The organism is Mycobacterium sp., from assembly GCF_036273375.1.
GTDB lineage: Bacteria > Actinomycetota > Actinomycetes > Mycobacteriales > Mycobacteriaceae > Mycobacterium.
Map to the genome: position 1 here is coordinate 1 of NZ_DASUHS010000218.1, position 42,100 is coordinate 42,100.

Annotated in this window: 40 protein-coding genes and 2 pseudogenes; 19 read left to right on the top strand and 23 right to left on the bottom strand. The window is 66.0% G+C overall.

The window, feature by feature from the left end; genetic code table 11:
• From VFW69_RS19605 to VFW69_RS19625, 5 genes are all read right to left on the bottom strand, one after another.
• Window positions 1-1,272: MMPL family transporter (locus tag VFW69_RS19605; RefSeq protein WP_526503665.1), on the bottom strand; the 1,272-nt coding region annotated here is incomplete at its 3' end.
• Window positions 1,269-1,712: an MmpS family transport accessory protein gene (locus VFW69_RS19610; protein ID WP_526503667.1), complete on the bottom strand. Its 444-nt coding sequence runs from the start codon at window positions 1,710-1,712 to the stop codon at window positions 1,269-1,271. The genes VFW69_RS19605 and VFW69_RS19610, both read right to left, overlap by 4 nt.
• Window positions 1,713-1,903: 191 nt before the next feature.
• The gene (locus VFW69_RS19615; RefSeq protein WP_526503669.1) at window positions 1,904-2,329 is read right to left on the bottom strand and encodes a hypothetical protein; all 426 of its coding nucleotides are present in this window, start codon (window positions 2,327-2,329) and stop codon (window positions 1,904-1,906) included.
• 117 nt (window positions 2,330-2,446) lie between these two features.
• On the bottom strand, window positions 2,447-3,940 hold the full coding sequence (locus VFW69_RS19620) for a hypothetical protein (RefSeq protein ID WP_526503671.1): 1,494 nt from the start codon (window positions 3,938-3,940) through the stop codon (window positions 2,447-2,449).
• Between the two features lie 198 nt (window positions 3,941-4,138).
• Window positions 4,139-4,462, bottom strand: a complete 324-nt coding sequence (locus VFW69_RS19625) for a DMT family transporter (RefSeq protein ID WP_526503673.1) — start codon at window positions 4,460-4,462, stop codon at window positions 4,139-4,141.
• A gap of 90 nt (window positions 4,463-4,552) precedes the next feature.
• Between VFW69_RS19625 and VFW69_RS19630 the strand changes: the two genes are divergently transcribed.
• The 5 genes and pseudogenes from VFW69_RS19630 to VFW69_RS19650 form a co-directional block, all read left to right on the top strand.
• Entirely contained in the window at window positions 4,553-5,467 is a 915-nt protein-coding gene (locus tag VFW69_RS19630; protein WP_526503675.1) for an alpha/beta hydrolase, read from the top strand.
• 5 nt (window positions 5,468-5,472) lie between these two features.
• Window positions 5,473-5,916 carry a DoxX family protein gene (locus VFW69_RS19635; protein WP_526503677.1) on the top strand — a complete coding sequence of 148 codons (444 nt, stop codon included), beginning with the start codon at window positions 5,473-5,475 and terminating at the stop codon, window positions 5,914-5,916.
• Between the two features lie 110 nt (window positions 5,917-6,026).
• Window positions 6,027-6,824 carry an SDR family NAD(P)-dependent oxidoreductase gene (locus VFW69_RS19640; RefSeq protein ID WP_526503679.1) on the top strand — a complete coding sequence of 266 codons (798 nt, stop codon included), beginning with the start codon at window positions 6,027-6,029 and terminating at the stop codon, window positions 6,822-6,824.
• Window positions 6,825-7,796: a phosphotransferase family protein gene (locus VFW69_RS19645; protein WP_526503681.1), complete on the top strand. Its 972-nt coding sequence runs from the start codon at window positions 6,825-6,827 to the stop codon at window positions 7,794-7,796.
• Between the two features lie 115 nt (window positions 7,797-7,911).
• Window positions 7,912-8,058 (top strand): annotated as a pseudogene (locus VFW69_RS19650) (MspA family porin); the annotation flags it as partial.
• Here VFW69_RS19650 and VFW69_RS19655 read toward each other — a convergent pair.
• The 11 genes and pseudogenes from VFW69_RS19655 to VFW69_RS19705 form a co-directional block, all read right to left on the bottom strand.
• On the bottom strand, window positions 8,031-9,323 hold the full coding sequence (locus tag VFW69_RS19655; RefSeq protein WP_526503732.1) for an acyl-CoA dehydrogenase family protein: 1,293 nt from the start codon (window positions 9,321-9,323) through the stop codon (window positions 8,031-8,033). The pseudogene VFW69_RS19650 and the gene VFW69_RS19655 sit on opposite strands and share 28 nt — an antisense overlap.
• Entirely contained in the window at window positions 9,244-9,750 is a 507-nt protein-coding gene (locus VFW69_RS19660; protein ID WP_526503683.1) for a CoA transferase, read from the bottom strand. The genes VFW69_RS19655 and VFW69_RS19660 overlap by 80 nt, the downstream gene beginning before the upstream one ends.
• Entirely contained in the window at window positions 9,747-10,523 is a 777-nt protein-coding gene (locus tag VFW69_RS19665) for an enoyl-CoA hydratase/isomerase family protein (protein ID WP_526503685.1), read from the bottom strand. The genes VFW69_RS19660 and VFW69_RS19665 overlap by 4 nt, the downstream gene beginning before the upstream one ends.
• Window positions 10,524-10,525: 2 nt before the next feature.
• The gene (locus VFW69_RS19670; protein WP_526503734.1) at window positions 10,526-11,734 is read right to left on the bottom strand and encodes an acetyl-CoA C-acetyltransferase; all 1,209 of its coding nucleotides are present in this window, start codon (window positions 11,732-11,734) and stop codon (window positions 10,526-10,528) included.
• A 320-nt stretch (window positions 11,735-12,054) separates the two neighbouring features.
• Window positions 12,055-12,882 carry an SDR family oxidoreductase gene (locus VFW69_RS19675; RefSeq protein ID WP_526503687.1) on the bottom strand — a complete coding sequence of 276 codons (828 nt, stop codon included), beginning with the start codon at window positions 12,880-12,882 and terminating at the stop codon, window positions 12,055-12,057.
• Between the two features lie 71 nt (window positions 12,883-12,953).
• Window positions 12,954-13,193: pseudogene (locus VFW69_RS19680) on the bottom strand (hypothetical protein); the annotation flags it as partial.
• A 29-nt stretch (window positions 13,194-13,222) separates the two neighbouring features.
• A complete protein-coding gene (locus VFW69_RS19685; RefSeq protein WP_526503689.1) occupies window positions 13,223-13,888 on the bottom strand; it encodes a nitroreductase family protein in 666 nt (221 codons plus the stop codon).
• A gap of 14 nt (window positions 13,889-13,902) precedes the next feature.
• Window positions 13,903-15,420, bottom strand: a complete 1,518-nt coding sequence (locus VFW69_RS19690) for an Hsp70 family protein (RefSeq protein ID WP_526503691.1) — start codon at window positions 15,418-15,420, stop codon at window positions 13,903-13,905.
• 182 nt (window positions 15,421-15,602) lie between these two features.
• A complete protein-coding gene (locus VFW69_RS19695) occupies window positions 15,603-15,902 on the bottom strand; it encodes a hypothetical protein (RefSeq protein WP_526503693.1) in 300 nt (99 codons plus the stop codon).
• A gap of 157 nt (window positions 15,903-16,059) precedes the next feature.
• Window positions 16,060-18,339, bottom strand: coding sequence for a carbon starvation CstA family protein (locus VFW69_RS19700; protein WP_526503695.1), 2,280 nt, complete (start codon window positions 18,337-18,339; stop codon window positions 16,060-16,062).
• Between the two features lie 52 nt (window positions 18,340-18,391).
• A complete protein-coding gene (locus VFW69_RS19705) occupies window positions 18,392-19,933 on the bottom strand; it encodes an ATP-dependent DNA ligase (RefSeq protein WP_526503697.1) in 1,542 nt (513 codons plus the stop codon).
• A 111-nt stretch (window positions 19,934-20,044) separates the two neighbouring features.
• Between VFW69_RS19705 and VFW69_RS19710 the strand changes: the two genes are divergently transcribed.
• Both VFW69_RS19710 and VFW69_RS19715 read left to right on the top strand, forming a co-directional pair.
• Window positions 20,045-20,812 (top strand): SDR family NAD(P)-dependent oxidoreductase, encoded by a 768-nt coding sequence (locus VFW69_RS19710; RefSeq protein ID WP_007772657.1) that lies wholly within the window; start codon window positions 20,045-20,047, stop codon window positions 20,810-20,812.
• A 174-nt stretch (window positions 20,813-20,986) separates the two neighbouring features.
• Window positions 20,987-23,152 carry an acyl-CoA dehydrogenase family protein gene (locus VFW69_RS19715; RefSeq protein WP_526503699.1) on the top strand — a complete coding sequence of 722 codons (2,166 nt, stop codon included), beginning with the start codon at window positions 20,987-20,989 and terminating at the stop codon, window positions 23,150-23,152.
• A gap of 10 nt (window positions 23,153-23,162) precedes the next feature.
• Here the strand turns inward: VFW69_RS19715 and VFW69_RS19720 are convergent, their stop codons facing one another.
• Window positions 23,163-23,498, bottom strand: a complete 336-nt coding sequence (locus tag VFW69_RS19720) for a Zn-ribbon domain-containing OB-fold protein (protein ID WP_526503700.1) — start codon at window positions 23,496-23,498, stop codon at window positions 23,163-23,165.
• A 64-nt stretch (window positions 23,499-23,562) separates the two neighbouring features.
• Here VFW69_RS19720 and VFW69_RS19725 point away from each other — a divergent pair, with 64 nt between their 5' ends.
• The 3 genes from VFW69_RS19725 to VFW69_RS19735 all read left to right on the top strand — a co-directional run bounded on the left by VFW69_RS19725 (window position 23,563) and on the right by VFW69_RS19735 (window position 27,366).
• On the top strand, window positions 23,563-24,756 hold the full coding sequence (locus VFW69_RS19725) for a thiolase family protein (RefSeq protein WP_526503702.1): 1,194 nt from the start codon (window positions 23,563-23,565) through the stop codon (window positions 24,754-24,756).
• 22 nt (window positions 24,757-24,778) lie between these two features.
• Complete coding sequence (locus VFW69_RS19730; RefSeq protein WP_526503704.1) at window positions 24,779-26,233, top strand: FadR/GntR family transcriptional regulator; 1,455 nt, start codon at window positions 24,779-24,781, stop codon at window positions 26,231-26,233.
• Between the two features lie 140 nt (window positions 26,234-26,373).
• Window positions 26,374-27,366 carry an anti-sigma factor RsbA family regulatory protein gene (locus tag VFW69_RS19735; RefSeq protein ID WP_526503706.1) on the top strand — a complete coding sequence of 331 codons (993 nt, stop codon included), beginning with the start codon at window positions 26,374-26,376 and terminating at the stop codon, window positions 27,364-27,366.
• Window positions 27,367-27,468: 102 nt separating this feature from the next.
• Here the strand turns inward: VFW69_RS19735 and VFW69_RS19740 are convergent, their stop codons facing one another.
• Window positions 27,469-28,950: a cytochrome P450 gene (locus tag VFW69_RS19740; protein WP_526503708.1), complete on the bottom strand. Its 1,482-nt coding sequence runs from the start codon at window positions 28,948-28,950 to the stop codon at window positions 27,469-27,471.
• A 114-nt stretch (window positions 28,951-29,064) separates the two neighbouring features.
• Here VFW69_RS19740 and VFW69_RS19745 point away from each other — a divergent pair, with 114 nt between their 5' ends.
• Together VFW69_RS19745 and VFW69_RS19750 are read left to right on the top strand one after the other, a co-directional pair.
• On the top strand, window positions 29,065-29,700 hold the full coding sequence (locus VFW69_RS19745) for a TetR/AcrR family transcriptional regulator (protein WP_526503710.1): 636 nt from the start codon (window positions 29,065-29,067) through the stop codon (window positions 29,698-29,700).
• A gap of 30 nt (window positions 29,701-29,730) precedes the next feature.
• Window positions 29,731-30,720 (top strand): SDR family oxidoreductase, encoded by a 990-nt coding sequence (locus VFW69_RS19750; protein ID WP_526503712.1) that lies wholly within the window; start codon window positions 29,731-29,733, stop codon window positions 30,718-30,720.
• Here the strand turns inward: VFW69_RS19750 and VFW69_RS19755 are convergent.
• Window positions 30,655-31,698, bottom strand: a complete 1,044-nt coding sequence (locus VFW69_RS19755) for a DNA polymerase IV (protein ID WP_526503736.1) — start codon at window positions 31,696-31,698, stop codon at window positions 30,655-30,657. The genes VFW69_RS19750 and VFW69_RS19755 overlap by 66 nt on opposite strands.
• Window positions 31,699-31,703: 5 nt before the next feature.
• Window positions 31,704-32,285: a TetR/AcrR family transcriptional regulator gene (locus VFW69_RS19760; protein WP_526503738.1), complete on the bottom strand. Its 582-nt coding sequence runs from the start codon at window positions 32,283-32,285 to the stop codon at window positions 31,704-31,706.
• A gap of 118 nt (window positions 32,286-32,403) precedes the next feature.
• Between VFW69_RS19760 and VFW69_RS19765 the strand changes: the two genes are divergently transcribed.
• From VFW69_RS19765 to VFW69_RS19790, 6 genes are all read left to right on the top strand, one after another.
• The gene (locus VFW69_RS19765; RefSeq protein WP_526503714.1) at window positions 32,404-32,958 is read left to right on the top strand and encodes an NADPH-dependent FMN reductase; all 555 of its coding nucleotides are present in this window, start codon (window positions 32,404-32,406) and stop codon (window positions 32,956-32,958) included.
• Between the two features lie 502 nt (window positions 32,959-33,460).
• Complete coding sequence (locus VFW69_RS19770; RefSeq protein WP_526503716.1) at window positions 33,461-33,700, top strand: redoxin NrdH; 240 nt, start codon at window positions 33,461-33,463, stop codon at window positions 33,698-33,700.
• A 51-nt stretch (window positions 33,701-33,751) separates the two neighbouring features.
• Entirely contained in the window at window positions 33,752-34,231 is a 480-nt protein-coding gene (gene nrdI / locus VFW69_RS19775) for a class Ib ribonucleoside-diphosphate reductase assembly flavoprotein NrdI (RefSeq protein WP_526503740.1), read from the top strand.
• Complete coding sequence (nrdE, locus tag VFW69_RS19780) at window positions 34,201-36,366, top strand: class 1b ribonucleoside-diphosphate reductase subunit alpha (protein WP_526503718.1); 2,166 nt, start codon at window positions 34,201-34,203, stop codon at window positions 36,364-36,366. Before nrdI ends, nrdE begins: the two co-directional genes overlap by 31 nt.
• Before the next feature lie 61 nt (window positions 36,367-36,427).
• Window positions 36,428-37,156 carry a TetR/AcrR family transcriptional regulator gene (locus tag VFW69_RS19785; protein WP_526503720.1) on the top strand — a complete coding sequence of 243 codons (729 nt, stop codon included), beginning with the start codon at window positions 36,428-36,430 and terminating at the stop codon, window positions 37,154-37,156.
• A gap of 153 nt (window positions 37,157-37,309) precedes the next feature.
• Window positions 37,310-38,851, top strand: coding sequence for a flavin-containing monooxygenase (locus VFW69_RS19790; RefSeq protein ID WP_526503722.1), 1,542 nt, complete (start codon window positions 37,310-37,312; stop codon window positions 38,849-38,851).
• 15 nt (window positions 38,852-38,866) lie between these two features.
• Here VFW69_RS19790 and VFW69_RS19795 read toward each other — a convergent pair whose 3' ends face one another.
• Together VFW69_RS19795 and VFW69_RS19800 are read right to left on the bottom strand one after the other, a co-directional pair.
• Window positions 38,867-39,421, bottom strand: a complete 555-nt coding sequence (locus VFW69_RS19795; protein ID WP_526503724.1) for a TetR/AcrR family transcriptional regulator — start codon at window positions 39,419-39,421, stop codon at window positions 38,867-38,869.
• On the bottom strand, window positions 39,405-39,851 hold the full coding sequence (locus tag VFW69_RS19800; RefSeq protein WP_526503726.1) for an SRPBCC family protein: 447 nt from the start codon (window positions 39,849-39,851) through the stop codon (window positions 39,405-39,407). The genes VFW69_RS19795 and VFW69_RS19800 overlap by 17 nt, the downstream gene beginning before the upstream one ends.
• A gap of 340 nt (window positions 39,852-40,191) precedes the next feature.
• Here VFW69_RS19800 and nrdF point away from each other — a divergent pair, with 340 nt between their 5' ends.
• Complete coding sequence (nrdF, locus tag VFW69_RS19805; RefSeq protein ID WP_526503728.1) at window positions 40,192-41,166, top strand: class 1b ribonucleoside-diphosphate reductase subunit beta; 975 nt, start codon at window positions 40,192-40,194, stop codon at window positions 41,164-41,166.
• A 47-nt stretch (window positions 41,167-41,213) separates the two neighbouring features.
• Here the strand turns inward: nrdF and VFW69_RS19810 are convergent, their stop codons facing one another.
• Complete coding sequence (locus tag VFW69_RS19810; protein WP_526503730.1) at window positions 41,214-41,861, bottom strand: maleylpyruvate isomerase family mycothiol-dependent enzyme; 648 nt, start codon at window positions 41,859-41,861, stop codon at window positions 41,214-41,216.
• Window positions 41,862-42,100 lie beyond the last annotated feature (239 nt).

Consider the following 42,100-nt stretch of genomic DNA (forward strand, 5'->3'; position numbering starts at 1 on the left):
AGCCTGAAAACCAAGATTCGCGGGCGCATTGGCCGGCTGGTACTGCCGATCGTCGTAGTTCTGCCGGTAGGTCGGCACGAAGATCGCGCCGAGCATGACGACGGCGGAGCTGGCCACTAGGATCGGCACCGGCCAGCGCACGACGCTCGCACCGATACGCCGATACAGATACCCTTTGGCGCTGGTTCTGGGGTCGAACATTCCGAACAGGCTGCCGACGGTCAAGACCGCCGGACCCAGCGTCATCGCCGCCGCGATGGTGAACAGCATGGTGATCGCGACCGCCGGCCCCATGGTGTGGAAGTAGTTCAGACGTGCGAACGTCAAGCAGTAACAGGCACCGGCGATCGTCAGCCCGGAGCCGATGATGATCGGCGTTACGCCCTTGTAGGCGATGTAGAAGCTGTCCTCCCGGCTTTCCCCCGCCTGCCGCGCCTCGTGATATCGGCCCATCAGGAAAATGCCGTAATCCGTTCCCGCCCCCAGGGTCAACGCGATGACGATGTTCACCGCGAACGACGAGAGTTCGATGTACCCGTAATGCCCGAGGGTCGAGACAATGCCCTTCGCGACAAGCATCTCGATGAGGACGCCGAGCAAGGGCACCAACAGCGTGGCTGGGGTGCGGTACACCAGCAACAGCATCACGACGATGAGGATGATCGTGACGATCGTGACGTTGTTCAGGCTGGCATTGGCGATAGCGAGGGTGTCGGACGCCAGCGGTGCCGCGCCGCTGACGTACACCTTAAGGCCTGGTGGAGGCGTGTCCTTCTTGATGATGTCGCGCACGGCGTCCACGGACTGGTTGGCCTGAATCTGGCCGATGTCGCCGGCAAGACGCAACAGCACATAGGTGCACTTGCCATCGACGCTCTGCGCCCCGGCCGCGGTGAACGGCTTGCCCCACAAATCCATCACGTATTGCACGTGCTTGGTGTCGTTCTGGAGGCGGTGCATCAAATCGTCGTAGTACCGGTGATCCTGGTCGCCCAGTTGCCGGTTCGCCTCGAACACGACCATGGTCAAGTTGGTCGAGTTGGATTCGTGGAACTTCTCGCCGATGTGCAGCAGCGCCCGCTGCGAGGGTGCGTAGTGCGGGACCATCGGCCCGGCGAGTTCCTCCGCGACGCGTTCCACTTGGGGCATAAAGGTATTCGTGGTGACCGCGAGAAGACCCCAGAAGAAGATGATCGGTATGGCGAGGGCGCGGACCATCTTGGGGATGAAGGGACGTTTGACCCGGGGCTCGTCGAGGCGATGCTCGCTCATGCCGACTTCACCCTGCACTGGACGTCGGCGTCCTGATGGTCGCCCGTCTGTTCGTCGCGGATGATGCCGTCCACCAGCATCCGGCAACCCACCTGACCGCCATGAACATGCACCGAGATGCTGCCGGATGCCACCGTGAGCGTGGTGGTCTCCGTGTGGGACCACGGCAGGGTCGTGATATCAACCTGATGCGGATGGCCGTCGATGTCGACGTAAACGAGCTTCCCGCCTTGCCCGGCGGAGCCGAACACCTCATAGGTGATTCGTTTGAGATTGAACTCCTCGGGTGCCTGCGGACCATTGACGGTGATGACCGGCTCGGGTTCGGAGAACTGATGCACTTTGTACATGCACAGCAGACCCACACCGATTGCAACAACGGCGACCAACGGCATCCAGATTCGCGAGAGGACGGTCCGCCCGACTGAACGAGGGCTCATTCGCTCACCTCTCGCGACCCGGTACGGACATCGTGTTAGTGCCCCCGCTCGCCCTCTTGCCCGTCAAATAGTAGACGGTCATGTGCTCAATTGACACATCATGGTGCAAAGGTCAGGAACACCGCAACCCGAACACTCGCCGGTCCATCCGGCCGCTCGTGACCGCACAGGATGCCCGGACTTGTCTTCCGTCAGGACACTTTCTTCAGCCGCCGCCGCAAGCGTGCGCTGCGGCGGATCTGAATGGCCAGGTTCGTCGAGGTCAACATGGGGATCAGTCCGAGGAATGTCCGCTCGGAGGGCGTCGCCCCATGCAGGTGGTACAGACTGCCGAAGACGAAGAAGCAGCCCAACATGAACAAAGCCCCCGGGATGCAGAGGGTCATCAACGAACCACGGTCGCCAACGACTTGCTTCGCGTAGTCCAACTCGTCCTGCGACATCGGTTCGCCTTTGCGTACCTTATGCAAAACCGCTTTGGCACTCCCGATTTCTTCGCTGACCGGAGCAGTCGTTCGGCGCGCCAAGCGATTTACGTAAAGCGCGGCGACGGCGGCCAACGCCACGGCCAGGACAAGGGAAAGTGCGGTCAGCAGGCCATATAAAGACGAACTCATTCTCCAGTCCTTGCTTCGCCGTGGGATTACCGAAGGCTCGCGGAGAACGCTACCCCAACGATTGCGACCGGGCGGCAGTGCTTTCCGGGTGCTGGTCCTTGATCACATCCCGGACGATCAAAATCCGAAGTCGCCGCCACCGCCGGAATCAGACCCGCCGCCGAAGTCCGATCCGCCACCGAAATCGGAGCCGCTGGAATCCCAACTGCCCCCGGAGTCCCACCCGCCGCCAAAGCCAACATCGCCGCCGCCGGAGTATGCGGCGTCGCCGCCCGCGAATCCAATGTCGGCGCCACCGGAGTCCTGGTAGCCGCCCGTGAACCCCACGCCTGCCGGTGGGCTGTCGTAACCGGCTCCCTGTCCGCCGTCATAGCCGTCGCTGTTGGCGTCGGCGAAGGCGGAGTCGCGGCCGGCCTCGAAGCCGTGCTCGTAGCTGCCGCCCCAATGGTCATCCAGTAGCGCATCCATCAACAGCACGTCGGCCAGCGCCCACGTCCAGCCCGGACCCCAAAACGCGTACGGGTAATAGCCGGGGTAGAAGAACATCCCGTTGTGGTAGCCACCGCCGTAGTAATAGGGGTAGCCCGGCTGCGCAGTGGTGCTGTAGTTGTTGTTGTTGATCGTCACCGACTCACCGGTGTCGGGGTTCTTGGTGCGCACCGTGGCCTGCTTGCGGTCGTCGGCCGGCACCGAAGTCACGGCGGCAACGTCGGCAGTGGGTTGCCGTGGGTCCAGCTTGCGGTTGGCTTTGGCGATCGTGGACTCCACCACTCGCAGATGCGCCCGCGCGGAGCCGTAATCGCCTTTCTCGTAAGCCTTTCGGGCGTCGTACAGGCTGGAGTTTGCTTTCAACGACTCGGCGCTGACATCGGCGCTGCTATCGGTCAGCACCGCGTTGTCGAGGTCACTGACGCTGGCAGCCGCCGCGATCAGCTCCTGCTTGATCTCCTCACGCGCCTCGGTGTCCTTGCGGTGTCTGCGATTTCGGCGCACGGCGAACCAAAGCAGGCCTGCCATGGCCAGCGCGATGCCGACTATGACCAGCGTCACCTTCAGCCAGGCCCACTCGTCGTGCTTTTCGTGCGCGACGGGAGAGGTGGTCACCGGCCCGCGGGAGACCGCGTTGGCGCTCGCCAGCTTGCCGACGAAGGCGCTCGTCGCGGCGTACGGGTCGTTGCGGTGATCTTTCGCCGACTGATTCATGAATTGATCGACGTTGTCCGCAATGGTTTTGGGCACGTTGTAGGCGCGTACGTGGTAGCCACGGGAGTCGATGACCAGGATGACCCCGCTGAACGCGGCGTTGCGGCTCAGCATGGCGGCATGAACGGCGTCGGCCGTGGTCACACCGCTTTGGGCGGGTGACACCGCCGCCACCCAGACCGCGGGGCCCGAACTCCACGTCCACGAGCTGGTGAGGATCTGCTGGTTCAGCTCGTCGGGATTCTGCAGCGGCGGTCTGGCCCCTGGGTCAACCACCACGTGCGTCTGGGCGTCGAACCTGCTCACCAGCTGGTCTGTGTAGGTGTCGGCGGAGGCGGATGGAGCGAGCAGCAGCGCCAGCACCATGGTCAGCGGAGCCAGGGCAAGGCTGCGGAAGCGTAGAGTCACATCTCTCCTGCCGTCGTTTCGTTGATCCTTGCGGCGGGGCCGCGCGACGTCCAATTGCGCTCAGCGTGAGCGCCCACCCTAGCCCGTTTCCGGCGGATCTGCTGCAGGCAGGTGGCGGTGGTGGCGCGATCCGACGAGACCTTGCCGCTGCGTGCGGTATTCAGGATAGTTCGGGGTGCACGGCGGCGCCGGTTGCGGTCAGTGCGCGCCGGTCAGATTCAGCGTCACCACCCCAGCGATGATCAGCCCGACACCGACGACCTTCGAAATCGATATCGGCGAGCCCAGGAACACCACGGCGATCAGCACGATCAGGGCGGTACCGATCGCCGACCACAACGCGTAGGCGACGTCGGTTTGCATACCGCGCGAAATCGACACCGCCAGCAGCGCGAAGGAGACGGCATAACCGATCAGGCACACCACCGTCGGCCACAGTCGGGTGAAGCCTTCGGTGCTCTTCAGCAAGCTGGTCGCTATCACCTCTGCGAATATGGCGCCGAGGAGAAAGAGATAGGTCAAAACGCCTCCTTGCATATCCAGGTACACGTACGTATTTACATGACAGGGCGTCGAATGGACGTCGTCTTCACTGACGAAGGGTTGCGCCGTATGACGCGTGCCGCGCATCCCGTGGAGTTCGACGTCAGCGAGGTGATCGGGGAACGGGCGTCACTGGCGGCGACGTACTACCCTGCCCGCGGCGGCGAACAGGCACCCGCGGTGCTGGTCTGCCTACCGGGCGGCACCTACAGCCGCGAATACTGGGACCTCGACATCCCCGGCCATCACGGGTACAGCTTTGCCGGCTTCGCCACCGAGAACGGCTACCCCGTCGTGACGATAGATCCCTTGGGCACCGGCGAAAGTTCGCAGCCCGCATGCGATTTCGACTTCAGCGATATCGGTGCCACGCTGGCGCGTGCCGTCGAGGCGCTGCCCGACTCGATCGGCATCCACGCGCCGCCGGTCGCCGTGGCGCATTCGCTGGGCGGGTACCTCGCCATCACTCAACAAGCGCTGTTTCCCGGTTACGCCGGGCTGGCGGTGCTGGGTTGCACCAATCAACACGTCGCGCCACTGAACCTGGATGCGGCGACCATCGCGCGCTGTGCCACTCCCGAAGGCCGCGCCGAGCTTGCCGCCGAAATCCTGTCCGCTCTTCCGCAGCCGTATTTCGAGGGGCCACGTGAGCACCTGCTGAGCTGGTTTCACCTCGCCGACGTGGCCGCCGATGTCGTCGCCGCCGACTCCGTCACCGCCAAATCGGTCGTACCCCGCGTGTTCGGCACCGCGATGATCCCCGGCGTCGTCGCCGAGCACGCGGCGCGGATCCACATCCCGGTGTTCGTCGGCTACGGCGTGGTCGACGTCTCTCCGGATCCCCGCGCCGAGGCGGCCCTCTACCGGAGCAGCCCCGACATCACCACCGTCGTGCTTGCCGATAGCGCGCACTGCCACAACATGGCATCGAGCCGGCATCGGCTGTGGCGGCGCCTGCTCGCCTGGGTCGCGACCGTAACCTAGCGAGCGTGATGAAAGGTCTCGACGGTCGCCTGGCCCGTCGCGCCCCGGCGGTGCTGAGCTTGTTTCGCCTCGTCTACGGTCTGCTCTTTGCCGCGTACGGTTCGAGGAGCCTTTTCGATTGGCCCGTCCGCTCGCCGGTTGTCGTCGAGTTCGGATCCTGGCCCGGTTGGTATGCCGCGCTGATCGAAATCATCGCGGGCCTGCTCATCGCCGCCGGGTTGTTCACCCGCGCGGCCGCGTTCGTGGCCTCCGGGGAGATGGCGGTCGCTTACTTCTCGATTCATCAACCCACGGCGCTCTGGCCCGTCGCCGATCCACCCGCAGGCAATGGCGGAGCTTTGGCGATCCTCTTCTGCTTCGCCTTTTTCCTGCTGGTCTTCTCCGGCGGCGGCGCCTACTCGCTCGACGCTTTACACCGAACGACACGCCCGTCGCGACTTCGGCGCTGACGACCGACTCGAAGCGCGTCGGGCCCCTGCTTCCCCTCGACCCGCGATAATGGCATTCTCTGATACGGAGAAGCCGTTTCCAACGACGGACGGGTTCGGAGAGGTTCACGATGAGCGCACAACGCTGCGACGGAATGGTGGCTCTGGTCACCGGAAGCAGCCGGGGCCTGGGCCGGGCAATCGCCGCGCGGCTGGCCGAACGCGGAGCCACGGTGGCGTTGACCGCCCGCACGATGGACCCCGATCCGAAGTATCAGGGCTCGCTGAGCCAGACCCGCGACGAGATCGTCGGCGCGGGCGGGAAAGCGATTGCCGTCCAAGCCGATCTGTCCCAATCCGAAGACCGGGAACGGCTTTTCGCCCAAGTGGCCGACGCGGTCGGCGCACCCGACATCCTGGTCAACAACGCCGCTGTGACGTTCCTGCGGCCGCTCGACGGGTTTCCCGAACGGCGGGCCCGGCTGATGATGGAGATGCACGTGCTCGGGCCGCTGCAGCTGTGCCAGCTGGCAATACCCGCGATGCGCGAGCGTAGACGCGGGTGGATCTTGAACCTGACCTCAGTGGGCGGCGACCTGCCGCCCGGACCACCCTTCTCGGAGTTCGACCGGACCGCCGGCTTCGGCATCTACGGCACGGCCAAGGCTGCACTCAATCGATTGACGAAAAGCCTTGCGGCCGAGCTGTATGACGACGGAATCGCGGTCAACGCCGCCGCCCCGTCCAATCCCGTGGCCACGCCCGGCGCCGGCACCCTGGATCTGGCCAAGACCGACACCGAGGACATCGCGCTGATCACCGAGACGGCATTCCGGTTGTGCACGGGTGACCCGAAGACCCTGACCGGGCGCATCGCACACACCCAGCCTTTCCTCGCCGAGGTCGGCTGGACCGCGCCGGCGGGCTGAATGGCCGAGATAGATCACACCGAGCTGCGCAGGCGACTCGACGGCGCCGGCGTCGCCGACATTGCTGCGCTGTCCGGGGGAGCATCCGGCCTCACCTTCGCGGGGACCAGGGATGGCCAACGCGTGGTGATCAAAGTCGCTCCGCCAGGTGTCGAACCGGTTGCGCATCGCGACGTGCTGCGCCAGGCTCGTATCATCAAAGCGCTTGAGAAGAGCAGTGTTCCGGTGCCGACGGTGCTGTGGGAGGACGCGGGGGATCCGCCCGGCACGCCACCGCTCTACGTGATGACGTACGTCGAAGGTGAGTGTGTGGAACCGCTGTTCGACGATTGCGCGGCTGTGCCGAGTCTCGGCGATCGGTATCGGAATGCGTGCCGCGCCATGGCCGCGCTGCACAGACTCGCGCCAACGGACCTCGGGCTGGGCGATGAACCGGCGGTCGACCCGGTCGCCGAAGTCCACCGGTGGGCCGACACGCTGCGGACCGTCGACCCGGCGCTGGCGCCCGACTGGCCGAAAGTGCGCGACGCGCTGCTGGGTTGCGCACCGAGCGCGATGACGCCGCGCGTGGTGCACGGTGATTTCCGGCTGGGCAACCTGCTCGTAGCCGGATCGCATATCAACGCGGTCATCGACTGGGAGATCTGGTCGATAGGCGACCCCCGCATCGACGCAGGCTGGTTCCTGATCAACTGCGACCCGAATACCTACCGGCGGGTTGCCGCGCCCGACGGTTCGGTGCCGCCGATCAACGAGCTCGCGGAGCTGTACGGGTCTGAGTTAGGTTGCGAGGTCACCTATTTGGCGTGGTTCACGGCGTTGGCGTGCTTCAAGTCGGCGGCGACCTGGTCGCTGATCGTCAAGCACAATCGCCGACGAGCTTCGCCGCGAGCCGAATTGGAAGGCATGGCAGCCACTTTGCCGAGGTTGCTGGCGCGCGCCCGGTCGATGCTGGATCAGCGGGGTACGTAATCAGCCGCAGTGGGCTGAAATGTTTTCGCAAACCATTCCGACGCTGCCCCAGTCGCTCGACGAGCCGTTTTCGTCATCGTCGATCGGGTTCGTCAACGTGGCCGGGAACTGTGCAAATCCCTGGGTGATGATCAGCAACTTCCACGTCAAGATCGACGGATGCGTGGGCCAGTCGTTCATCCGCTCCTATGCGGTGCTGACTCGGGTGACCGACGAATCGGACGTGGTCTTGTCCTACGTCGGCGTCACCACAGCCGTTTGATCGGGTTCGCGACCAGCCCTGGGGATGCCCGCCAGCTTGGCGGCGAACTTGGCCTCCGCGGCCGCGCGCAACCGCAGCAGGTGTTCGGTGGGAAACAGGTCGGGCGCGGGTTCACGCTCTTTCAGCAACAGCCGCGCCAGCGTGACCTTGTGCACCTCGGTCGGACCATCGGCCAGTCCGAGCACGAACGACTCCACCAGGTACTGCACGAACGGCATCTCGTGGGTGGTGCCCAACGACCCGTGCACCTGAAGCGCGCGCGACGACACGTCATGCAGGACCTTCTGCATCATCGCCTTCACCGCCGAGATGTCGGCCCGCACTGCCTTGTAGTCGTTGAATTGGTCGATCTTCCAGGCTGTTTGAAGGGTCAGCAGCCGGAACGCCTCGATCTCCATCCACGAGTCGGCGACCATCTCCTGCACGAGTTGCTTGTTGGCCAGCACCTCCCCCTGCGTGTAGCGCGACACCGCCCGCTCGCAGATCATGTCGTAGATCCGGCGGACCAGGCCCACGGTGCGCATCGCGTGGTGAATTCGCCCGCCGCCCAAGCGGGTCTGCGCGACGACGAAGGCCCCGCCGCGCGGGCCCAACATGTGATCGGCCGGCACGCGGACGTTTTCGTAACGGACGTAACCCTCACGCCCACCGCCGGTCGGCTGGTAACCCAACCCGACGTCGCGCAGCACGTGGATGCCGGGGGTGCCGCCGGGAACGACGAACATCGAGTAGCGCTCGTAGGGCGGCGCCTCGGGATCGGTCATCGCCATCACGATGATGAACGACGCCATCGAGGCGAACGACGAAAACCACTTCTCCCCGTTGATGACCCAATGATCGCCGTCTTGCACCGCGGTGGTGCGAAACACCTTCGGGTCGGCCCCGCCCTGCGGCTCGGTCATCGAGAAACACGAAATGATGCGGTTGTCCAACAGCGGCTCCAGGTAGCGCTCCTTGAGCTCGGGTGTGCCGTAGTGCGCCAAAATTTCGCTATTGCCGGAATCGGGAGCCTGCGAGCCGAAGACGATCGGCGCGCACTCCGAGCGCCCCAGGATCTCGTTGAGCAGCGCCAACTTCACCTGCCCAAAGCCCGGACCGCCCAGGTGCGGGCCCAGGTGGGTCGCCCACAGCCCGCGCCTTTTCACGATCTCCTGCAGCGGCGGGATCAGCGCCTGCCGCACTGGGTCATTGAGGTCGTGAGATTCCTTGACAATCAGGTCGATTGGCTCGCACTCTCCGCGCACGAAGCCTTCGACCCACTGCAGTTGTTCTGCCCACTCCGGGTCGGTGGAGAAGTCCCACGACATACGTCGTCCTCTCTGGTTTGGTCACTCTGAGCTGCTTTGGGCCACCACGCCGGCGTCCTCGAGCGCGGTGATGGCGTCGGCGTCCAGGCCGAGCCCGCGCAGCACCGCGCGGGTGTGATCGCCCGGGCCGGTACACGTCGACGAAGGCGTCGGCCTCGGCGGCCAGCCGATGAACAAGGTCCCGGCCCCGCGGATGCTTGACGTCTGCGGCGAGTGAACGCTGGCTGCGGCGGACCGTGTGGTCGACGGGCAGCGGGCCGTCCACACCCGGCAGCGCATCGATGCGGATGATGTCGGCGCCTAGATCTCCCAACAGCATTCCGCAAAACGGTGCGGCCCCAATCCGCCCATCATGATGATGCGCACGCCGCGCAGGGCCGGTCATGAAGACCACTTCTTGCGTCGTTCGGCCGCCTCGTCGGTCGCGTGGGAAATCACCTGATTGCGGTTTTCCAGTTCCATCGCCGACGCCAGGGTCGCGGCGTCGGTGTTGACCTGAAGGGCGCGCTTGGTCAGTTGCGCGCCGAGCGGGGCATGGCTCGCGATCAGCGACGCAAGTTCCACCGCGCGATCGGCCAACCCATCCGGCTCGATGACGTCGCTGACCAGACCGCGCCGGTCCGCCTCGGTGGCCGACACGGTGCGCCCGGTGAGCATCCAGTCGGCGGCAACGCTGGTGCCGACGATGCGTGGCAGGTGGTAACTCATGCCCATCTCGGCGCCGGAGAGCCCGAGCAGGATGGCGGCATTACCGAAAGAGGCTGCCGCCGAGCAGATTCGGATGTCGGCGGCCAGGCACAGCGCGAGCCCGGCCCCCACGCAGGGGCCGTTGACGGCGGCGATGACAGGCTGCGGCAACGCTCGCACCGCTTCGGCGAGGGCGGCCATCCTTTCCTGAAAGCGCATCCGGTCCAGTGCGGGCGCGCTCGCGTCCAACATCGAGGGCCCGAAGTCACGCATGTCGATGCCCGCGCAGAACCCGCGTCCGGCACCGGTCAGCACGACGGCGTGCACCGCGAGGTCGGCCGCCAAATCATTGAGCGCGGCTTGCAATTCGGTCTGCATTGCCTCGTTGATGGCGTTGAGCCGCTGCGGGCGATTGAGCCGCAGAAGCACGACCCCGTCGCGGGGCCGCTCAAACTCCACGGTCTCGGGCATGGTCACACCCGCTCGATGATCGTTGCCGTGCCCATCCCGCCGCCGGTGCACATGGTCACCAGTCCCGTTGTCAGATCACGACGTTCGAGCTCGTCCAGCACGGTGCCGATCAGCATGGCTCCGGTGGCGCCGATGGGGTGCCCGAGCGCGATCGCACCGCCATTGACGTTGACCACCTCCGGGTCGATGTCGAGATCGCGCATCGTCTTGAGCGGGATGGCGGCGAAGGCCTCGTTGACCTCCCAAAGATCGATGTCGGCCACGGTCATGCCGGCCCGCTCGAGGCATCGTTGAGCCGCGGGTCCGGGAGCGGTGAGCATGATGATCGGTTCGCTGCCGAGGGCCGCAGTGGCCCGGATCTGCGCACGCGGCGCCACCCGATGGGTGTGCATCCAGTTCGAGGAGGCCAGCGCCACCGCGGCGGCGCCGTCGACGACCCCGGAGGAATTGCCCGCATGGTGCACGTGATCGATGCGGTCGATGCCGGGATAGCGCTGCAGGCATATCTCGTCGAAGGTGCGCCGCTCACCATCGGCACACGCGGCGCCCATCGAAGCGAAGGCCGGTTTGAGATGGGCCAGCGACTCGGTGGTGGTGCCGGGGCGGGGATGCTCGTCGCGTTCGATGCAACCGTCCGGTGTCGGCACGTCGACCAGCGAATGTTCGAAGCGTCCCTGCTCGATGGCCGCGCTGGCGCGGCTTTGGCTCTGCGCGGCGTAGGCGTCGACCGTCTCGCGGCTGAAGCCCTCCAGGGTTGCGATGAGGTCGGCCGAAATGCCCTGCGGAACAGTCGGATACAACGCGCGGAGATCCGGGTTGCTGCCGTCGATGGTCGGGACGCCCGCCGTGACGTCCCAGCGCGACATCGACTCGACGCCACCGGCGATCACCAGATCCTCGCTGCCCGCGGCAATGCCCGACGCCGCAACGGTCACCGCCTGTTGGCCCGACCCGCAGAATCGGCTCAGCGTCATCCCGGGAACGCTCTCGGGCCAGCCGGCCAGCAGCACCGACAGGCGCGCGATGTCGTCGCCATGGTCTCCGCTGAGAATGCCGTTGCCGGCGATCACGTCGTCGACGTCGGCCGGATCGAAGCCAACCCGCTCGGCCAGCGCGGTGAAACACCGCGCGAGCAGGGCTTGCGGATGCACGCCGTGCAGTCCGCCGTCGGGGCGCCCGCGCCCGCGGGGCGTGCGGACCGCGTCGAGAATCCAGGCGTCGATGATGGACTCCGATCGTTGTGGTTCGGCGGGACTCGGTCCGGTGGCACCGGCACAGGTCACCAGCGATCGTAATCTGTCTCTCGACTGCGGAGAACTGCCTTCTCCGAATTGGCGAAGCTGTTCTCGGTCGGCGGTGAGTGGTGCCGGGTTGCGTTTTCTCTGGTCACAAGCGCCTCGCCAGCCCCCGGTATCGGGTGGGAAGTGTTTGCCCGCCTTTCAGCGACAACGCCGACGGGGAGTGGTGGAGTTGTCGCTGAAGGGCGGGCACTCGACACTGTTCTGCCGCGGTGTGACCGGAGGGCTACGGCTCAGGCGAAGTCGGTGCTACTGGTCAGCTCTTCCCACTGCGAGATCTCGGCCGCCCGCGCGTCCGCTCTGTAGCGGTAGGCGGCCAGCGCGTCGGGCCCGAGCAACAAGAACGCCGGCGGCTCAGGCGATTCGACGGCCGCGATGATCGCGTTGCCCGCCTTGGCGGGGTCGCCGGGCTGATTGCCGTGCATGGTGTCGTTCTCCTTGCGACGCTGTCCGGCGGTCGCGGCATAGTCCTCGATGACGGTGGCCGATTGGACCAGGGAACGTCCGGCGAAGTCGGTCCGAAACGCGCCGGGCTCGACGATGGTCACCGAAATGCCCAGTGGGGCAAGCTCACCGCGAAGGGCGCCGCTGATGCCTTCGATCGCGGCCTTGGCCGCCGAGTAGTAGCCCGACCCCACCGGGGTCAGCTGGGCCCCGATCGACGAGATGTTCACGATGGCGCCGCTGCGACGTGCCCGCATGTCGGGGAGTACGGCCTTGATCATGGCGACGGTGCCGAAGAAGTGTGTCTCGAACAGCGCGCGGACCTCGGCGTCATCACCTTCCTCCACCGCGGCGCGATAGCCGTAGCCGGCGTTGTTGACCAGGACGTCGACGCGGTCGAACCGTTCCTGTGCCTGCTGCACGGCCGAGGCGACCTGCGCCGGGTCGGTGACGTCGAGGGCGACCGCGAGCACACGCTCGGGTGCCGACTCGGCAAGGTCGGTGACCGCGGCGGCGTCACGCGCGGTGACGACGGCGTTATGGCCGGCGCCGATGACGGCCTGAGCGAGCGCGCGACCGAGTCCAGTCGAGCACCCGGTGATGAGCCATGTGGACATGAACGTTCCCTTCACTTCAGTCGGTCAACGCCCGGCCCACGATCTGCGGATCCGGCTCGCCCACCACTTCATCGGTCGAACAACACGATCTCGCCCCCGGCCGGCAGGTGGCTTACGTAGCGCTGGAAGTACCAGTGAGTCTGTTCGCGTTCGGTTGGCTTCTCCAGCGCCACCACCCGCGCGTTACGCGGATTGAGGTGCTCCATGTGCTTGCCCTCGCGGTCGAGCAGGACCGGGTCCTCATCATCCCGGTCGTCGACGGTGTATCCGTGTTCGGGGGTCGACAAATCGTCCAGATCGAAATCGGTCATGGTTCGACGTTATCGGCTTTGTCGACCGCTCACCCGGCAAAGGCCGGACCGTCGAACCGATCACGAGTAATGAACTCTGTGACCGGCCGGCGGCGCAGTTTGGTCAGCTGCCGCACCGGTTTTCCGAGCGGCACGACCGCGGCCACCGCGTGCATTTCTGGAATGCCCAGCAATTGGCGGACGTGTTCTTCGGCCGCAATGGCCATCGTCGTGATGGTGCCGCCGTAGCCCTCGCTACGCGCGGCGAGCAAGATGTTCCAGATCAACGGGTAGACCGATGCTCCGCCCGCGATGCCCACGCGGTCCAGATTTTGATCGATGGCGGCGACAACCGCCAGGTCCACCGAAACGACAAGAACCACAGGCGCTTTGGCGATCGGTGCGACGAAGGTTTCGGGGATCTCGGTCGCGTCGATGACGTCTTGCGACACGCCGCTGGAATGAATCGAATTCCAGGGGTTTTCGTCCGCCTGCAACTGGGCGAAGTAGCGGCGAGCGGCGGGCTTGCCGAGTTCGGCCAGCTGGCGGCGGATCGTTTCGTCGCGCACCACGGTGACGTGGGCACCCTGCCTGTTGCCGCCGCTGGGAGCGAACCGGGCGTTGTCGAAGATGCGCTCCAGCACGTCGTCGGGCAACGGATCGTCGGTGAATTCCCGTGCCGCGAAAGTTGTTCGCATCACGTCGTATAGCCGCATCGCGGAATGGCTCGTCAACTCGCGGACGCGCACCGCTCGAGGCGGAAGGTGCGTTCAAACCCGGCCGGCTGCGTCGTCAACGTCACTTCCACCGCACCGCTAGAGGCGATCACGTAGCGCTCCTCGACATCGGGACCGTCCATCCAACGGCCGACCGGCTGACGCCCCAGGTCGTCGCGGTCGTGCAGGGCCGGGTCGAACGGGAACAGCACCGGGTCATACGGCGTGACGTCGCCGTCGGGCCGGCCGTTGACCAGGCGACTGCACTCCACGAACCGGAAGTGCCCGATGTTGTGTGCCGCTCGATATTTTCGTTTCACCACTAGCGGGGATTGCCCGTCGGCCGGAAGCGAAACGTCCTTGCACACGATCGGGTCGAAGACGACCCCGGCGCCGGCCTCGGCCTCCCGGAAAACGCCGAAATTTCTCGAGAAACGTTCGGACAGCGCGAAACCGGACTCCTTGTCCAGAAAAACGGCAAGCCCGATGGCCGTGGCGGCGAAGGGGTGCGGGGAGCGTTTCACCCGCTTCTCGCCGAAGGTGCTACGCAGCATCCGGGACACCAGCGGAAAACCCCCGGCCCCGCCGACGACGTAGATGCCCGCCACCTCCGACCAGTCCACATCCTTGCGGCCCCGCGCCGGATCATGCAGGACCCGATTGAGCAACCGCATCGTCTGGTCGACCAGCGGTGCGCACACCGAGTAGACGTCGTCGATGGGGCAGGAGAACGGGGGCCGGTCGACCGCGGACAGGTCCACCAGGAACCGGCGCGTCTGCGGCCCGACCCCCTCCTTGCGGGTGGCGCACTCCTCGGCGAGCAGGTCGCGCTGGGCGGCGTCGAGGCCGGCCAGGTTCGCGCCGGCCAGCACCAGCTCGACGATCGCCTCGTCGAAGTCGTCACCCCCGAGGTGCTGGATGCCCTCGCTGATGACGACCTCGTTCGCGTGCCCGGTCATTTTCAGCAGCGACGCGTCGAAGGTGCCGCCACCCAGGTCGTAGATGAGGACGTATTCGCGTTTGGCGGTGAGGGTGGATCGGTACCGGTGGGCGTATTCCAGGCTCGCGCCGGACGGCTCGTTGAGCAGCGCGACGACGTGAAAACCGGCCGCCACGTAGGCATCCAGGGTCAGCAGGCGCTGGGCGCTCGAGGCGTTGGCCGGCACGCTGATCGCGGCTTCGATGGGTTCGCCCGGGGCCGGGGCGACGTTCGAGTGCCGCTGCAGATCGGCTTTCAGCTGGGCCAAAAAGCCGGTGAGAAGGTCGGCCAGGCGATAATCACGGCCGGCCAGGGTGACCTCGGTTCGGGGTCCCGCGTCGTTGAGTAAGCGTTTGAACGAGCGCAGCACCGACCAATCCGGTTCATGGCGGACGGCGGCGGCCTCCGTGCCGAAGCGCAATTCCCCGGCGGCACTGGCGGCGATCAGCGACGGCCACCCATCCACGCCCTCGAACGAGACGACGGGATAGTTGCCTCGGTCGACGGCCGCGACGACGGTGTGGGTGGTGCCAAAGTCGATACCGACTCTCATCGCGCAAGTTTAGGACCGCGCCGCAGACTTCGGCACGACCTTTTCGCGTGGCGTGCCCTCCGCGGTCGGTCAGTCCTCGAAATGGCGCTCGTAGTCGTTGCGCTCGAGCCACCACTGCAGGTTGTAGGTCCCCATTGCGAGCAGCATCATCAACCCGGTGCAGGCGACGCTGATGATTGCGTTCACAGCCTTCCCATTTCGCGTGCCATCCGGGCGTCCTCGATGTAGGCGTAATGCCTCAGGTATGGGTGCCGTGGCCGATTCGCATCCGCGGCCATCCGCCGCAGCGCGGCTGCGATCCGGCTGCCGAGCGGGGCGCGGCGCGTCCCCTGGGCAACGGCGGTGCCGAAGAGGACCTGCTGGGTAGTGATCAGCACCTCTGCGGGTGCCGCTTCTGCCGAGGGCGCCGCCGAGGACGGTTGCGCAATGGGCTCGTTGACGGTATCGGATGCGGTCCGGAGTCCCGTTGGCGTGACCAGCATTTCGTCCACCTTCTTCGCGTTGCGGCCCCGTTGACCTGGTAGGTCGGCCGGTGATGGACTCAACGTACGGTCGGCGATCCCCCGTTGGCACGCGTAGTCGACTACCTATTTGTGCGCGATTGGCTACTGCACTTCGGCAGGTATGAACAGCGAGCGGTCAACGCTCCTGAGCGCCAACGATCCCAGCAGCCGACGTCGGCGGCTCGTCCCATTGCCGCTGCACCCCGCGCTCCGCGGCCGTGGGAATCATGCCCGCGGGCGCGAACCGCTTCGACGGCACCGGGTCGTCCTCCGTCAAGGGTCGGCTCAACTTACTGGCCGGACCGCGAATTGCCCCGAGCGCGACCACGACCCCGGCGATCACCACGATGACGACGGCCACCGCGAACAGGATCGACAGCGTGCCCTGGATGAAGGTGTTCCTGATGACCTCGTCGAGCTGATGCGCATTCTTGGCCGAACCGAACGCCGTCTTGCCCGCTTGCTTGGCCGCCAGGTACTTCGAGTGCTGCGTCCAATAGCCGACGGCGGAATCCGCGGAGAAGATTTTCTGCCACGACGCGGTCAGCGTGACCACCAGATCCCCCAGCAACGGCACCCCGGGAACCCAAGCCCATTTCAGCAGGTCCTTCTTGACGACGATCACGGTGATGACGGTCAGCGCGATCGCCGCGAGCAGCTGGTTGGCGATACCGAACAGCGGGAACAGCGTGTTGATTCCGCCGAGTGGGTCGCTCACGCCCATCAGCAGGATGCCGCCCCACGCGGCCACCACGGCCAAACTGCAACCCCAAACGCCCGGACGCCAACTCGGGTTTTGCAGCTTGGCCAGCGGCCCGCCCAGGTTGCCCAGCGCGTCGGAGAGCATGAACCGAGCGACCCTGGTGCCTGCGTCGACGGCGGTCAGGATGAACAGCGCCTCGAACATGATCGCGAAGTGGTACCAGAACGCCTTGAGACCGGCGCCGCCGAAGGCCCGGTTCAACACCTCGGACATGCCCACCGCCAGCGTCGGGGCGCCGCCGGTGCGCGACACGATCGACTTTTCTCCGACGCCGGCGGCGGCCTGGTTCAGTTGGTCCGCGGTCGCCGGGCCGCCCGACAACCCGAGGCCGTTGACGTAGTGCGCCGCGGTGGCAGCGGTGCCGCCGGTCTGCGCGGCCGGGGCGTTGAGCGCGAAGTACACGTGCTGGTCGAGGATGGCCGCACTGACCAGCGCCATGACGGCGACGAACGACTCGGTCAGCATGCCGCCGTAGCCGATGAAGCGCATCTGGCTTTCCTTCTCCAGCAGCTTGGGCGTCGTCCCCGACGAGATCAGCGCGTGAAATCCGGACAGCGCGCCACACGCGATCGTGATGAACAGGAAGGGAAACAGGGAGCCGGGGAACACCGGCCCGTCGCCGCTGTGGGCGAACCGCGAGACCGCCGGCGCCTGGATGGGTGGATGCGCGAGGAAGATACCGAGCGCGAGCAGCGCGATGGCGCCGACCTTCATGAACGTCGACAGGTAGTCACGCGGTGCCAGCAGCAGCCACACCGGCAGCGCCGACGCCACGAAGCCGTAGCTGATGATCAGCCAGGAGACCGTGACCGCCGACAAGTTCAACCAGGATGCGCCCCAAGAGGTTTCGCTGACCCAGTTGCCGGAGACCACGGCGAGCATCAGCAACGCGAAACCGATGAGTGAAACTTCACCTACTCGCCCGGGACGCAGGAACCGCAGGTAGCAGCCCATGAAGATGGCGATCGGGATAGTCATGGCAATGGAGAACACGCCCCAGGGGCTCTGGGCGAGTCCTCGCACGACCACCAGTGCCAGCACCGCGAGGACCATCACCATGATGACGAGGATGCCGACCATCGCGGCAGCCCCGCCGGTCGCACCTAGCTCGTCGCGGGCCATCTGGCCGAGCGAACGTCCGCGCCGCCGGGTGGAGATCCACAGGACCAGATAGTCCTGCACGGCGCCGGCGAATACTGCGCCGAAGATGATCCAGATGCTGCAGGGCAGATAGCCCATCTGGGTGGCCAGCACCGGACCGACGAGCGGACCGGCCCCGGCGATGGCGGCGAAGTGATGGCCGAACAGCACCCGACGGTCGGTCGGCACGTAGTCGGTGCCGTCGTCGAAAATTTCGGCGGGAGTGGCGCGATCGTCGCGCGGCCGGACGATCTTCAATTCGATCAGCCGGGCATAGAACCGGAATCCGATCAGGTAGGTGCAGATCGCCGCGACGACAATCCACACCGCGTTGACCGTCTCACCCCGGGCGAACGCGATGACCGCCCAGGCGACGGCGCCGAGCACCGCAATGACCGCGAACACGATCTTGTGTCGCGCGGTGATAGGGGAGCGGTCGATGATGGCGACGGGTGGCAGGTCTTCGTCGGTATGGATGTAGCTGACGTCTTCGTCGTGCTCTTTGACTGCCACGGCGGAAACCCTACGCGCGCAGCATTAACTGCGCCTGTCCAGAAAGCCGGGTTCAGTACAGCGCGCGAACGGCGTCGATCGTGTCGGCTTCGGTGGGGCTCTTGTCGTCGCGATAGCGCACCACGCGGGCGAACCGCAGCGCCAGTCCGCCGGGGTAGCGCGACGACTTCTGCACGCCATCAAGCGCGATTTCGACCACCTGCTCGGGCCGCACTTGGACGACGTAATCGTCCGTTCCGCCGATGGCGAGTTCGCTGAACCGGGCGGTCTGCCAGTCCAGCATGGCGTCGGTCATGCCCTTGAAAGTCTTTCCCACCATGATGAATTCGTCGCTGGCCGGGTCGCGCGCGCCCAGGTGGATATTGGAGAGTTTGCCGCGGCGGCGCCCCGATCCCCACTCCACCGCGAGGACCACCAGATCCAGTGTGTGCACCGGCTTGACCTTCAGCCAGCCGGCTCCGCGGCGGCCCGCCTGGTACGGCGCGTCGGGCGCCTTGGCCATCACACCCTCGTGACCGGCGGCCAGAGTCGCGTCCAGGAAGGCGCCCGCCTCCGCCGGGTCGGCGGTGAGCAGCCGATCGACCCGCTGCGCCGGCGGCACCAATGCGTCGAGGGCGGCCAGCCTCTCGGTGGCGGGCGCGTCGAGCAGATCGACGCCGTCCCGATGCAGGATGTCGAAGAAGAACACCGAAAGCCGTTGCGTGGCAAGGGCCGCGGCGATGTCGACGGAGCGGCCGAATCGTGAGGCGGTGACCTGAAAGCGATGCGGCCGGTTGTCGGGTCGCAGCGCGATGGCCTCGCCGTCGGCGATGAGGTTGTCGACCGGCAGTGCCAGCGTCGCCTCCACCACCTCGGGCAGCCGGGCGGTGACGTCGTCCAGGCTTCTGGTGTAGACGGTGACCTCGTCACCGGCGCGGTGAATCTGTACCCGCGCCCCGTCCAGCTTGGCTTCGAAAATCGCCCGCCCCCCGTGGCGTTCAATCGCATCGGCCACGCTGGTCGCGGTCTGCGCCAGCATCGGGCCAACCGGCCGGCCGACCCGCAGGGTGAACGCGTCCAGCGCTGAGGATGAGACGGACAACGGACCGGAGAGGGTTGCCGCCGCCACTGCCGGCAGGTCCCCGCCCAGCATCGCGGCGCGCTGCACCGCGGCGGCCGGGATGCCTGCGGCCTTCGCCACGGCGTCAGCCATGATCCCGGCCAGTGCACCCTGGCGTAGTTCGCCGCCGAGGAGCCGCAACAGAAAAGTCTGCTCGGTGTCGCTGGCGGCGGCGAACAGGGTGCTCAGGAACGCGGCGCGGCGCGCCTGGGCGCCCTTGCCCGACACGGCGCCGATGTCGGAGAGGGTGGCATCGACGCCGGCGACGGTCAGCGATGCGTGGGAGGCCGCCGGCGGTCGAGAGCGCAGCGCCGCCCACCCGACGCCGATCTGGCGCTGACGCAACTCACCGGAAAGCCACGACACGACGATGGCGACCACCGCGGCATCGGGTGCGGCATGGGTCAGCAGGTCGGCGATGCGGGCGACTTTGGTCAGCCGCGACGACGTGCTCCCGACGTCGTCAGACGCCGTTGCCACATCGAGCAGGAGCACGGTTGCCAGCTTGGCATGGCTCGGTGACAGGCCTGAAGAGCCGACACGCTAGCGTGCCTACGTAACGTTACAGATCGCAGGGCTTCTGACAACCACAAAGGAGACGTCCGGATGGAGATCAGCGGGAAGAAGGTCGTCGTCATCGGCGGCGCATCGGGAATGGGTCGTGCCAGCGCCGAGCTGCTGCACGAACGCGGTGCGGATGTTGCCATCCTCGACCGCGAGGGCTCCGACGGTAAGACCGTTGCCGAGGGCGTCGGGGGTACCTTCTACCCGGTTGACGTCACCGACTTCACCGGCACCGAGGAGACGTTGCAAGCCGCGGTCGACAAGCTCGGCGGGCTGCATGTCGTGATCACCACCGCGGGAGGCGGTATCGCCAAGCGAACGCTGACCAAATCGGGTCCGCACGACCTCGAATCCTTCCAGTCCGTGATCGACCTGAACCTGATCGCCACCTTCAACATCAGCCGGCTGGCCGCCGCGCACATGGCCAAGAACGAGCCCGAAGACCCCGATACCGGGGAACGCGGCGTCATCATCAACACCGCCTCCATCGCGGCCTTCGAGGGCCAGATCGGGCAGGTCGCCTACACCGCCGCCAAGGCCGGGATCGCCGGGATGTGCCTGACGATGGCCCGCGACCTGGGCTCGGTGGGCATCCGGGTGCTGGGAATCGCCCCGAGCCTGTTCGCCACGGGATTGACCCAGGGCATCCCCGACGAGTTCGCCACGCAGCTGACCAAGGACGCGGCGTTCCCCAAGCGCCTCGGCCGTCCCGAGGAGTACGCGAAGCTGGCCGCCGCCATCGTCGACAACCCGATGCTCAACGGCCAATGCCTGCGACTGGACGCCGGGCAGCGGTTCGCGCCCAAGTAGACGCCCCCGGTTGGGGCCCTTCCCGCATTAAGTACACTCTTTAGGCAGCCGCCCCGCTTCCCCTCGAAGCGGGGCAGGCCACCCAGCTTCAGCCCCGACGATGCGGATCGCCCGGCGGTCCGCGGGGAGCGGGACAATCGAACCCGGCTGGCACGCGGCGCGAGGAGGGCCCTCATGGGTATCGCAATAACCGACGACCATCGTGAACTCGCCGCGGTAGCCCGCGGGTTCTTGACCTCGCAGAAGGCGCGCTGGGCGGCGCGATCGCTGCTCGACGCCTCCGACGAGCCACGCCCCGGGTTCTGGCAGAACCTGGTCGAGCTGGGATGGCTCGGCCTGCACGTCGACGAGGAATACGGCGGCTCGGGATTCGGGTTGCCCGAACTTGTCGTGGTGATCGAGGAACTCGGTCGCGCGGTAGCGCCCGGGCCCTTCGTACCCACCGTGATCGCGTCCGCGGTGATCGCCAAAGATGGTACCGCCGAACAGAAGTCGCGGCTGCTGTCCGGCCTGATCGATGGAACCGTCACCGCGGGCGTCGGGCTGGACGGCCAGCTGCGGGTCAATGACGGCGTTGTCGACGGTGAGGCCGGTATCGTCCTGGGCGCCGGGCTGGCCGAGCTGCTGCTGATCGCCGCGGGAGACGACGTGCTGGTGGTCGAACGTGGCCGCGAGGGTGTTTCGGTCGAGGTGCCGGAGAACTTCGATCCGACGCGCCGATCCGGACGCGTCCGCCTGCAGAACGTGCGGGTGTCCGATGACGACGTCCTCACGGGGGCACGTGAATCGGCGTTGGCGCGCGCCCGCACGTTGCTGGCCGCCGAGGCGGTGGGCGGGGCGTCGGACTGCGTCGACACCGCCGTCGACTACGCAAAGGTGCGCCAGCAATTCGGGCGCACCATCGCCACTTTTCAGGCGGTCAAGCATCACTGCGCGAACATGTTGGTGGGCGCGGAGTCCGGGATCGCGGCGGTCTGGGACGCCGCCCGCGCGGCGGCCGAGGACGAGGAGCAATTCCGGCTGGTCGCCGCGGTGGCCGGGGCACTGGCCTTCCCGGCCTATGTCCGCAATGCCGAACTCAACATCCAGGTGCACGGCGGCATCGGCTTCACTTGGGAACACGACGCGCATCTGCATCTGCGCCGGGCGGTGGTGAGCGCGGCACTGTTCGGCGGCGACGCGCCGGCCACCGACGTTTTCGAGCGCACCGCCGCCGGCGCCGCCCGCGAGAACAGCCTCGACCTGCCGCCGGAAGCCGAAGAACTGCGCACCGACATCCGCGCCGACGCCGCCGAGATCGCCACCCTGGGTAAAGAGGCCCAGCGCGACAAGTTGATCGAAACCGGCTACGTGATGCCGCACTGGCCCAAGCCGTGGGGACGCGCGGCCGACGCCGTCGCGCAGCTCGTGATCGAGGAGGAGTTCCGTGCGGCCGGCATCAAGCGGCCCGACTACGGGATCACCGGCTGGGTGATCCTGACGCTGATCCAGCACGGAACGCCTTGGCAGATCGAACGATTCGTGGAGAAGGCGCTGCGCAAGGACGAGATTTGGTGCCAGCTTTTCTCCGAGCCTGACGCCGGCTCGGACGCCGCGTCCATCAAGACGCGCGCCACCCGGGTGGACGGCGGCTGGAAGATCAACGGCCAGAAGGTGTGGACCAGTGGGGCGCACTACTGCGCGCGCGGCCTCGCCACGGTGCGTACCGACCCCGACGCCCCGAAGCACGCCGGCATCACCACGGTGATCGTCGACATGAAGGCGCCCGAGGTCGAGGTGCGCCCGTTGCGGCAGATCACCGGCGGCTCGGACTTCAACGAGGTCTTCTTCAACGACCTATTCGTTCCCGACGAGGACGTCGTCGGGACGCCCAACTCCGGGTGGACCGTCGCGCGCGCAACGCTGGGCAACGAGCGGGTCAGCATCGGCGGCAGCGGATCATTCTACGAGGGGCTGGCCGACCAACTCCTGCAGCTCACCGAGCAGCGCCCGGATCGGTTGGCGGGCGGGCGAGTTCGAGTGGGGCTGTATCTGGCCGAGGAAACCGCGCTGCGGTTGCTGAACCTGCGGCGCGCCGCGCGCAGCGTCGAAGGCGCGGGTCCCGGCCCGGAGGGCAACGTCACCAAGCTCAAGCTGGCCGAGCACATGGTGGAGGGCGCCGCGATCATGGGTGCGCTGCTGGGTCCGGAGGTCGCGCTGACCGACGGTCCCGGCGCCCTGGCCGGCCGGCTGATGATGGGGGCCCGCGGCATGGCGATCGCCGGCGGCACGTCGGAAGTGACGCGCAATCAGATCGCCGAGCGGATTCTCGGCATGCCGCGTGACCCGCTGATCAACTAGTCCGCGGGGGTCAGGCCGGCGCGAACTGCGCCGCGCCGCCGCCGCCGCGTTCCGGTCGCAGAGCGACGGGCATGCCGCAGCTCACCGAATCCGGCTCGCAGTCAACGATATTGGCGGCGACCCGCAGCCCGCTCTGTTCGGCAAGCTCGACGATGGCAATGACGTACGGGGTGGGGATCTCCGGGTTGTACGGGTGGTGGTTGACCGTATAGGTGAACACGGTGCCCCGCCCGGAAACTTCTCGTGCGTCCAGTGTGCTTCCGCACTCGCGGCATTGGCCGCTGGCCGGATGTACCCAGCGCGCGCAGTCGTCGCAGTACTCGATGAGCAGCGGCCCGTCTGACACGACGAATACAGTACACTCAATTGATTCGATGCGACGATGCGGTGTGGTCTGACGGGCGGTGTACATGACGCATTTCGAAAAAGACGCGATCTTGTCCGGAATCGGGATCTCACGAATCGGCCGCCGCACCGGCATCCCGGGCCTGGAGCTCACCATGGAGGCGGTGCGCGGCGCCATCGAGGACGCCGGGCTGATCCCGACCGATATCGATGGCATCGCCACCCTGGGTGACACACCCGCGGCGGACGTCAACGCCCAGCTGCGCATCGAGGCCGCGGACTGTGGGTCGGGCTTCGGCACCGGCGGCCTGCTTTCGCCGGTGATGTCGGCCTGCCGCGCGGTCGCCGAACGGCGCGCCCGCCACGTGGTGGTGTACCGGACGATACAAATGCTCGGTGGAACGGTCCCGGTCAAGCAGGAAGAGAATGCGCCGGCGCCGCCGCTGGCGCGGATGTTCGAGACACCCGAAGGTGAGCCGAAGCCCACCGTCGGTGCGATGGACGACGTCAACGATCTGGTTGCGGCACATGCCTATTCGGCCGCCAACTGGCTGGCGCTCAACTGCCGTCGCCACATGGACCTGTACGGGACCAGCAAAGAACAGCTGGGCTGGATCGCGCTCAACGGCAGGCGCAACGCGGCGTTGAATCCCCGTGCGGTGTACCGGGATCCGATGACGATGGGTGACTACCTGGGCGCGCGGCTGGTGTCCACCCCACTCGGGCTGCTGGACTGCGACGTCCCGATCGACGGCTCGATCGCGGTGGTGGTGTCGCACGCGGAGCACGCCGCCGACTGCCCGCACCGCGCGGTGAAGGTGGAGGCGATCGGCGGGTCCGACGGAGCCGGCGGGTGGTTTCACCGCGCGGACTACCCGAAGATGGCGATGTCGGATGCCGCGGCGCAGATGTGGTCGCGCACAACGTTGAAGCCCGCCGACCTCCAAGTCGCTCAGTTGTACGACGGATTCACCTACCTCACCCTGGCGTGGCTGGAAGCGCTCGGGGTCTGCGGCGACGGCGAGGGCGGCCCGTTCGTCGAGGGCGGTGCGCGGATCGCCCGCGACGGGCACCTGCCGCTGAACACCTACGGCGGCCAACTTTCGGCGGGGCGGATGCACGGCTACTGGGCGCTGCACGAAGGGTGCCTGCAGTTGCGCGGTGACGCGGGGGAGCGGCAGGTGTCGCGTCGCCCCGAGGTGGGTGTCGTCTCCGTCGGCGGTGGGCCCGTCGCGGGGTGCATGCTGCTGACCTGTTGACCAAGAGCGCGATCGAGCTCGGATGACTGAGGAGCCAAGGACCGGCCAGGCGAACAAACTCGCTTCGATCCTCGCCCGCGACATCGAAGCCGATATCGTCCGCCGCGGCTGGGCGGTCGGCGAATCGCTGGGCTCCGAACAGGCTCTGCAGCGGCGTTTCGGGGTAAGCCGGTCGGTGCTGCGGGAGGCCGTTCGCCTGGTCGAACACCATCAGGTCGCGCGGATGCGCCGCGGCCCCAACGGCGGGTTGTACATCTGCGAGCCCGATGCGGGGCCCGCCACCCGCGCCGTGGTCATCTATCTCGAATATCTGGGTACGACGCCGGCCGACTTGCTTAACGCGCGCCTGGTACTCGAGCCGCTGGCGGCCTCGCTCGCCGCCGAGCGCATCGATGAGGCCGGCATCGCGCGGCTGCGCGAGGTGCTGCACGCTGAGCAGCAATGGAAGCCTGGCCTACCGGCGCCGCGCGACGAGTTCCACATCGCGCTCGCCGAGCAATCCAAAAACCCGGTGCTGCAATTGTTTATCACTGTCCTGATGCGGCTTACCACCCGCTACGCCCTGGCGTCGCGAACGGATTCGGAAACCGAGGCCATGGAGGCGGTCGACCATCTGCACGCGCACCACTCCGCAATCGTCGCCGCCGTCACGGCAGGCGATTCTGCGCGCGCCAAGACGCTCTCCGAGCGACACGTCGAAGTCGTCACCGGCTGGCTGCAGCACCATCACGCGGGCGACGGGAGCCGGGGGCGTGAGAGGCGCCGGCGGCTCGATTCCGAGGCGCCCGGCAAACTGGCCGAGATGCTGGCCACCACCATCGGTGACGACATCGCCGCCAGCGGCTGGCATGTGGGTTCGGTCTTCGGCACCGAGACGGCCCTGCTGGAGCGCTACCGGGTGAGCCGCGCGGTGCTTCGCGAGGCGGTGCGGCTGCTCGAATATCACTCGATAGCCCACATGCGCCGCGGACCCGGCGGCGGACTGGTCATCGCCCAACCCGCGGCACAGGCCAGCATCGACACGATCGCCTTGTACCTGCAGTACCGCGGCCCGAGCCGTGAAGACCTGCGATGCGTCCGCGACGCCATCGAGATCGACAACGTGGCCAAGGTCGTCAAGCGTTTGGCCGAGTCCGAGGTGGCGGCGTTCGTGGCCACCCATCGGTCCGGGCTGCCGGAAAACTCCCGACCGACGGCCGAGGACGTGCGGCAGGCGATCTCGGAAGAGTTCAACTTCCACGTCGGCCTGGCGCAACTCGCTGGCAACGCGCTGCTGGATCTGTTCCTCCGGATCATCGTCGAGCTGTTCCGCCGGCACTGGTCCAGCACCGGGCAGGCGCTGCCGACCTGGTCGGACGTGCTGGCCGTGCACCACGCTCACCTGCGGATCGTCGAGGCGCTCGAGGCCGCCGACGAGAGCGTCGCCTGTTATCGCCTCCGCCGTCATCTCGACGCGGCCGCCTCGTGGTGGCTGTGACAGCGCGATCGCGAGTCATCGAAATGGTCCCCTGAGTGAGGCAAACCTAAATGTAATCGGTTGCGCGGTATAGCACAGGGCCGTCTTGGGTACTGGAAAAGGGGGAAGGCGTCAGCCGACCCAGCAGGGGGTTGGCGTAAGTGATCGAAAGCGAGAGCGCTGAAGTGAGGGCGGGTAACGAAACCAGGCAATACGGTTTCGTCCACTCCGCATCGATTTATCACTCTCAGCAGGAGTTTTTGGATTTGGCAATCCGTTTCGTCGGCGACGGCTTGGTGCTGGACGAGGCGGTGCTGCTTGCCGTGCCTCCCGAGACGCTGGCGCTGCTGCATGACGGGTTGTACGCGGGCGGCGATCCACCGGCCCACGTGCGCATGGTTGATATCACCGAGGCGGCCCGCAACCCGAGCCGGTTCATGGCGATGCAGGGCGAGTTCATCGACGAGTACCCGGACCAGCGAGTCCGGATCGTCAGCCAACTCGCGTGGCCCGGCCGCACCGACGAGGAGTTCGTCGCCTGCATGGAGCACGAAGCCCTCGTCAACGAGGCCATGGACGGCTACCCGGCGACCAGCCTGTGCCTCTACGACGCGGACCGGCTCCACGACGGCGTGCTGTCGGATGCGCGTGCGACACATCCGCTGCTGTGGGAATCCGGTGCGCTGCAGCGCAGCTGGGACTACGCTCCCAGCGACGTATTGGAACGCTGCAACCAGCCGCTGGCCGCCGGACCCGGGGCCGTTACATACATGGTTCGCAAGTCGGCTGACCTTCGCCCTGCGCGATCCTTCGCCGTCGACTACGCGGGCTGGATGGGGCTGTCCCAGGAGAGCATCGAAGATCTACAGCTGGTCGCCACGGAGCTGGCCACCAACAGCCTGATGTACACAGGGGGCGCCTGCCGGCTGGCCTTCTGGCAAGACGACGGGCATCTGGTCTGCGAGGCACGCGACACCGGACGACTCGACGACCCAATGGTGGGGCGCCTGAACCCCGGCCCGCGCGCCCCCGCGAGTCGCGGCCTGTATCTGGTCAACGCCATCTCGGACTTGGTGCGAACCCACACCACCAGGACCGGTACGACGATTCAGGCGTATCTACGGTTCGAGCCCGCTCCGGGGCCGGCCGGTTAAGACGAAGCAATAGGGCCCTTAGGCCCGGCGACGTCCGGTTTGTGATCGCCTGCGCCAGCCTGCTATTCGCTGTCGAATGAAGCGTATGCGCTCGTGGACGTTCTACAGCGGGCGCAACACAATGGGCATGCCGTCTTTCGGCACCGGCATGCCGCCGTAATCCCACTCGCACTGGTAGCCCGGCCGGGGCGGCTCCAGCCGATACCTGCGCAGCAGGCGGTGCAGGATCGTCTTGATCTCCAACTGCCCGAACGTCATCCCAATGCACTTGTGCGCGCCGCCGCCGAACGGCGTGAACGCGTAGCGGTGCCGCTTGTGCTCGTTGCGCGGCTCGGTGAACCGCTCGGGGTCGAATTTCAGCGGGTCGGTCCACAATTCGGGCAGCCGGTGATTCATGCCGGGGTAGGCGATGACGTTGGTGCCCTTGGGGATGAAGTAGCCCAGCAGGTCGGTGTCGCGCACCGTCTGGCGCATGGCCCACTGCACCGGCGTCACGATGCGGATCGACTCGTTCATCACCAGATCCAGCGTCTCCAGCTTCTCCAGCGAATCGATGTCGAGTGGCCCGTCGCCCAGCCGATCCGATTCCTCGCGGCAGCGCTGCTGCCACTCCGGATGGGAAGCCAGGTGGTAGGCCATTGTGGTCACCGTCGAGGTGGAAGTGTCGTGCGCGGCCATCATCAGGAAGATCATGTGGTTGACGATGTCGTCGTCGGAGAACTTGTTGCCATCCTCGTCTTCGGTCTGGCACAACACCGACAACAGGTCCGTACCGGGGTTCGCGCGCTGCTCCTTGACCCGCTCGCGGAAGTAGTTTTCCAGCAACTCGCGCGCCTTGAGACCCCGCCACCACGTGAACGGCGGCACGGAAGTGCGGATGATCGCGTTTCCCGCGCGCGTGGTGACCGCAAACGCCTTGTTGACCTTGGTCACCAGCTGGTGGTCGGTGCCCGGCTCATGGCCCATGAACACCATCGACGCGATGTCGAGCGTCAATTCCTTCATGGCCGGGTAGAGCAGGAACCGTGAGTCATTCGCCACCCAGTCGTTGGCGATGGTCTGTGAGACCACCTGGTCCATCTGCTCGACATAGCTGACCAAGCGGGACCGGATGAAGGCCTCCTGCATGATCCGCCGGTGGAACATGTGCTCTTCGAAGTCCAGCAGCATCAGGCCGCGGTTGAAGAACGGCCCGATTACCGGCACCCATCCCTGCTGGGAGTAGTCCTTGTTGCGGTTGGAGTAGACGACCTGGGCGGCGTCCGGGCCCAGGGCGGCGACGCCCGGCAAGACGGGCGAGTCCCCGAAGACCACCGGACCCTTGGTCTGATACATGTGCAGCAGGTAGTCGGGGCCGCCGCGCAGCATCTCGATGATGTGCCCGATGACCGGCAGGCCCGCGTCGCCGATGACCGCTTTGAGCCCGCTGCCCGGTGGTGGCTCGGCGAGTTTGCGCTCCGGGAAATCGGTGTTCAGCAGCTTGCGCTCGACCATCCCCATGCCGGGAAAGTTGTTGATGGACGGTGTGAACCGGCGCCGCGCCTGATCCAGCAGGTATTGCGGGGTGCTGATGGTGGCGGTCATAAACGCTCCTTTGCGTGCCCTCCGGGTGACGGCCGTCACTGATTCATAACCTTCGCTGAAAAACTTGACGGCTGTCAAGTTTGCTTTTTGCGCGGCGTGGTGCAAGGTCAGGGAGTGACCAGCCACCCCGCCGCTCCAGAGCCGGGCGCACGACGGCGTGGCGACAAGCAACGCCAGGCGATCGTGCAGGCTGTGCGTGAACTGCTGCAGGAAAAGCCATTTGCCGAATTGTCGGTCAGCACCATAAGCCTGCGGGCCGGGGTGGCGCGATCCGGCTTCTACTTCTACTTCGACTCCAAGTACGCGGTGCTGGCACAGCTCATGGCCGAGGCCGCCGAAGAACTCGAGGAACTCACCGAGTACTTCGCCCCCCGACAGGCCGGCGAGTCACCCGAGCAGTTCGCCAAGCGGATGGTCGGCAGCGCCGCGGCCGTCTACGCACACAACGACCCCGTCGTGACCGCGTGCAACGAGGCCCGCAACACCGACGTCGAGATTCGCGACATGCTGGATCAGCAGTTCGAGGTGGTGCTGGGCCAGATCGTCGGGATTGTCGAGGCCGAGATGAAGGCCGGGACGGCCAGTCCGATCAGCGACGACCTGCCGACGCTGATCCGCACCCTGGCCGGCACCACCGCGCTGATGCTGACCGGGGACCCGATCCTGACCGGGCGCGACAGCGACCGTGACCGACGGGTGCGCCTCCTCGAGCAGTTGTGGCTGCACGCGCTGTGGGCCGGCCGTCGCTAGGGCGGTGTTCCCGCCGGTATCGTCACGGCCATGGCGCAGAGGGGATCCGGGCGGTCTTTCGCGGGAAAGCGGTGCCTTGTCACCGGAGCGGCGAGCGGTATCGGCCGCGCCACGGCTTTGCGGCTGGCCGCGCAGGGCGCCGAGCTATATCTGACTGACCGCGACAGCGACGGCCTCGAACAGACCGTGGCCGACGCGCGCGCGCTGGGCGCCGAGGTTCCCGAGCATCGGGCGCTCGACATCGCCAACCACGACCAGGTGGCCGCGTTCGCCGCCGATGTCCACGCCGCGCATCCAAGCATGGACGTCGTCCTCAACATCGCCGGCGTATCCGCGTGGGGCACCGTCGACCGGCTGACCCATGAGCAGTGGAGCAAGATGATCGCCATCAACCTGATGGGTCCGATCCACGTCATCGAGACCTTCGTGCCGCCGATGGTGGCGGCCAAGCGCGGCGGCCATCTGGTCAACGTGTCCTCCGCGGCCGGGCTGGTGGCCCTGCCTTGGCATGCCGCCTACAGCGCCAGCAAGTACGGATTGCGTGGCCTGTCGGAGGTGCTGCGCTTCGACCTGGCCCGGCACCGTATCGGGGTCTCGGTCGTGGTGCCGGGCGCGGTGAACACCCCGCTGGTGAGCACTGTCGAAATCGCCGGCGTGGACCGGGAAGACCCCAACGTCGACCGGTGGGTGAAGCGGTTCGCCGGCCATGCGGTCTCGCCGGAGAAGGCCGCCGACAAAATCCTGGCCGGGGTGGCCAAGAACCGATACCTGATTTACACGTCGGTCGACATCCGCGCCTTATACGCGTTCAAAAGGCTTGCGTGGTGGCCCTATAGCGTGGCGATGCGTCAGGTGAACCTGATCTTCACCCGCGCGCTGCGGCCCGGCCCGCCGACGATGCAGGCCGTGCAGCGGCCTGAGGGGGAGGCGGGCAATCAGCACGGCCCGCCGGCGCTAGTTCGGCATGACCAGCTCGAGACGCACCCCGAGCAGGCGGACCGGCCGGTCGAGCTCGAATAGGTCGAGAACGCGAAGGGCCGCGGCCACGATGACCTCGCGATCGGTGCTGGGCGCATCGAGCTTGCGAATCTTGGTGCGCGTGTAGAAGTTTGCCGTTCGCACGGTGACCGCCACCCGGATCACGACTCGGGCCGCCGCCCGCACATCCGTCAGCGCCCGCTCGGCCAAATCCATTACTGCCGCGTCTATTTCGGACCGATCGGTGAGATCGCGCGGAAAGGTCACGACGTGGCTGCGCGAGCGCGGTACCCACGGCTCGGCGCTGACCTGGCTGTCGCCGCCGCCCTTGGCCAACAGCAGCAGCCACAGCCCGGTGCGCGGACCGAACTTGGCCGTCAGCAACTCCGCATCGCAGTGGGCTAGTTGCCATACCGTCGTAATCTCAATATCTGCAAGCTTTTTCGCGGTCTTGGAGCCCACGCTCCATAGCGCGTCGACCGGACGATCAGCCATCAGGGGCATCCAGTTCGCGTCGGTGAGCATAAAAATGCCGCCCGGTTTCGCGAAGCCGGTGGCGACCTTGGCGCGCTGTTTGTTGTCGCTGATACCGACCGAGCAGGACAGCCCTGTTTCCGAGGAGATGACGCTGCGGATCTGCTGTGCGACCTCGCTCGGATCCTGGGCGGCCACCGCAACATAGGCCTCGTCCCAGCCCCAGACTTCGACCGGATGCCCGAGGTCGCGCAGCAGCCCCATCACCTGATCGGACGCCGCGTCGTAGGCGGCCGGGTCCGAGGGGAGGAAGGTCGCCTCGGGGCAGCGACGGGCGGCGGCACGCAGCGGCATGCCCGCACGCACGCCGAACTCGCGGGCCTCATAAGAGGCGCACGTGACGACCTTGCGCGGTTCGTCAGGATCGCCACTGCCGCCGACAATGACCGGCAGCCCGCCCAATTCGGGATGCCGGCGCAACTCGACAGACGCCAGGAACTGGTCGAGGTCCACATGCAAAACCCAAGCCGGTGCCGCGGCGGGCACGGCGTTCACCGCCCGCAGAGCTTGCGCGCCAGGCTTTCCCACGCGTCGCCCAATGTCGCCAGGGTGTGACCGCCCTCGGCCAGTTGGTGCTCGACGTAGTCGACGTCAAGCAGCGCGAGCAACGCGTCGGTTTGGGCGTCGAGGTCGCCGGTGGATCCGGCCGCCTTGAGCAACACCCGCACGTGCGTGCGCAGCACCATGGCCGGTGCGTTGTGCCGGTTTTGTGGGCCGCGGTTGGCCGCGGACAGCAGTTCGCAATGGTCGTGAGCGAACCGGATCCGCTCCCGGCCGAAGGCGACCAGCCGATCGGTCGGCGGGGCGCCGGGGCCCAGGGGTGGCGGGCCGAACAGGAACGCCTGCTGAACGGCTTGCTCGTCCTCGTCCAGCAGCACCATCATCAGGCCGGCCCGGCTGCCGAAGCGGCGGAACAGCGTGCCTTTGCCGACTCCGGCGGCCGCGGCGATGTCGTCGGTGGTGACGGCGTCGGCGCCGCGCTCGGCGACCAGGTTTCGGGCAGCCTGGAGGAGCAGGGCGCGGTTGCGCGCCGCGTCGCCCCTTTCCTGGTGCACCACCTGGGGCGCGAACATGTGCAACTCGCCCGACCGCTCGCTCACTCCTGCACTTTAGCGCCGCCGGAATAAAGCGGACTGTAGTCCGGTTAGCTGGTGGGAGGATGTACGCAACGACCGAAGGGAAACCTCAGCAGTGGCAATCAAAATTTTGGCGTTAGTGGGAAGCCTGCGGGCGGCGTCGATCAACCGCCAGATCGCCGAGTTGGCGGGGGCGGTCGCCGCCGACGACGTGACCGTCACGATCTTCGAAGAGCTCGGTCAGCTGCCGTTCTATAACGAGGAGATCGACGACGCGATGAACGCCGACGCGCCGCCGCTGGGCCCGGTGGCCGCGCTGCGCGCCGCGGCGGCCGACGCCGACGCCGCCCTGGTAGTGACGCCGGAGTACAACGGCAGCTACCCGCCCGTCATCAAGAACGCGATCGACTGGTTGTCCCGACCGTTCGGCGACAGCGCGCTGAAGGGCAAGCCACTGGCGGTCATCGGCGGATCCTTCGGTCGGTATGGCGGGGTGTGGGCGCACGACGACACCCGCAAGTCCTTCGGCATCGCCGGCGCGCGGGTCGTGGAGGCGATCAAACTGTCGGTGCCGTTCAAAATACTCGAGGGCAAGGCGCCCGCAGAGCACGCCGAACTCTCGGCGAACGTGCGTGATGTGGTCGGCAAGCTGGCCGCCGAGGTCGGCTGATTGCAGAAGTCGACAAGCCGCTCGCCGGACGACCAGCGAGGTTGGCATAACCGAATAGCAGAAGCCGCCCGCTCCGTCTGGCGGCTTTGCTAGCTGCGGGCGGACCCGGCGCGGTCGGTGGTGATGTCGGTGGCCGCTGCTATACCGATATATAGAGACGCCCACGCCTCGGCGTGTGATCTGCGACACGCCGAGCGGGTGCCCAGATTTGTTCGCGACCAGCCTCACGACCAGGGAATTCCAAAATTGTTATTCAGAACATCTTGTATCTGGGTATCTTGTCACCCACTAGGTGTAGTGTTCGAGCACCGGCAGATCCCAGGACCACCAAGCAAGCCAGACTCGGTGAACCCCCCGAAATCGGCGCCCACAGGTCGTTCGACCTTGACCGCCGCAGGACGGGAATCAGGGGGCCTGACGGATCGCTGAACATAGCAAAGACGCAGTCCAAAAGTAGTTGCCAGTCCGTTGGATCCCCTCTTCCGCAAAGGAGCGGCATTCTATGAGCATCACCGTGTACACCAAGCCGGCATGTGTGCAGTGCAGCGCCACCTACAAAGCGCTGGACAAGCAAGGCATCGCCTACGAGAAGGTCGACATCTCGCTGGACACCGAGGCGCGTGACTACGTGATGGCCCTGGGATACCTGCAGGCTCCCGTGGTGGTGGCAGGCAACGACCACTGGTCGGGTTTCCGCCCCGACCGCATCAAGGCGCTGTCCGCGGCGGAACTGAGCGCGTAAGGCGAGACGTTAGGTAAGGAGGTTGCGGTGCCATCGCGCAACCCAGATTGGATGAGTGGCGACCCGCTTCGCCCGGCTGCGCCGCGCTTGCCATCGCCACTGGTCTATTTCTCCTCGGTGTCGGAGAACACCCACCGCTTCGTAGAGAAGCTGGGGATTCCCGCCACACGGATACCGCTGCATGGCCGCATCGAGGTCGACCAGCCCTACGTCCTCGTCCTGCCCACCTACGGCGGCGGGCATGCCACTCCCGACCTCAACGCCGGCGGCTACGTCCCCAAGCAAGTCATCGCCTTTTTGAACAATGAGCACAACCGGTCGTTGATCCGCGGCGTCATCGCCGCGGGCAACAACAACTTCGGCGCCGAATTCGCCTATGCGGGCAACGTGATCTCGCGCAAGTGCGGCGTTCCGTACCTCTACCGCTTCGAACTAATGGGGACCCAGGACGACGTGGATGCCGTCCGCGCGGGCTTAGCCAATTTTTGGAAGGAACAGACGTGTCACCAACCGTCGCTGCAGAGCCTGTAACCACCGGAGCCCACGCGTTGCCGGGGGAAACGGACTATCACGCGCTCAACGCGATGCTGAATCTCTACGACGCGGACGGCAAGATTCAGTTCGACAGGGACCGCGAGGCTGCGCATCAATACTTCCTGCAGCACGTCAACCAGAACACGGTGTTCTTCCACAATCAGGACGAGAAGCTCGACTACCTGATCAAGGAGAACTATTACGAGCGCGAGGTTCTCGATCAGTACAGCCGTAACTTCGTCAAGACGCTGCTGGACCGCGCGTACGCCAAAAGGTTCCGGTTCCCGACGTTCCTGGGCGCGTTCAAGTACTACACCTCCTACACGCTGAAGACGTTCGACGGGAAGCGTTACCTGGAGCGCTTCGAGGACCGCGTGGTCATGGTCGCGCTGACCCTGGCCACCGGTGACACCGTCCTGGCCGAGAAGCTCGTCGACGAGATCATTGACGGGCGATTCCAGCCGGCCACCCCGACGTTCCTGAACTCGGGCAAGAAGCAGCGCGGAGAGCCGGTGAGCTGCTTCTTGCTGCGCATCGAGGACAACATGGAGTCGATCGGGCGGTCCATCAACTCCGCGCTGCAGCTGTCCAAGCGTGGCGGGGGAGTCGCGTTGCTGCTCAGCAACATCCGCGAGCACGGCGCCCCGATCAAGAACATCGAGAACCAGTCCTCGGGTGTCATCCCGATCATGAAGCTGCTCGAGGACTCGTTCTCCTACGCCAACCAGCTCGGGGCCCGGCAGGGAGCGGGCGCGGTGTACCTGCACGCGCATCACCCCGACATTTACCGATTCCTGGACACCAAGCGCGAGAACGCCGACGAGAAGGTCCGCATCAAGACGCTGAGCCTGGGCGTGGTGATCCCCGACATCACCTTCGAGCTGGCCAAGAAGAACGAGGACATGTACCTGTTCTCGCCCTACGACGTAGAGCGGGTCTACGGCCTGCCGTTCGCCGACATCTCGGTCACCGAGAAGTACTACGAAATGGTCGACGACGCCCGCATTCGCAAGACGAAGATCAAGGCGCGCGAGTTCTTCCAGACGCTGGCCGAGCTGCAGTTCGAGTCCGGTTACCCGTACATCATGTACGAGGACACGGTGAACCGGGCCAACCCGATCGACGGCAAGATCACGCACTCGAACCTGTGCTCGGAGATCCTGCAGGTGTCCACGCCGTCGCTGTTCAACGAGGACCTGACCTACGCCAAAGTGGGCAAGGACATTTCGTGCAACCTGGGCTCGCTGAACATCGCCAAGGCGATGGACTCGCCCGACTTCGCGCAGACCATCGAGGTCGCGATCCGCGCGCTGACCGCGGTGAGCGATCAGACCCATATCTGGTCGGTGCCCTCAATCGAGCAGGGCAACAACGAGTCCCACGCGATCGGGCTCGGCCAGATGAATCTGCACGGCTACCTGGCCCGCGAGCGCATCCTGTACGGCTCCGAAGAAGGCGTCGACTTCACCAACATCTACTTCTACACCGTGCTCTATCACGCGCTGCGCGCGTCCAATCGCATCGCGATCGAGCGGGGAAGCAAGTTTGGCGGCTTCGAGAAGTCGAAGTACGCCTCGGGTGAATTCTTCGACAAGTACACCGAGCAGCTGTGGGAGCCGGCCACTCCGCGGATCCGCGAGATCTTTGCCGAGGCGGGCATTCGCATTCCGACGCAAGAGGATTGGCAGCGGCTGAAAGAGTCGGTGCAGCAGCACGGCGTCTACAACCAGAACCTGCAGGCGGTTCCGCCGACCGGCTCGATCAGCTACATCAACAACTCGACCAGCTCGATCCACCCGGTGGCGAGCAAGATCGAGATCCGCAAGGAAGGCAAGATTGGGCGGGTCTACTACCCGGCGCCGTATCTGACAAACGACAACCTGGAGTATTACCAGGACGCCTACGAGATCGGCTACGAAAAGATCATCGACACCTACGCCGCGGCTACCCAGCACGTGGACCAGGGACTGTCGCTGACGCTGTTCTTCAAGGACACCGCTACCACCCGCGACGTGAACAAGGCGCAGATCTACGCGTGGCGCAAGGGAATCAAGACGCTTTATTACATCCGGTTGCGTCAGATGGCTTTGGAGGGAACAGAGGTCGAGGGCTGCGTGTCCTGCATGCTCTAATCATTGGGCTGATCGGGCAGTCTGCCCAGGTCAGAAGCCGCGACGAGGTAAAGTGCGTGACGTGGTGAGAATTCCCCGGCCCCACCCCAGCGTCAAGCCTGGGGCCAAGGTCGACGCGCGCAGCGAACGCTGGCGCGAGCACCGCAAGAAAGTGCGCAACGAAATCGTCGACGCGGCCTTCCGCGCGATCGACCGCCTCGGGCCCGAGCTGTCCGTGCGAGAAATCGCCGAGGAGGCCGGCACCGCCAAACCGAAGATCTACCGGCATTTCCACGACAAGTCCGACCTGTTCGAGGCGATCGGGGAGCGGCTGCGCGACATGCTGTGGGCGGCGATCCTCCCGTCCATCGACCTGAAAACCGACTCTGCCCGCGAGGTGATCCGGCGCAGCGTCGAGGAGTACGTGATCCTGGTCGACAAACACCCCAACGTGCTGCGCGTGTTCATCCAGGGCCGGTCGGCGGCCACCTCGCAGGTCCTGAACGAAGGACGCGGAATCACCCTGGCCGTGGCCGACATGTTCGACAACGAGCTGCGCGAGATGGAGCTCGACCACGCGGCGGTCGAACTGGCCGGGCACGCGGCATTCGGCTGTGCCGCGTCGGCCACCGAGTGGTGGCTGGGTCCCGAGCCGGAAAGCCCGCGGCTGATGTCGCGTGAGCAGTTCGTTGCGCACCTGACGACCATCATGATGGGGGTGATCGTAGGCACCGCCGAGGCGCTGGGCATCACGATGAATCCTAAGCTGCCAATTCACGACATGGTGGCCGGCAACCCGGCCGCGAGCTGAGCGAGGCGCGGCGTTGACAAGCGCCGCGGCCATCGATAACACTCGTCCCAAACCGATACCCTGGGTACTGGGTATCTGCGTCAGCCGAGGGTCGCAGCCGAGTACGCCGGCTAACGCCGACCCGACAGGCCTAAATAGAAAGACCGATCCACCGTGACCGACGTCGTGACACAAACCGAACCAATCCCGGGGGCCACCGCCCAGAAGCCGGTGCACACGCGCGCCGTCATCATCGGGACCGGATTCTCCGGCCTGGGGATGGCGATCGCGCTGCAGAAGCAGGGCATCGGCTTCGTCATCCTGGAAAAGGCCGACGACATCGGCGGCACCTGGCGAGACAACAGCTACCCCGGGTGCGCATGCGACATCCCGTCGCACCTGTACTCGTTCTCGTTCGAGCCCAAGCCGGACTGGAAGAACCCGTTCTCCTTCCAGCCCGAGATTTGGGACTACCTCCAAGGGGTCACCGAGAAATACGGGCTGCGCCGCTATGTCGAGTTCAACTCGCTGGTCGATCGTGCCCACTGGGACGATGACGAGAACCGCTGGCACGTGTTCACCGCCGACGGGCGTGAGTATGTCGCGCAGTTCCTGATCTCGGGTGCCGGCGCGCTCCACATCCCGTCCATGCCCGACATCGAGGGACGCGACGAATTTCGCGGCCCCGCTTTCCATTCCGCGGAGTGGGACCACAGCGTCGACCTGACCGGCAAGCGAGTGGCGGTAATCGGAACCGGCGCGAGCGCGATCCAGATCGTGCCGGAGATCGTCGGACAGGTCGCCGAACTTCAGCTCTATCAACGCACTCCGCCGTGGGTGGTCCCGCGCTCCAACCCCGAGATCCCGCCGACGGTGCGTCGGGCCATGGAGAACGTGCCCGGCCTGCGCGCGATGGTCCGGCTGGCGATCTACTGGGGCCAGGAAGCCCTGGCCTTCGGCATGACCAAGCGACCGAACCTGCTCAAGTTCATCGAGTCCTACTGCAAATACAACATTCGCCGGGCGGTCAAGGACAAGGAGCTGCGGCGCAAGCTGATCCCGAACTACCGCATCGGGTGCAAGCGAATCCTTAACTCCTCCACCTATTACGGCGCGGTCGCCGACCCCAAGACCGAACTGGTCACCGACCACATTGCGCGAATCACCGCCGACGGCATCGTCACCGCCGACGGCACACACCGCCAGGCCGATGTGATCGTGTATGCCACCGGCTTCCACGTCACCGACTCCTACACCTACGTCCAAATCAAAGGGCTGCACGGCGAGGACCTGGTGGACCGATGGAACCGCGAGGGCATCGGCGCGCACCGCGGGATCACCATCGCCGACGTGCCCAACCTGTTCTTCCTGCTGGGACCCAACACCGGGCTGGGACACAACTCGGTGGTGTTCATGATCGAATCCCAGATCCGTTACGTCGCAGACGCGATCGCGACCTGCGACAAGCTGGGCGCACAGGCGCTGGCCCCGACCCGCGCCGCCCAAGACAAGTTCAACGACGAGCTGCAACGCAGGCTGGGCCCCTCGGTGTGGAACAGCGGCGGCTGCAGCAGCTGGTATCTGGACGAGCACGGCAAGAACACGGTGCTCTGGGGCGGCTACACCTGGGAGTACTGGCGGGCGACCCGCTCGGTCAAGCCGGACGAATATCAGTTCCACGGCGTGAACATGGGCAAGGCCGCAGCCACCTCCTGACCGCAGCCGTACGAATCATGGCCGGCCCCTGAGGAGTTCGGCGAAGGCGTGCGCGGCCGCGTCCACACCGGCGTCGTCATCGGTGGCCACCAGATCCAGCAGCAGGCCGCGTACGACGGCCAGCCCGAGCCGCGCCCAGGCGGCGTCGGCCGGGGCCTCGGCGGGATTGGCCAATGCCTCGACCTCGGTCAGCCAGCCGTTCACGGCACCGGGAATCATTCGGGCGAAGGGCTTTTCGCCCTGCGCGGCGCGGGCGTAGCACTCGAAGAAGAGACGCTCGGATTCGCGCAGTTCGGGTCGGCGGAGGTCGGCCCACATCGCGACAAAACCCTCGGCGGGGTCGGAGGGCAGTTCGGCCAGCAGCCCCATCTGGCGGCGCTCGACCTCCTCGACGATCGCCACGAGCAGATCTTCTCGAGAGCCGAAGTGGTGCAGAAGCATCCGGTGGCTGGTGCCGACCGCGGCGGCCACCTCACGCAGCGATCGGTCGCCGATGCCGCCGGTGGCGAACTCAGCGACGAGTGAATCGAGGAGCCGGCGGCGCCGCTCAGTGTCAGGAGTGCGCGCCATCGGCGCGGCTGAGCTGCTCGGAGCGGGCCTTGAGGCCTTGGGCTTCCAGGTCGAGGAAGCGCTTGGTCTTCTTGACCATCAGCCGCCCGACTAGGGCGCCCAGCACGCCGCGCTGGTCGAGTCGCTGGCGCACCAGCGTGCGGCCGCCGGGCTGCGCGATGACGTCGTGACGAGCGGTCACCCGCACCCCGGGAGAGCTCTGCACCCAGGTCCACGACCTACCGGGGTCGATCTCGGTGACCTTCCAGACCAGCTTCGACATGCCGGGCTGCTTGATCGCGAACCGTCTGCCGACGGCGAGAGCCGCGGCGTCCAGCCCGACCAGCGACGTCACCGAGGCGGTCCACTCCGGCCAGTGCTCGACGTCGGTGAAGACATCCCAGACGAGTTGAGGCGGTGCGTCGATGTCGACGCCGTCTTCAGAAATCATGTACCAAATGGTACATGCATTGAAGGATTGTGAACAGGGCCTACTGAGCCTTCGGTCCAGCTTCAAAGCCACCGCATACGCTCCGAAGTGATTAACGCGCAACCACTTCAGCGCGCGAATTCGGTCCACCGGTCGCCGGGTATCCGGACGGCGATGGGCGATATGCCGATGGTGGCCATTTTTCCCATTGGGACCAACCCGGCCGCGCCGCCGAGCTCATACCGGAGGTGACCCGACACGTAAACACAAGTTCTTGTGTTCCGCTGGGTTGTCACACCCCAGGGGTAGTGTCGGGAGCCTGAGATCCATCCGGCGAAACGGTGTGTGAAGTGGGGTTCTGGTGAGCGAAAACATGAAGCTGATCGACCGCGTTTCGGCGATCAACTGGAACCGGCTGCAGGACGAAAAGGACGCCGAGGTCTGGGACCGGCTCACCGGCAACTTCTGGCTGCCCGAGAAGGTGCCGGTCTCCAACGACCTGCCGTCGTGGGGCACCCTGACCGCCCACGAAAAGCAGATGACCATGCGGGTATTCACCGGCCTGACGCTGCTGGACACCATCCAGGGCACTGTCGGGGCGGTCAGCCTCATTCCGGACGCGCTGACCCCGCACGAAGAAGCGGTCTACACCAACATCGCCTTCATGGAGTCCGTGCACGCGCGCAGCTACAGCAACATCTTCTCCACGCTGTGCTCGACGGCCGAGATCGACGACGCGTTCCGCTGGTCGGAGGAGAACCCCAACCTGCAGCGCAAGGCCGAGATCGTCATGCAGTATTACAAGGGCGACGAGCCACTCAAGCGCAAGGTCGCGTCGACCCTGCTGGAGAGCTTCCTGTTCTACTCCGGCTTCTACCTGCCGATGTACTGGTCGAGCCGCGCCAAGCTGACCAACACCGCCGACATGATCCGGCTGATCATCCGCGACGAGGCCGTGCACGGTTACTACATCGGCTACAAATTCCAACGCGGCCTGGCGCTGGTCGACGACGCGCGCAAGGAGGAGCTCAAGGACTACACCTACGAGCTGCTCTTCGAGCTCTACGACAACGAGGTGGAATACACCCAGGACCTCTACGACGAGGTCGGGCTGACCGAGGACGTCAAGAAGTTCCTGCGCTACAACGCGAACAAGGCGCTGATGAACCTCGGTTACGAGGCGCTGTTCCCGCGTGACGAGACGGACGTCAACCCGGCGATTCTCTCGGCGCTCTCACCCAACGCCGACGAGAACCACGACTTCTTCTCCGGCTCGGGGTCGTCCTACGTGATCGGCAAGGCCGTCAATACCGAGGACGAGGACTGGGACTTCTGACTTTGGTGGTCAGTCCCCCTGATGACGCCACCTTGCCCAGCCGCGGATCAGCTGAGGCGGGACTGCAGTAGAGGTAACCCTGGGCCGGCGAGTCGGTCGAAAGCGACGGCGCGTCCGCATACTGCCAACATCACCGCCACTCCCGAACCATGGATCGTTTCGCCATCGCCCCATGTTCGTCCGGTGTCCTCGTCGTGTAGTGCGATGCCGCGCAATCGTCGGCGAGGGAAAAAGCCGAGTTGGGTCGGACTGGTCAAGAAATCTAGTACCCGGGCGACATGCGTCGGATCCGGCCGATGCGGAATTCCCAGGGGTATCCGTATGTCTGCACCATGAACCAACACGTCGGTGAGGCCCGATAGCGGGCCGGTCACCGGTGGACTGAGCCTGTGGTCGGCTCGACTACGTAACGTCTCGGCGATCTCGGTGGCTGATGCTTGCGCACGGCGACGGGCCAGCTCATCGATTCCCCGATCGATGCTGCCGTGACGAATGCCGCTGGCCAGGAAGCCCCAGAATCCGTCGGCGAAGTCGCTGATCAAATGCGCGGCAACGGTTTTGACATCCCATCCAGCGCAAAGGCTTGCCGTGGCAAGCTGGTTGTGGTTGAGGGCGTCGATCAAGTTGGCGATTGATCGCCGTTCGTCGGCCACCGCCGCGAATACCCGCTCGCGCTCTGCTCGGCTCAGCCGCACCCGACCAGAATACTGGGATCGCTGAACCCCAATCGAGTGAAGGCTAACCGGCTGGCTGTTGCCCAAATTCGGTTAACTCGCCGCCTTCACACTGCAGGATCGCCGCGACCGCCTGGCGCTGTTGCGGGCGTTAAAGGTCTGGCGGACTTGGCCCTCGAGTGTCTCCGCTACTGGGCAACGGCAGAAATGGCACAGATCGAGGTCGAGCGTTAGATAGCCGCACACGAGGCAGACATCGG

Coding starts and splice junctions, on each gene's coding strand:
- VFW69_RS19710 (WP_007772657.1), top strand. CDS start 20,045: ATGGAGATCAGCGGGAAGAAGGTCGTCGTCATCGGCGGCGCATCGGGA.
- VFW69_RS19630 (WP_526503675.1), top strand. CDS start 4,553: ATGACGCGTGCCGCGCATCCCGTGGAGTTCGACGTCAGCGAGGTGATC.
- VFW69_RS19660 (WP_526503683.1), bottom strand. CDS start 9,750: ATGACCGGCCCTGCGCGGCGTGCGCATCATCATGATGGGCGGATTGGG.
- nrdI (WP_526503740.1), top strand. CDS start 33,752: ATGAGTGGCGACCCGCTTCGCCCGGCTGCGCCGCGCTTGCCATCGCCA.
- VFW69_RS19640 (WP_526503679.1), top strand. CDS start 6,027: ATGAGCGCACAACGCTGCGACGGAATGGTGGCTCTGGTCACCGGAAGC.
- VFW69_RS19795 (WP_526503724.1), bottom strand. CDS start 39,421: ATGGCGCGCACTCCTGACACTGAGCGGCGCCGCCGGCTCCTCGATTCA.
- VFW69_RS19715 (WP_526503699.1), top strand. CDS start 20,987: ATGGGTATCGCAATAACCGACGACCATCGTGAACTCGCCGCGGTAGCC.
- VFW69_RS19690 (WP_526503691.1), bottom strand. CDS start 15,420: ATGAGAGTCGGTATCGACTTTGGCACCACCCACACCGTCGTCGCGGCC.
- VFW69_RS19615 (WP_526503669.1), bottom strand. CDS start 2,329: ATGAGTTCGTCTTTATATGGCCTGCTGACCGCACTTTCCCTTGTCCTG.
- VFW69_RS19750 (WP_526503712.1), top strand. CDS start 29,731: ATGGCGCAGAGGGGATCCGGGCGGTCTTTCGCGGGAAAGCGGTGCCTT.
- VFW69_RS19725 (WP_526503702.1), top strand. CDS start 23,563: ATGACGCATTTCGAAAAAGACGCGATCTTGTCCGGAATCGGGATCTCA.
- VFW69_RS19610 (WP_526503667.1), bottom strand. CDS start 1,712: ATGAGCCCTCGTTCAGTCGGGCGGACCGTCCTCTCGCGAATCTGGATG.
- VFW69_RS19645 (WP_526503681.1), top strand. CDS start 6,825: ATGGCCGAGATAGATCACACCGAGCTGCGCAGGCGACTCGACGGCGCC.
- VFW69_RS19685 (WP_526503689.1), bottom strand. CDS start 13,888: ATGCGGCTATACGACGTGATGCGAACAACTTTCGCGGCACGGGAATTC.
- VFW69_RS19770 (WP_526503716.1), top strand. CDS start 33,461: ATGAGCATCACCGTGTACACCAAGCCGGCATGTGTGCAGTGCAGCGCC.
- VFW69_RS19760 (WP_526503738.1), bottom strand. CDS start 32,285: ATGTTCGCGCCCCAGGTGGTGCACCAGGAAAGGGGCGACGCGGCGCGC.
- VFW69_RS19675 (WP_526503687.1), bottom strand. CDS start 12,882: ATGTCCACATGGCTCATCACCGGGTGCTCGACTGGACTCGGTCGCGCG.
- VFW69_RS19730 (WP_526503704.1), top strand. CDS start 24,779: ATGACTGAGGAGCCAAGGACCGGCCAGGCGAACAAACTCGCTTCGATC.
- VFW69_RS19695 (WP_526503693.1), bottom strand. CDS start 15,902: ATGCTGGTCACGCCAACGGGACTCCGGACCGCATCCGATACCGTCAAC.
- VFW69_RS19665 (WP_526503685.1), bottom strand. CDS start 10,523: ATGCCCGAGACCGTGGAGTTTGAGCGGCCCCGCGACGGGGTCGTGCTT.
- VFW69_RS19740 (WP_526503708.1), bottom strand. CDS start 28,950: ATGACCGCCACCATCAGCACCCCGCAATACCTGCTGGATCAGGCGCGG.
- VFW69_RS19800 (WP_526503726.1), bottom strand. CDS start 39,851: ATGATTTCTGAAGACGGCGTCGACATCGACGCACCGCCTCAACTCGTC.